Raw genomic sequence first — 55908 nt, forward strand, 5'->3', positions numbered from 1 at the left:
GAGGCGATGATGAACAGATCACCCTCGCGGGCCGCGGACAGCTCGTAGAGCTTGCGGGAGTACTGCGGGTCGCGCTCGAGCTCGGCGCTGCGCAACAGCTCCGGCGGCTCGCCACCGAGCAGGACCAGGTCGCGCAACGCGATCCGGTTGCTGGCGATCAGCCCACCGGCGCGGCCGGCGATCTCCATCGCGAGCGCCTCGGAGTGGCCGGAGCCGAAGGCCTGGATGACACCGTTCGCGCGCAGCGAGGCGACCATCAGGTCCGCAGCCTGCTGGACCGGTCCGTCGATCTGCTCGGTGACCGCCGACAGGATCGGCATCAGCGTCTGGACGTAGGCCTGGGCGCTCACGCCGCCCGTGGTGCTCTCCCCCGTAGTACTGCTGGCCATCAGCGGGCCCACCCCTCGGCTAATCTGCACGCTTCGACACTCCTCGTGCCGACAACTGCGCAAGTTTGCGGTTTGCTGGACAGAACTTTTCTCAACTGGCAGCTTAAGTCAAGGCTGCTCATCCGTGGGATCTCCCTCGCTCGGGACCGTTGCGTGACCTTGTTCTATCGTGCTTGTTATTAGGCTCTTTTGAGCAGTTTGGAGCATCGCGTATGTCGGTCGACCCTCTGGTGCTCGGCGGAGACCTGGGCGGCACCTCCACCCGGATCGTGATCGCGGACTCCCAGGGCAACGTAGTCGGTCGCGGAGCTGCCGCGGGCGGAAACCCGACCAGTCACCCCGCAAGCGCGGCGGCCAACTTCGGTCAGGCGCTTCACGCGGCCCTCACCGGGCTGGACCCGAGCGGCGTCCGGGCGGGCGTCGTCGGCATGGCCGGCGGAGTCGCCCTCGGCCGTCCTGACGTGGCCGCCCAGTTCGAGGCCGCCTGGACCGGCGCCGGTCTCACGGTGCCGCCGGAGTACATCGGCGACCTGGAGGTCGCCTTCGCCTCAGGTACGCCGGAACCGGACGGCACCGTGCTGATCGCGGGCACCGGCAGCAACGCCGGACTCGTGCGCAACCACCAACTGCTACGCACCGCCGGCGGCCACGGCTGGCTGCTGGGTGACGACGGATCGGGCTTCTGGTTCGGCCGGGAAGCGGTGCGCAGCGTGCTGCAAGCACTCGACCTGCGCGAGCCACTCGGGCTCCTCGGGCAGGCCGTCGTCCACGCGCTCCTGCCCGACCGGGACGAGAACGCGACCGGGCTGCGGGAAGGGTACGACGCGTTGCGCGACGATCTCGTGAGGACGGTGAACAGCCGCCCGCCGGTGCTGCTCGCTGAGCTGGCGCCGACCGTGATGGCGGCGTACGCCCAGAACGACGAGACTGCGCAGGCCCTGGTGAACCGCGCAGCCGAGTTGCTCACGGAGACGGTCGCGCGGCTGAAAACGACCTCGGACAAGGGCCCGATGGTGCTGGCGGGCAGTGTCGCCGGGGAGTCGTCCCCCGTCGGCCGGCTGATCCGCCGGCACTTCGCCGGCGAGGTCCGCACCGCCAAGGACGGCGTGGGTGGCGCCACCTGGCTGGCCCTGGGCACCCTCGACCCAGCCCTGGCCACCACCCAGAACCACACCCGCCTCGTCGAGCACTAACCCCACACCACCCGCGACGGGGGCTGCGCTCAAGCGCGCGGCTGTTGCGACCGGCAACAGGACCGCGAAACCGCGCGGACCTGCCCTCACCAGAACTGGTGGCCGGAGACAGGATGGCGTGGGTGGGGACCTGAAATAGCAGGTCTCCACCCACCGGTTCCTGTCTCAGGCCCCGAGTTCGCGCGTTGCGTGGGTGGGGGTGGGTGGGTGGGTGGGTGTGGACCGGAGCTAGTCGGGGGTCGCCACTGGGCGGACTTCTACGGCGTAGAAAGCGGCTTCGGGGATGGTGGCGGCGATCTCCTCGGCCCGCTCGGGGGTCTCCACGTCGATGAGGAAGACGCCGGCGAGTTGTTCTTTGGCTTCGGAGTACGGGCCGTCGGTGGTGGCGCGGACGCCTTCCCGGACCCGGACGACCCGGGTTTTCGCGGGCGGGTCGAGGGGCAGCGCGGTGATGAGTTCACCGGAGTTGTCGAGGTCTTTCAGGAGATTCTCGAGTTGGGCGGTGAGCGCCTCGCGGGCCTTCTTCGGCAGCGCCTTGCCCGCTTCGGTGTGCAGGAACGACGGGTGGCCCCAGGTGATCGGGTTGCTGTGGATCATCAGCAGGTACTTCATGACCGGTTGTCCTTTCGCCGAACGGCTGACTGGATCTTCGCAGCAGAGGTCGGCGCCGCCCGGCGGGACTCGACATTTCGATCCTGACTCAACATCGCAATCACTGAATCGTCAGCGACCAACGGGGGTACTGGTCTCCGTGTGATGCTTGCGGGGCGGTATCGCACCACGGAGATCCTCGGCCATGGCGGGATGGGCGAGGTCTATCACGGGTACGACGAACTCCTCGGCCGATCGGTGGCGGTGAAGCTGCTGCGGCCCGATCTTCGCGATCCCTTCGCGGCGGCACGGTTCCAGCGGGAGGCCCGGGCCGCGGCGGTCGTGAAACACCCTCATGTCGTCGCGGTCTACGACTTCGGCCACTCCAACGGCGAGTACTACCTGGTCATGGAACTGGTCGAGGGGCGCAGCGTCACCCACGAACTCGCACTGCACGGCCCGCTCTCCCCGGAGCGGGCCGTCGGCATCGTCCGGGAGGCGGCCGCCGGCCTGGACGCCGCGCACCGGCACGACATCGTGCACCGCGACATCAAGCCGGACAACCTGCTGATCGACGTCGACGGTTCGGTGAAGGTGGCCGACTTCGGCATCGCCCGCTCGCCGGGCAGTTCGACACTGACCACCACGGAGTCCGGGACGATCCTCGGCACCAGCTATTACCTGGCGCCCGAGCGGGCCCTTGGACGGTCGGCAACGCCGGCGTCGGACGTGTACGCGCTGGGTTGCGTGCTCTACCAGCTGCTCGTCGGGCGCCCGCCGTTCGAGGGCGACGACCCGACCACGATCCTCTACCAGCACGTCGAGGTGGAGCCGGCGGTTCCCGCGGATCTCCCGGCGCCGGTCCGGGATCTGCTCCGTACGCTCCTGGCCAAGGACCCGAACGACCGGCCGACTGCCGCTGAGCTCGCCGCCTGGACCTTCTCCGACCGACCGGCGGGGCGGGCCACTGGGCTCACCCCGGCGCGACGCTCGATCCGGCGCCGGCTCCTCGCCGTACTGGCTGGGCTGCTCGTCGCCGGCGCGGCCGTCACGGCCGGAGTGTTCATCGACCAGGCCGGCAACACCCCGCTGATCCCGCCGGAGGTCCTCCGGATCCACCAGCCGCCGCACTCGGCGCCGCCATCTCGTGTGACGAGCCCCCCGACCCACCCGGTCGCCACCCCGACAGCGACCCCAACGGCCACCCCGAAAGCAACCTCGAAGGCCACCCCGAAAGCCGCCCCGAAAGCCGCCCCGACTGCCGGCGTCACGAAGCCTGCGACTTCCGGCCGGACGACCGCTCCGCACGTCCCCTCGGCCAAGCCACCCCGGGTAACACCCCACCCCAGCAGGACCAGCCCCGCCCTCGCTCCGGCGCCCACCGCCGGGGATCAGGGCCAGAACAACCAGGACTGACATTCCAAGCAACAGCTTGACATTGGATCCGCCGTACCCGATATTCCAAGCATGTCTTTGGAGAAGGATCCGCGGCGGTCGCGGCTGCTGAACGATCCGCTGGCGATTCGCGCGATGGCGCACCCGGTGCGGCTCGACCTGCAGTCGCTGCTCGGGCGGGAGGGGCCGATGACCGCGGCCGACGCGGCGCGGCGGCTCGGGATCAGTCAGGCGCTGGCGTCCCACCACCTGCGGCAGCTGGCGAAGTACGACTTCGTCGAGCCGGCGCCGGGGAAGGACAACCGCGAGCGGCCGTGGCGGTTGGTGTCGACGTCGCAGTCCTGGCGGGACGCCGCCGCGACGCCGGAGGGTGCCGCGGCGGCCGACGTCCTCGAGCAGTTGCTCGCGGAGCGGGCGCTCGACTCGCTGAGCCGGTGGCAGCAGCAGCGGCCGAACGAAGGCGTCGAGTGGCGCGACAACACCGGCATCGGCCAGAGCGGTTTCTACCTGACGGCCGACGAACTGACCGAGCTCGTCACCGAGATCGACGCGTTGCTGCAGCGGTGGATCGACGAGCGACCGATCGACGACAAGTCCACGCGACCGCCCGGAAGCCGGTACGTCGCCGTGACCCAGATCGTCACTGTGAGCCCTGAGGAGTAGGCAGATGAAGGACTTGTGGGGCGTCCTCGCACGGCAGCGTGACTACCGCCTGATGCTCAGCGCCGGCCTGATCTCGCTGATCGGCGACTGGCTGCTGCGGACCGGTCTCGCGTTCCAGGTATACGTACTGACCGGATCGACGCTGGCTTCGGGCGGGTTGCTGCTGGCATCCTTCCTCCCGGCCGTCGTCCTGGGCTCACTGGCCGGCGTCTTCGTCGACCGGTGGAACCAGCGGACCACGATGATCGTGACCAACGTGCTCAACGCGCTGGTGCTGATCCCCCTGGCCTTCGTCCACGACGCGAACATGATCTGGATCGTGTACGGCGTCGTCCTCGCGCAAAGCTGTCTGCAACAGTTCTTCACCCCCGCCGAACAGTCGCTGGTCCCCGTGCTCGTGAACCCCGAGCAACTCGTGACGGCGAACGCGCTGAACAGTCAGATCCGCGACCTCGCCCGGCTGATCGGCGCCGCGCTCGGTGGTGTCCTGGCAGCCGCGGGCGGTCTGACGCTGCTGGCGTTCGGAGACGCCGCGACGTTCTTGATCGCCGTGGTCCTGGTCACCGCGATGCGGCACCGGCGACAGCAGCCGGCCACGGACGAGGAGTCCACCGGCGGGGCGATCAAGCGCCTGAAGCAGGAATGGACCGAGGGCCTGCGGTTGTGTGTCGCCAGTCCGGCGATGCGGTTGTTCTTCGTGTTCTGCCTGGTCACCGGCGTCGGCGAGGGGATCATGAGCACGCTCTTCGCACCGTTCGTCAGCGCCGAGATCGGCGGCGACGGGAAGGTCTACGGCCTGATCGTGTCCTCACAGGCGGTCGGCGGGATCGTCGGCGGCCTGGTCGCCGCCGCGATCGGCTCCCGCTGGCCGGCCGCGACGCTGTGGGGTATCGGCGCCTTCGCCTTCGGCCTGATCGACACCACGCTGTTCCTCTACCCGCTGGTGTCGAGCAGCGTGGTCCCGGCCTTCGTCTGCATGATCGTCGTCGGCCTGCCCGGCGCCCTGACCGTCGCCGGGATGATGACGGTCTTCCAGAACCTCACCGTCGACGGCACCCGCGGGCGGATCTTCGGGGCGGTCGGCGCCGCCGAGAGCGTCGCGGTGCTGATCGGCATCGCCGTGGCCGGGCTCCTCGGCGACGCCGTCGGCATCATCCCGGTCCTGGTCGTCCAGGGCCTCGGGTACGTCATCGGTGGGCTGGTCGTGTTCAGTCGGCGGCAGGTGCTGACGCGTCGGCCGGAGGCGGCTCCGCTCCCGGCGTGACCAGGTGCAGCCGAACCCGGGCGACCCGGCGGCCGTCCATCTCGGTGACGGTCAGGGTGTGCGCGTCGAGCGGTACCTCGTCGCCGATCGACGGGACCTTCCCGAGGCTGGCGGCGAGGAACCCACCGACCGTCTCGTAAGGCCCGTCGGGGAGCTCGATCGTGGTCGCGTCGGCGAAGTCGTCCAGGTTCAGCAGACCGTCGACCTCGATGTCGCCGCTGCGCAACCGCGTGGTCTCGGCCGGCTCCTCGTCGTACTCGTCCTTGATGTCGCCGATCAGTTCCTCGACCAGGTCCTCGAGCGTGACGATGCCGGCGGTGCCGCCGTACTCGTCGAGCACGATCGCGAGGTGCGTACTGCGGCGGCGCATCTCGGTCAGCGTCGGCAGCAGTTTCGCGGTGTCCGGCAGCATCAGGACCTCGCGCGCGAGGTCGCCGACCCGCACCGAGCGGGTCGCGACGGCCGGGTCGAACAGGTCCCGGACGTGCACGAACCCGACGATGTCGTCGGCGGAACCGTTCATCACCGGGTACCGCGAGTGCGGCCGCTCGGCCGCGAACTTGACCGCTTTGTACGCCGGCATCTCGGCGTCCACGAAGTCCACCTCGGTGCGCGGCAGCATCAGCTCGCGGAGCTGCCGGCTGCCGGCCTCGAAGACGTCGTCGACGATCTTGCGCTCTTCCTCACCGAGCGACTCGTGCGCCGAGACCAGGTCCCGGAGTTCCTCGTCGGTCATCACCTCGCGGTTCGCGTTCGGGTCGCCGCCGAGGGCGCGCACGACCACGTCGGTCGACTTGGAGAGCAGCCAGATGACCGGCCGGGCCGCGGAGGCGATCCGGTCGACCAGCGGCCCGAGGCCGAGCGCGAACGTCTCGGCCCGCTGCAGTGCGAGCCGCTTGGCCGCGAGCTCGCCGAGCACGATCGAGACGTAGGAGATGCAGATGGTGATCAGCACCAGCGCGACGGTGTTCGCCACCGACTCGGGCAGGCCGAGGTTGCGCAGGTGTGGTGAGAGGGCATCGGCCAGGGTCGCGCCACCGAAGGCGGCGGACAGGAAGCCCATCAGGGTCACGCCGATCTGCACGGCGGACAGGAACCGGTTCGGGTTGGCGGCGACCTTGGCGACGATGGCGCCGCGTTTGCCGCGGTGCGACAGCGCCTTCAGCTGGCTCTCCCGCAGGGACACGAGGGCCATTTCGGCGGCGGCGAAGACACCGCCGATCAACACGAAGACCAGAATCAGAACGATGTTCAGCAGCAGGGAGTCGTTCATGGGTGGGTTTTCCTAGCGCCCTCTCGTCAGACCACGAGAGGGCGGGCGTTGGGCGTAGTCGTCCATCTACCAAGCCTAGCGGGCACTCGGGCCGCCGTGCGTGTTCGAGTTTGTTGGTTTACGATGATTCCTGGCCGGACGCGTCGTACGGCCGGGAGGGTCACACGATGAACACACCGCGTGGTGTACGCCGTACCGACACCAAACTGTCGGACGGCCGCGAGCTGATCTACTACGACCCGGCCGACTCGCCGGCCCGGGTGCCGCTCGAGGACACCCGCGGGCTCCCCGCCCCGCAGCCGCAGGTCGAACTGCGCACCGACCCGCTGACCGGTGACGTGATCACCTACGCCACGCATCGCAACACCCGGACCTACCTGCCGCCGGCCGACCAGTGCCCGCTGTGCCCGAGCAAGCCGGGCAACCCGACCGAGATCCCGGACCACGACTACAACGTCGCCGTGTTCGAGAACCGGTTCCCGTCCTTCGCCGGCCCGGGCCGGACCGAAGTGGTCTGCTTCACCAGCGACCACAACCGCTCGTTCACCAACCTGTCCCAGGGCCAGGCCCGGCTGGTCGTCGACACCTGGGCCGACCGGGCCGCCGAGCTCGGCGCCCGCGACGACGTCGAACTGGTCTTCCCGTTCGAGAACCGCGGCCGTGAGATCGGCGTCACGCTCAGCCACCCGCACGGCCAGATCTACGCCTACCCGTTCGTCCCGCCGCGGATGCGGACCCTGCTCGCGCAGGCCCGCAAGCACCAGGAGGTTGCCGGCAGCAACCTGTTCGCCGACGTCCTGGCCGCCGAGCGCAAGGAGGGCACCCGGGTCGTCGCGGAGAACGGCAACTGGACCGCGTTCGTGCCGGAGGCCGCCCGCTGGCCGGTCGAGGTGCACCTGTACCCGCACCGCCAGGTGTTCGGCATCGACGAGCTGTCGGTCGGCGAGCGCGACGACTTCGCCGAGCTGTACCTCGACGTCCTCAGCCGCCTCGACGGCCTGTACGGCGAGCCGCTGCCCTACATCGCCGCCTGGCACCAGGCGCCGGTCCGGATCGACCGCGAGCTCGGCTACCTGCACCTGGAGCTGTTGTCGATCCGGCGGGCCAAGGACAAGATCAAGTACCTGGCCGGTTCCGAGTCCGGCATGGGCGCGTTCATCAGTGACACCCGGCCCGAGGACGTGGCCGAGACCCTGCGGAAGGTTGGTTCGTGAGCTCCTTCGAAAAAGTCTTCGGTACGACGCCGGACGGCACGTGGCGCGCACCGGGACGGGTCAACCTGATCGGCGAACACACCGACTACAACGACGGCCTGGTGCTCCCGATCGCGCTGCCGAACCGGATCCAGATCACCGCGTCGAAGCGCGACGACGGCAAGATCGCGGTCGCGTCCAGCGGGCACCAGGGTGTCGTCGAGTTCGCGATCGACGAGCTGGCTCCCGGCTCGGTCGGCGACTGGGCGGCGTACCCGGCCGGTGCCGCGTGGATCCTGCGCGAGACCGGCTACCCGATCGGCGGGGCGAACCTGCTGGTTGACTCCGACCTCCCGTCCGGTGCCGGCCTGTCGTCGTCCGCGGCCCTGCTGTGCGCGACGTTCGTGGCGCTGCTCGGCCTGCGCGACCTCGAGGTCGACCCGGCCGAGGTGGCCCGGCTCGCCCAGCGCGCCGAGAACCAGTACGTCGGTGCGCCGGTCGGCCTGATGGACCAGATGGCATCGATGTGCTGCACCTCGGGCCACGCACTGTTCTTCGACATCCGCGCGATGTCCACCGACCAGATCCCGTTCGACCCGCCGGCCGACGACCTCACGCTGCTGGTCGTCGACGTGAAGGCACCGCACCGGCACGTCGACGGTGAGTACGCCGCGCGCCGGAAGAGCTGCGAGCAGGCAGCGGCCGAGCTCGGCGTACCGGCTCTGCGGTCGATCGCTTTCGGCGAGCTGGACGACGCGCTGGCGCGGTTGTCGGACGACGTCGTACGGCGCCGGGTGCGGCACGTGGTGACCGAGATCCGCCGGGTCGAGGACGCGGTCGCGTTGATGCGAGCGGGCAAGCTGCGCGAGGTCGGCCCGCTGTTCACCGCGTCGCACGCCTCGCTGCGCGACGACTTCGAGATCACCGTGCCGGAGCTGGACGTTGCCGTCGACACCGCTCTCGCGGCGGGTGCGCTGGGGGCACGGATGACCGGTGGCGGGTTCGGCGGCTGCATCATCGCGCTGGTCGAGGCGACCGCGGCCGAATCGGTCCTGGCCGCAATCGAGAAGGCGTTCGCCGAGAACGGCTTCAACGCCCCGGCCTCGCTCGCCGCGACGCCGTCGGCCGGCGCCTCGCGCGTCAGCTGACGTTCAGGACGCGATCACCAGTTCACAGCCGGTGTCGCGCATCGCCTTGCGGGCGGCGGTCGACAGACCGTTGTCGGTGACGATCACGTCCAGGTCCGTCCAGTTCGCGAACGTACTCAGGCCGACGGTCCCCCACTTGGTGTGATCCGCGACCACGACGATCTCGCGGCTGGCGGCGATGAACGACCGGTTGGTCTCGGCCTCCATGAGGTTCGGCGTACTCAATCCGTGCTCGGCGTCGACACCGTGCGCCCCGAGGAACAACAGGTCGAGGTGCAACGACGCCAGCGCCGCGGTCGCGATCGGGCCGACCAGCGCGTCCGACGGCGTCCGGATGCCACCGATCAGTACGACGGTGCGGTCCGAGCGGCCGTTGCCGTGGAACACGTCCGCGATCCGCGCCGAGTTCGTGACGACTGTCAAGTTCTCCACCCGCAAGAGCTGCCGGGCCAGCGCGTACGTCGTCGTACCGGCGCCGATGCCGATCGCGCTGTCCGGCTGGACGCGGGTCGCGGCCTCGGCGGCGATCGCTTGTTTGGCGGCGGATTCCTGCGTCAGCTTGGCGTCGAACCCCGGCTCGTGCGCACTGCGCAGACCGACCGAGGTCGCGCCGCCGTGCACCTTGTGCAGCAGGCCGCTGGAGTCCAGGGCGTCGAGGTCGCGGCGGATCGTCATGTCCGAGACGCCGAACCGGTCGACGAGTTCGGCGACCGTGACCGCGCCCCGACTGTTGACCTCGGCAACGATCGTGGCCTGCCGCTGGGCGGCCAGCTGACCCCCGCGGCCGCGGGGCGGCTCTGCTCCGGCTGCGTTCACCTTCACAGCCTAATGTCGAAAAGTCTCGCTGTCAGGGAAATCCGTTGCCCAACCGCTGGCTGCGCGTCACCCTGAAGCATGCGATTCCCCGAAGACGTCCCGGTGCTGACCGACGGTGTGGTGACGCTGCGTGCCCACACGGCCGCGGATGTCGAGCCGGCCTTCCGGATGTGCCAGGACCCGGTGATGCAGCAGTGGACCACCATCCCGGTGCCGTACCTGCGCGAGCACGCCGTGAACTTCCTCACCGAGGTGATCCCGAACGGCTGGCGCGCGAACACCCTGTGGGCCTGGGCGATCGAGTACGACGGCCGGTACGCCGGCACCATCGACCTCGGGGACGGCGAAGGTGGCGTCGGCGAGGTCGGGTTCGCGGTGACACCGGATGTCCGAGGCAACGGTGTGATGACCCGTGCGCTCAAGCTGGCGGTGCGGTACGCCTTCGACGAGCTCAACTGGAAGCGGGTGATCTGGCGGGCGTTCGTCGGCAATTGGGCGAGCCGCCGGGTGGCGTGGAAAGCCGGCTTCCGCGGGCTGGTGACGATCCCGGGTGGCGGGCGGGCGCGCGGCGTACGCAAGGACGAATGGGTCGCGTCGGTCGGCCGTGACGACGAACTCGAACCGCAGGGCAACTGGTGGAGTGTGACCGAGCTCGAGGGTCGCGGGATTCGCCTGCGAGCGTTGCGGGAGTCGGACGCGCACCGAGTGATGGAGGCGTGTAATGACGAGCGGACGCAGTACTGGCTGGCCGGTCTGCCGTCGCCGTACTCGCTCGAGGACGCGGAGGGGTTCATCAAGGGCCGGCTGCAGATGCTCGCCGACGGCGTGGGCGTCTCCTGGGCGATCGCCGACGCGGCGACCGACGAGCTGCTCGGGAACGTCAGCATCTTCGACCTGAACCACCGGATCGATCCGACGATGGGCGAGATCGGGTACTGGGCGCACCCGGACGCCCGCGGCCGCAAGGTGATAACGACCGCCGTCGAACTGGTGATCGCGCACGCGTTCACGCCGATCGCGGACGGAGGACTCGGGCGCCGGCGACTGGTGCTGATGGCCGCCGCGGGCAACAGTGCGTCCGCGCACGTTGCCGAGGCCAACGGCTTCACGCGGGTCGGTCACGAGCGCCTCGCCGCACCGCTGCGGGACAGCGCGTACGACGACCTCCTCGTCTTCGACCGGTTGATCGGCGACTGACTGATCAGCGACCGCGTCGAGGGGTTGCGGTGAGGCTGCTCCGAGGGGTAACGGTGACCCGCTGTTGACGGCGGAATACGGCCAGTTGGTGACAAACGACACCCGCCCCCCTCGCCGTGGCGGGATCGGGCTGCTTGAATCGACGGGTGAGAGATCGTGAGGAACTCGTCCGCCGTTGGCAGGCCGGGTGGTCCGTCTCGCGGGGCTGGACCACGGTTGAGGACGACAACGACGGCATCCTGATCGTTCGGGCGGGTGAGGAGAACCGGCCGACCGAATACGTCGTACTGGATGCCGACGACAAACCCGAACGGGTGGAACGTGCCGCCCAGTTCGCCCTCCAGGACGGCGGTGGGCGGGGCGCGGGCTGGATCACGCTGGCTACCGACGACAAGGAGGCGCGAATCGAGCAACTGGAGGATCTCGGCCTCGAGGTCCAGCAGGACCAGGACTGGCTGATGACGATCCAACTGTCGGAGCAGCCGGCCCTGAAGCTGCACGAGCGGTACGCGTTGCACACCGAACTCGAGGACGACCTGATCATCACCCGGGCGACGTTGCACGGCGGCGTGGTGTCGAGCGGCCGAATGGCCGTCGTCGGCCCGGACGCGGTCGCGGACCGGATCGAGACCGACCCGGCACACCGCCGGCGCGGACTCGGCAGCGCGGTGATGGCGTCGCTGGTCGAGGCGGCCGCCGCGAAGGGCGCCAAACGCGGCATCCTGATCGCGTCGATCGACGGCCTGCGGCTGTACCGGAGCCTGGGCTGGAAGGTGATCGCGGACATCGTGATCGCCCGGTCGCGGTGACGCGGTCGTTTCAAACGACTGGGATAGTCAAAGGTTCGTGAAGTGCGGATTTTCGCAGGAGTGGGCAATCGCCGCCCTGGGCAAGGCTGCAGATCATGACGAACCACAGACGGCCATCGGTGAGTGGTGTCGCCGGGCCCCTCATCGCTTCGCTGTCGGCTCTTGTACTGCTCGCCGGTGTCGGATGGTTCGTCCTGCGGCAGACCGGTGACAGCAAGGTGACCAGCCAGGAGACGCCGGTCACCTCGGTCGCGCCCGTCGACGACGACACGTCGCCCACTCCCTCGATCAGCCCGACGAGCCCGTCGTACACACCACGTCGTACGACGCCTGCGCCGACGCCCACGCGGCCGACGACGAAGAGCGTGACGCCGAAGCCGACCCGGTCGACGACCGCGCCGAGCCGCGCCAGCACGCGGACACCGTCACCCACGCCCGGCACGACGTCGAAATCCACCCCGAAGCCGAGCCACACCGCGACACCGACACCGACACCGAAGAAGACCAAGACCACCAAGCCGAGCAGCGGATCCGGCCCCGCTGAGGCACAGGTACTCGACCTCACCAACGCCGAGCGTGCGAAGGCCGGCTGTGGGCCATTGCGGACGAACAGCGCGCTGACCAAGGCCGCCGAGGCGCACGCCGCCGACATGGTCGACCTGCACTACTTCGCGCACGACAGCCTCGACGGCCGCAACCCGTTCGACCGGATGAAGGCCGCCGGTTTCAAGGGCGGCGCGATGGCCGAGAACATCGCCGTCGGCTACACCAGTGCGGCAGCCGTGGTGGAAGGGTGGATGAACAGTGCGGGACACCGCGCGAACATCCTGAACTGCTCGTACACGATGATCGGCATCGGCTACGACAGCGGTCAGGTGAAGCCCGACTGGGGCAACGGGAGCTGGGTGCAGGACTTCGGCGGCTGACCACTCACTCAATCGTTTTCTTCAGGAATTGTTAAGAGAACTCACGCCTCTGTAACGATGACCTCGCGCGTCGGTTAAGGTCGCTGTTCGGTGACCAGGGGGGACCTGGCTGTGTTGGCTGTACCACGGGGAACGACGCGCTCACTCGGTACGAAGAAGACGAAGAGGATTCGCCCATCCCATGACGGATTCGCCTACCCCCCGGCGGCACCGCGGCAGTAGACGAGCTCCCCGCAGGAGCCGTGGCCTGGTCGGCCCGATCGTCAGCGCACTCTCGGTCCTGCTCGCCATCGGTCCGGTGGTCTGGCTGATGTCCCGCGACACCTCCCGGGCCGACGACTCCGCCAAGGTGCTGAACGTCTCCGAGAACACCCGCGTCGACGCTGGTTCGGCGGTCGAGGGTACGACGGCCGGTACGCCGCTGATCACTGTGACCAAGACCCTGCCGAACGGCCGCACCACCACCGCGGTCGTCGGTACGCCGGCTCTCGGAGCGGGCGTCCCCTCGGCCTCCACGTCCCTCGCGCCGAGCACCTCGGGAACGCCGAGCGACACACCGAGCAGCTCGCTCACCACGCCGACCGCACCGACCGTCGGCGTGACCACCGTGACGGTGACGCCGACCGCGACGCGACGTACGGGATCCGGCAACGACAAGCCGAAGCCGACCCGGACGCCGTCGACCAGCAAGACCCCGTCGAACACGCCGACCAAGACCCGGACGACAGACACGCCGCAGGACACCCCGGAACCGCCGACCGGTGGGGGCGGGACGAACGCGCAGGAGCGGCAGGTCCTCGACTACACCAACCAGATCCGTCAGCAGCAGGGCTGTGGCCCGCTCCGGCTGGACAGTGCACTCGTCGAGGCGGCCGGGAAACACGCGTCGGACATGGTCCGGCGGCACTACATGGACCACACCAACCCCGATGGTGAGGACCCGGGCGAACGGATGGCGGACGCCGGGTACCGGGGGTCGAGCTGGGGCGAGAACATCGCGGCCGGCTACGACTCCGCACAGAAGGTGGTCGCGGCCTGGATGCAGAGCGACGGCCACCGGAAGAACATCCTGAACTGCCGGTTCACCTCGATCGGCATCGGGTACGACCCCGGCCAGGTGCGGTCCGACTACGGACCGGGCAGCTGGGTCCAGGACTTCGGCCGGAGCTGAACGGGTGCTTCGTGGTGAACTCACTTCGAGGCACCGGACGTGAGGTCCGCTGCCGGCGCGCTGTTGTCATTGTGCCGAACACACCGAGTGTGGACGGGATGTTGTCCCAGAGCCACAATGTCCGGCCGATTCACGGCCGGTCGCCGCGGGTAGATCCGATCGTGTCCTACCGCCGGACGTTCCTGGGGGGCGCCGGCCGGACGGTTGATGAGGCACGTCCTGGGAAGGGAACAACGACATAATGTCCGAGTCCGGTAACGGCCGGTACAAACCCCGCCGGAAGGCGACCCGGGCCGCGTCCCGCTCGTCGCGCTCCGGCAACCGGTCCACCCCGCCCGCGGAAACCACCCCGCCCGCGCCCGCAGCGCCGCCCGAACCGCCCCGCTACGCACCGCGCTCCAGCGACGAGTCGCCGTACTGGGCGAACCCGCAGAACTCCGGTACGTCCAGCGAGTCGCCGTTCTGGGCCGGCAGTAACCAGTCGCGCCCTGCCACCCCGCAGTACGCGCCGCGCACCGCGCTGCCCAGCTACACGGCCCCCGAGTACGCGACGCCCGACACCGGCCGCACGCCCGAAGACTCCGGTCTCTCGAGCCGCCGCGCCGGTACGCCGTCGTGGGTCGAGCAGTCCATCGCGGGCGACCCCGAACCCCCGTCCCGCGCCCGCCGCGCGGCCCGGCGCCCCGAAACCCCCGCCCCCCAAGGCCTCGGCGAAACCGCCGGCACCTGGTCCACCCGCCGAGCCGCCGACGACTGGGCCTCCCTAGGCCCCACCCCGACCCAGGGCGCGAACGCATCGAACGGTTCGCTGGGTTCGAACGGTTCGGCTGGTTCCAACGGATCGAACGGTTTGACCGGCTCAGGTGCCGGGACCGCCGCTGCGGGCTTCGCGGGAACCTCGGCTACGGCTGCTTCAGCAGCAGACGACCTGGCAGCAGCCGCCCGCGGTTCATCCGCCCGCCGCGCCTCCACAGCTCCCCTCGACAGCCCCAGCACCGCAACCCCCGGCTACAGCACAGCCCCCCAAGCCGCCCCCACCACAGACAGCACCAGCTACAGCACCACCTACAGCACCGACCACCGCGACGCAGCCAGCGCGTCCGGCGCCCTCGGCACAAACCGCCTGGCCGGCACCGACCGCGCCACCACAGGAACCGACCGCATGGACGGCGCCGGCTACGGCTCGCGCACCGCGGGAAGCGAGCGCGCTGACGCCGGGCTCGGCTCAGAGCGCCTTGGTGGCGCCGGGCTCGGCTCAGAGCGCCTTGGTGGCGCCGGACTCGGCTCAGAGCGCCTTGGTGGCGCCGGACTCGGCTCAGAGCGCCTTGGCGGCGCCGGACTCGGCTCAGAGCGCCTTGGTGGCGCCGGACTCGGCTCGGAGCGCCTTGGTGGCTCCGGGCTCGGGTCGGAGCCGCTTGGTGGGGAGCGGTTGGATCGGGCCGGCGCTGCGGCGGGGGCCGCAGGGCTGGCTGGGCGCGGGGCTTCTGGGCCGGGAAGGTCTGGGTCCCGTGGGTCTGGGGCCGGTGGGTCTGGGGCCGGTGGGTCCGGGCCTGGTGGGTCCGGGCCTGGGAGTTCTGGAGCTGGCGGGTCTGGGCCGGGGCGGCGGGCTGCGGCTCGGTCGGCGGCGGCTGGGCGGTCTGCTCGGGGGCGGCGGGCGGTGATTGCGGTGGCTTCGGTGTTGCTGGTGATCACGCCGATCTCGTGGATCCTGCTGCACCAGCCGCAGAACGACGACGCCGACGCATCGGTGCCGATCGTGACGCGGACCGACGACACCTACATCACCCCGTCGACGAAGGCCGCCGTCTCGACCCCGACAACGCGGCCGACCATCCCGCCCACGGCGACCCCGACCGCCACACCGACAACCACCCCGACCGCGACCCCCACCGACACCCCGACGGGCACACCGACCGACTCGGCCTCTCCCACCACGGTCCCGAGCCGCACCCCCAGCACCACCGAACCATCGTCGACCCCAACGTCGGAGCGCTCCACAGTCGCACCCACCACCCCGGGCCGCACCGTCAACTCCCCCAAGCCGACCCCGACGAAGACCACCACCACGCCCCCGCCTCCCGTCGACGGCGGCATGCGGGGCACCGAGCAGCAGTTGTTCGACATGATCGACGACGCCAGGGTGAACAACGGTTGTGCCCGCTTGAAGCAGGACCCGAGCCTCACCACCGGGGCAAGGTCGACGGCCGGCAGTCGCGCAGCCTCAGGCGACAACCTGAACAGCGGCTCCGGGTCGCAGGCGGGGGCCGGCGGCGACAACATGACCGTGCAGCAGGCCTACAACCAGATCATGAAGAAGCAGCAGAGCACGGTGCTGAACTGCGGCCTCACCACCCTCGGTGTCGGTGTGGGTTCAGCGGATCACAACACCGGCCTGCTGTGTCCACTGTTCTGCAGCACCGCGGCGCGCAACGCGTGGGTGGCGAACTTCTCGTAGTTCGTGCGGCTCTCTTGCTGAGGGTTGGTGCGACCATGGTTTGACGACCTGGTCCACCAACCTGCGGGAGGCTGGATGTTTTCCGAGCGTGATGACGTGGATCGGGCCGGGCCGGCGCATTTCGGGATTCATCCGGAGGCGTTCGCGGAGGAGCGGCCGGATCCGCGGCCCGAGGAGGCCAAGCGGATGGGGTTGAGCCGGCACACCGAAGAGGGTGCCGTGCTGTACTTCGCTTCCTCGCTCGACCGCGGCAAGCCGGGTCACCGGATGATGGCCTGGATCCTGCTCGTCACGTTCGCGGCGCCGGTGATCTACATCCTGCTCGTGCTGCTGTAGAACTCCTGCCGATGGCGCTGCGGCGTCGTCCCGAGCAGCGTGTGGAAATGGTGCCGCAGCGCGTCGCTGCTGCCGAACCCGCTCTCGTCCGCCACCCGCTCGACCGACAGATCCGTTGTCTCCAACAACAACCGCGCCCGGTCCAGCCGCTGCCGCAGCAACCACGCCTGCCCCGAGCTCCCGGTCCGCGCCCGGAACTGCCGGGTGAACGTACGCCGGGACAACGCCACCGCCCCCGCCCACTCGTCGAGTGACACCGGCTGGTCGAGCCGCGCGCGGGCCCACACCATCGCCTTCTCGATCACGTCGTCGCTCGGGTCCGGCGGCACCGGCACCGGGATGTACTGCGCCTGCGACCCGCTGCGATGCGGCGCCACCACGATGTCGCGGGCAACCTTCTCGGCCATCTCGACCCCGTGATGCGTCCGGACGAGGTGCAGGCAGCAGTCCAGCGAGGCCGCCGTACCGGCGGAGGTGATGACGTCGCCCTGATCGGACCACAGCACGTCGGCCCGGACCGTCAGCGACGGGTACCGCGACCGCAGCTCGTCGGCGAACCGCCAGTGCGTCACGACCTCCCGCCCTTCCGCGATCCCGCTCTCCGCGACCAGGAACGCCCCGATGCACAACCCGACGACGGTCGCGCCGCGCGCGTGCGCCCGCCGGATCGTGTCCAGCAGTACGCCGGACGCGACGAGTTCCGGCTCCCAGCTCGGGAGGACGACGACGTCGGCCCGGTCCATCGCCTCGAGTCCGTGGTCGACCGTGATCCCGAAGCCGGAGTTCGTCGGCAGCGATCCCGGTTCCTCCGCGCAAACGATGACGTCGTACCGCTCGGGGAGCCCGCGGCGTTCGCCGAGCACGAGGCACGGGACCGAGAGGTGGAACGGCGACATCCCGCCGTACGCGAAAACCGCCACTGTGCGCATGACAACAGTATGGCCCGATCTTCGGTAACTATGGCTCCCGGGCCAATGGCCGGGCCGCTCGGCAGGACGGAGGATCGTGGTCATGAAGATCACCCACATCGGCGGCCCGACCGCCGTCCTGACCCTCGGCGGCCTGACGTTCCTGGTCGACCCCGCCTTCGACGAGCCCCGCGACTACCAGCTCCCGGGCCGGGTGATGACCAAGCTGATCGGCCCGGCGATCCCGGCCGCGGAGCTCGGTCCGATCGACGTCGCGCTGGTGTCGCACGACGAGCACAAGGACAACCTCGACGACGCCGGACGGGCGTTGCTGCCGTCAATCCCGACGGTGCTGTCGACCGAGGGTGCCGCGGTGCGCATCCCCGGCGTCCGCGGGCTCGAGAACTGGGAGTCGGTCGAGCTGCCGCGGCCGGACGGCGGCGTGATCACGGTGACCGGCGTACCGGCGCTGCACGGGCCGGCGGGGGCTGAGGCGGTCGTCGGGTTCGTGACCGGGTTCGTCCTGGAGGGCGAGGGGCTGCCGACGGTCTACGTGTCCGGGGACAACGCGTCGCTCGGTCTGGTGAAGGAGATCGCCGACCGGTTCCCGTCAATCGACGTCGCGGTGCTGTTCGCGGGTGCGGCGCGGACCGGTCTGCTCGACAACGCGAACCTCACGCTCACCTCGACGGACGCGGTCGAGGCCGCCCGCATCCTCGACCCGGCGACCATCGTCCCGGTGCACACCGAGGGCTGGACGCACTTCTCCGAAGGCCCCGACCAGCTGATGACCGCCTTCCGCGACGCCGGCCTGGAGAACCGCGTCAACCTACTCACCCTCGGCGTCCCCACCGACATCTGATTGAGCAGTCACGGCCAAGGCGGTCTCGGGTGTGAGGCCAGACACCTCCCGGAAGGGTTCAGGCGGGCGGCCAGCCCCCGTTTCGGGGGTCAACCACTGCCGTTGCCGCTTCCCCGCTTGCGTGCGGACGGGGAAGGGACAATACGCGGGGTGAACCCCTCAGTTCCGGATCGCGGCTCAGCGACGGGGCACTAGTGCGCGGGATCGGTGCCGTCCGGGATCCATTCCCGGACGGCGATCTCGTCGCCGACCCGAACGGTGCCGGGGGCAAGCACCGCGGCCTTGACACCGAAGCTGACCCCGCCGCCGTACGCGGGCTCCCGCCGGTACGTCGCCAGCGTCCGCGTCGGCTCCGGCCCGGACTTCACGCCGCTCGCCTGATCGACGGTCGGGACCGCGCAGCGGATCCCGCGCGCGGAGTACCCGATCTCGACCGCGCCGGCGGTCATTCGCAGCACCTTGTCCTCGGTGTGCGGGTCCGGCCAGCCGGACACCACGAGGTTCGGCCGGAAGCGGTTCATCGGGATCGCCTCGCCGCCACGCTCGAGGATGCGCGCGTTCAGTCCGTCGAGTGACGACTGCGACGTGATCATCAGCGCGTGCGCGTCGCCGTACCCGGTGAGGCCGCGATGCGCACCCCAGCCGGGCCGGTCGTGCTCGGGGGTGACTCGGACCAGCGCGGCGGCTGTGCCGAGACGCTCGGTGAACCACGCGTCCGCGGCCGGGTCCTGCACCACGCCCTGCCCGAACCATTTCCCGAACAGGCTGACGTCGCGCCGCTTCCCGTCGTACCTGATCGCGATCTCGAGGTCCGGAGCGTCCGGGCCCGAGAGCCGGAGTACGTCGCCTTCCAGCGCGGCCCGCAGCGTCGCCATCGCGGGCAGCTTCCGCTGGCTGAGGAACGTCCCGTCCGGCTCGACCAGCATGAACAGCCGGTCGTTCAGCAGGCCGGTGGGACCGACCTCGGCGGACTCCACGGAGATCCCGGCGAGACCTTTCACCGGGTAGTAGGCCAGGGCGGCAACCTTCGCAACAGACACGATCGCAAGCCTAGCCGGACCTTGATCTGTTGAAACATGTTGAGTTATGTTTGAACACGTGGAGGATGTCGAAGGGTTCGCCGCCGCGCTGCGTCGGGTACGCCGCCATGCGGGCCTCAGCTACCGCCAACTCGCGGACCGGGCCCACTACTCGCACCCACACCTGATCCGTGCCGCGAACGGCAAGCAGCTCCCGACCTGGGACGTCGCCGCGGCATACCTCACCGGCTGCGGTGTCCCGAGTGACCTGCTGCCCGTGTGGCACCGGCGCTGGCAGGAGGCGAGCCGCGACCCGCGCGACATCGTCGGCCTGCTGGACGACGCCGAGACCCTCGAAGACCTCGGGGCCGCCGTCGCGGCCCTCGCCCGGCCGCACTCGCTCCGCACTCTCGAACAGCTGACCGGCATCCCCCGCGCCACGATCCAGGCCTGGCTCCAGGGCACCCGCCTCCCTGGACGCGACCGCCTGGATCACCTGGTCCGAACAGTCGGCGCGACACCGGCCGAGCGGTCAGCCGTCGCGCACGCCGTCGACCGGCTCAGCTCCGGAAGACTGCGGCCGGCGCCCGCGGCGTGACGAACCCCTCGGCATCGGTCAGCGGCACGGCCTTCCCCGCCAACTCGCCCAGCGGCATCACGTCGTACGGCGGTTGCGCCCGCCGGCCCGCGTCGGTGAGATCGGGGACCGGCTGCGGCGACGCCACCATGATGACGTTCCCGAATCCCTTGCCCCGCAGGATCTTCCGCTCCGCGAGCACGACGCCGGTGCCACCCGGGCCGATCGCGGCCGCTACCGTCGCGGCCGTCCGCCGGACGAACGGCAGGCCGGCCTTCCCGTCGATCAGGTTCGCGACGAGGACGCCAGTGGGTCGCAGGACGCGGGCGCACTCGGCGAAGAACTCGCTGGTCACCAGGTTCGCCGGGACCGCCTCGTGTTCGAAGGCGTCCAGGATCACCAGGTCCATCGAATCGTCGTACAGGTCGGTGATGCCGGCCCGGCCGGTGACCGGGCGGACCTTGATCCCGGACCGCTTCGGCAGCGGCAGCGCCTCCCGGACGAAGTCGGTCAGGTCCTCGTCGGGTTCGAGCACGATCTGCCGGGACCGCGGGCGGGTCGTCGCGACGTACCGCGGCAGGCTGAGCGCGGCGCCGCCGATGTGCGTGACCGCGACCGGCTGCCGCCGGGGCGCGACGGCGTCCACGACGTCGCCGATCCGGCGCATGTACTCGAAGGACAGGTGGGTGGGGTCCGCGAGGTCGACCTGCGACTGGGGAGTCCCGTCGACGCGCAGCACGAACGTGCCGTCGGCCTCCGCCTCCACACTCGCGAGCCCAGAGGCCGTTCTGCGTTCCACCCACCCATCATCCCAGCTACTTGGCCTGCTTCTCCTCCGCCACTGCTACATCCGTGTTGTCGGTGAAGAGCCCGTCGATCCCGGCCTTCCGGTACGCCGCGATCTCGCCGAACAGGTTCCCGGAGTCGTTCGGGTTCGTGGAGCTGTCGAACTCCGCCGGCAGGAAGGTGTTCTCGACCCGGAACGTGTACGGGTGCACCACCAGACCCGCCTTGTGCGCGTCGGCGACCAACGCGGTCGGCTGACCGAGCTTGCCCGTCGCATCCAGCGGAATCACCTGATCCTTGCTCGGCCCCACCCCGGCCGCGTACGTCGCCACCTCGCGCAGACCCGTAGCGCTGACGACATCGGCGTACGTGCGCTTGTCCCCAGACACCACGAAGTCGTACGGCGCCCCGGTCGCACTCGTCAGCTGCACCAGCGGCACCCGCAGCTCCTTGTGCAGCGCCTGCAGGTTCGACACCTCGAAGGACTGCACGAACACCTTGGCGTCCTTCTTGTTCAGCCCGTTGCGGTTCAGCGTCTTCACCAACTCCGGCTCGAGCGGCAGGCCCTGCTGCCGGAAGTACGTCGGGTGCTTGGTCTCGGGGTAGATGCCGATCGGGCGGCCGAGCTCCTTGGACAACCGCTTGCTGAGGTCGATCACTTCCTGGAACGTCGGGATCTGGTAATGCCCGTTGAAGATCGTGTTGTGCTGCCGGACCGCCGGGATCCGCTCCTTCGCCCGCAGGGTCTTCAGTTCGGCGAGCGTGAAGTCCTCGGTGAACCAGCCGGTGGTGGCGACCCCGTCGAGCAGCTTGGTCTTCTCGCGGTCCTTGAACTCCGGGTGGTCCGCGACGTCCGTCGTACCGCTGATCTCCGGTTCGTGGCGGGTGACCAGGACGTGGTCCTTGGTGGCGACCAGATCGGGCTCGATGAAGTCGGCGCCCATCCGGGCCGCCAGCTCGTACGACGCCAGTGTGTGCTCCGGGCGGTACCCGGACGCCCCCCGGTGGCCCACGATCACGAAGTCGTCGTGATGGCTCGTCGCGTCGACGGACTGCGGGACGAGGACCGAGGTGGCCACCGCGAGCGCCGAGACAGTCACCGGAATCAGCCGGCCGGTCAGCTTCATGGGTTCTCCTAACAGGTCAGGGACTGGCGCCAATCTCCGGTACTCCGGCGTACGCCACGTAGCCACTCGATGAACGATCGCGCCGAATGTGAGCAACCCAGCGTTGGACACGAGCGCGGGGCTTGCTAGCGTCCGAAGCACACAATCTGATGAGCTAGGAGCTGGTCGTGAGCACTACACCGGTGAAGGTGGCCGTTACCGGGGCCGCGGGGAATATCGGTTACAGCCTGCTGTTCCGGATCGCGAGCGGAGCCCTGCTCGGGCCGGACACGCCGGTGGAGCTGCGGCTGCTGGAGATCACCCCGGCGCTGAAGGCGCTCGAGGGTGTCGTGATGGAGCTCGACGACAGCGCGTTCCCGACGCTGGCCGGGGTCGAGATCGGCGACGACCCGAACGTGGTCTTCGACGGCGTCAACGTCGCGCTGCTGGTGGGTGCGCGGCCGCGGACGAAGGGCATGGAGCGCGGTGACCTGCTGGAGGCCAACGGCGCGATCTTCACCGGCCAGGGCAAGGCGCTGAACGACCACGCCGCCGACGACATCCGGATCACCGTCACCGGCAACCCGGCGAACACCAACGCGCTGATCGCGAAGAGCAACGCGCCGGACATCCCGGCCGAGCGGTTCTCGGCGCTGACCCGCCTGGACCACAACCGGGCGCTGGCGCAGCTGGCGAAGAAGGCCGGCGTGCACGTCACCGACCTGAAGAAGATGACGATCTGGGGCAACCACTCCGCGACCCAGTACCCGGACATCTTCCACGCCGAGGTGGCCGGCAAGAACGCCGCCGAGGTCGTCAACGACCAGGCCTGGCTGGAGAGCGACTTCCTGCCGACCGTGCAGAAGCGCGGCGCCGCGATCATCGAGGCCCGGGGCGCGTCCTCGGCCGCCTCCGCCGCGGCCGCCACCATCGACCACACCCGCGACTGGCTGCGCGGCACGGCCGACGGTGACTGGACGTCGATGGCGGTCGTCTCCGACGGTTCGTACGGCGTTGCCGAGGGCCTGATCTCGTCGTTCCCGGTGACCACCAAGGACGGCAACTGGGAGATCGTCCAGGGCCTGGACATCAACGAGTTCTCCCGCGGCAAGATCGACGCCTCGGTCGCCGAGCTCGGCGAGGAGCGCGACGCGGTGAAGGAGCTCGGCCTGATCGGCTGACCCCTGAACAACCAGCGGGCCCCCGGGACATGTTCCCGGGGGCCCGCTGCTGTTCTCACCGCACGGTGTAGGCGGCGATCACCGTCTGCGTGGTGCTGTTGCCGGCCGCATCGGTCGCGGTCGAGCGCAACGAGACGGTCTGGCCGGCGGGTGTCGGGAAGATCGCCCTGTCACCCGCGACCGGCGCCTGGTGCCAGGTGGCGCCCGCGTCGTCGGAGTACTCGATCTTCACCTTCGTCACTGGGTCGCCCTTGACCTCGAACGGCAGAACCGTGACCGGCTTGCGCGCCATCGAGTTGTTGCCGTCGACGTCCGGCCGGAAGCCGACGAGGTGGATCGGGAGACTCGTCTGGTCCGCGGACGACGTGAAGGTCGCCTCCACGTCGGTCCGGGCCGAGAACGGCCAGACCTCCTGCGTCCCGGTCGAGACCAGCTTGTACGACGCCTTGCCCGCCGGCTGGCCGGTGACCGAGACGAAGCCGAACTGGTCGCTGGATCCGACCTCGGTCCCGTCCCGGTAGAGCTTCGTCCCCGCCGTCGTCATCGTGGTGTAGCCGACGTGCCCGTTTGCGTCCGACAGACTGTTCAGCGAGATGCCGAGCTGGTCGTCCGACCGCGTCGCGGCGTACACAGAAGGCACGAAGGCCGCCGCGTTCCACCGCTCTTGGTAGTACCTGCCGGCCTTGTAGAGGATCGGCTGTCCTTCCAGCCGCCACTTCCCGAACGGGAAGTCCGAGCCGTCGGTGTCCTCCTCGGTCGAACCGCCGAAGCCGTCCGGCGTCTCGTCGACGTAATACCTGATCGTCCTGGGCGCGTCGAGGCGGATCACCCGCGCCCAGCCGCTGGCACCGTTCGGACCGGTCGGGAACAGCATCTTGAACAACCGCAGGCCGTCGGTGGCGTTCACCGTCGCGTCGACGGTCGCGAGGTCGGACTGCTTCACCTTTCGGTCGAACCCGGTCGGGAAGTCGCCGGGCTGGAAGTTCGCGATTCCGTACAGGTACGGCGTGTTCGTGAACAGCCCGTCCACTCCCGGCACGCCCCACTGCGACGTGATGTGACCGGTCAGTTGGTCCGCCGGCAGCTTCGGCCCGGCGTTGTAGGTGTACATCTTCCCGGAGAGGAAACCCGCCGCGGCGTAGGTGTACACGCCGTCCTTGATCTTCCGGTCGAACCCGATGTCCGCGTTCGCCTGGACGGCGTCGGCGTTGGGCACCGACGTGGTGACCGGCTTCGCCTTCCGGGCGTCGAGCACGATCGTCTGGTCCGCGGTGAGCTTCACACTCGGGACAAGCAACGAGAAGAAGATCCAGTCCTCCGGTCCGCGTTCGAACTCCTGGAACTGGCTGAGCGCATACTCACCCTGCGGCAGCCGCATGGTCACCGTGCCGGTCTCGTCCGGGCTGTACATCTCGTACCGGTCGTTGTCGACGCCAACCAGGGTCACCGGGTAATCCGGATCCGGCGCCCCGTCGCGCCGGATCAGCTTGACCGTCAGGTTGTACGTCGGGACTTCCTTGTCCACCCCCACCGGTACGACGACCGTCTGGCCGCCACCCGTGGCGGTGATGCGACCGCTGTACAGTCCGTCGGCGCCACCGAGGGTGGTGTCCGACGTCGCCTGCACGGACGCCGTACCGCCGGCCGGGACCGTGACCGAGCCGGCGCTCAGCTTCAGCGCACCGGCCGGAGCCGCGGCGCCGTCCGGGCCTGTCAGCACCGACGACAGCGACAGTGTGGCGGCCGCGTCGCCGAGGTTCCGGAAGGTCACCGCGCGGGTCACCGGCTCGTCGTCGGTGTGCGGGTACGACGCCTTGCCGAACGACACGCTGCCCGGCTCGGCGACCACCGTCTGCTTGATCGCGGTGGTCAGGTCGATCCGGCCGGCGCCCTGCTGGAACGACGTCTGGTCGGCCGCGACCTTGGCGGAACCCATCAACGCGGCCTTCAGCTCGGCCGGCGTCCAGGATGGGTGCTCCTGCAGCAGGATCGCGGCGGCGCCGGCGGTGTGCGGCGTCGCCATCGACGTACCGGAGAGCCGCAGGTACTGGTCGCCGACCGGTTCGCCGATCGACGAGTCCTTCGACTTCGCGGCGACGATGTCCGTACCGGGCGCAGTGACATCCGGCTTGAGGGCGCTGTCACCGACCCGCGGTCCACGGCTCGAGGTCGGGTTCAGCTGGTCCTGCTTGGTGACGTTGCCGACCGTCAGCGCCGCGTCCGCGCTGCCCGGCGAGCTGATCGTCCCGTCCGCCGACCCTTCGTTGCCCGCAGCAACCACGAACAGGGTGCCGGTCTCGGCGGTCAGCCGGTTCACGGCCTCCTCCACCGGGTCGAGGTCCGGAGTGTCGGTGCCGCCGAGGCTGAGGTTGACGATCTTCGCCTTGACGTCCCGCGCGGCCCACTCCATTCCAGCCAGGATCGCGGAGTCCTCACAACCCCACACCTCACAGATCTTGCCGTCGTAGATCCGCGCGTCCGGCGCGACACCCTTGTAGCGTCCACCCGACGCGGCACCGGTGCCGGCGATCGTCGACGCGACGTGCGTGCCGTGCCCGACAAGGTCGTCGGCGGACTCGGTGGTGAAGTTCTTCTCCCCCGCGATCTGGGTCGCCAGATCCGGATGCGTGGCGTCCACACCGGTGTCGAGCACCGCGACGGGCACGCCCTTACCGGTGTACCCCGCCTGCCAGGCGACCGGGCCGCCGATCTGCGGGACCGATTGGTCCAGCGTCAGCTTGCGCTTGCCGTCCAGCCACAGCTTGCTGAACCCGGCCGAGCTCAGGAAGCCCTTGGCGCTGGTCTTGCTGACCTTCAGCGCCGCCCCACCGATCGACGGCAACTGTCGCGTGACCTTCGCCCCGGCCGGTACGGCGCGCTTCGCCGCGGCGGACCCGGAGTACGTCGTCAGGACCGGGATGGTGCTCGTCGACGCGTCGTCGTACCCGTTCTCGACCAGCCCGGCGACGTCGAACAGGCGGCGGTCGATCCGGCCGTCGCCCACCTGCCGGGTGACGTCGGCCGGGATCACGTACGTGTGGTCCTTCGTGCGATAGGTGGTGAAGCCGACGTGCTGCCGGCCGGCACCTGGTTCGATCGTCGCCTTGGTCAGGTCGCCACCGGGCAGCACGACGCGGTCACCGGTGATCAAGGTGACCCGGACGTCCTTGGCCGCCTTCTTCACGACCTCTTTCGCGGCGCTCGGCTCGCCGGACGGTGCCGCCTGCGCCGGCGCTTGCCCGGCGAACGAACTGGCGGCAAGGCCCGCGACCGCCAGAACGGCGATCGCGGGCAGTGTTCTGCGCGTAGATCTCGGACTCACTCAGGGCCTCCCCAGAAGACGGTTGTCTGCGCACTCCTAGAACGCAGCCGGCCGTCTCCGGGGTTGCCTGAGTTTCAGGCCGGTGGTGCGACCAGTGCGCTGTCCTGGCCCGCGGCGGCCAGCGAGGCGGCGATGAAGCCGGTGGACTTGAGGTCCTCGATCAGGTCGTGGAGGTAGGCGACGGTCTCGGGCTGCTTCGTCCGGGACGTTCCGACGGCCTGCTGGATCTGCATGAACCGCTCGTCGATCAACCGCAGGTCCGGGTGCTCGGCGACATACCGCGTGATCGGCTGCCGGATGCCCGCGGCCACCTCCAGCCGCTCGGCCCGGAACGCGTCCACACCGTCCACACCCCGCACCACCGTGGCCTGCCGCAACGTCCTGGTCAGGTACAGGTCGTACGCCGACCCCTGCTTCACCCCGATCCGCACACCAGGCGCGTCCACGTCGGCCACCGCGGTCAGCCCCGAGTCCCGCGGTACGGCGAAGACGCCTTCGATCACGACGTACGGCCCGGTGAACGCCACCTCGGCGGCCCGCGCGGGCTCGATCGCGAGGAAGCAGAGATCCGCCCGCCCCGTCGTCATCGCCTCGAACGACTTCCGCGCCGCATCGAAACACACCAACTCCAACGGCAACTCCAGCCGCCGAGCCAGCTCCCGCGCGATGTCGACCGTCACGCCACCCGGCGCATCCGCCGTCCCCTGAGCCAGCACCGGATTCCCAAGATTGATCGAGGCCCGCAACACACCACTCGGCGCCAGGTCGGAGGCAACAGTCGTCATGACCGCGACCCTATCCACCCACCGCGACGCCCACCCGAACGAATGCCGAATCCCGTCAGTCGTTCTCCCGCAGGCGGGGTCAGCGGGTCAGGTCGAGGGAGGCGATCATGATTTTGTTGCCGTCGGGGCGGACGTTGGCCATTGCGGTGACGAGTTGGCGGGAGCGTGAGGCGAACGTCCGGTACTACGAGAACAATCGTGGCTTCAACTGGCCGCATGCCTCGGCAGCTCTGGCGTTGGACCGCTACCTCGACTCCCCGCTGGACCACGAGCGGGATCGCGCATCCCGCGCCTGAGCCGGGTCAGAGGCGCTTCTCGAACCACACGCGGCGGCGACCGAGCAGGGTCTCGCGGCCGGTCTCGACGTACCCGTGGCGGGGGTAGTAGGTGAGGTTCTCGGTCATTGCCTCGTTGGTGCAGAGGGTGATGCGACGGTGGCCTCGGTCGCGGGCCTGGGCTTCGGTGAAGGTCAGGAGGGCGGAGCCGATGCCGGTGCCCTGGGCGGCCGGTGCGACCGCCAGGACGTCGAGGAGGAGCGAGTCGGGCTCGTCCTCCAGGAGCACGAAACCGATGACTTCATCGGCACCGGCCTGGGTTGCCACCCAGACCTTGCCGGCGGCGACGGCTGCGGAGTAGTCGACTGTCATCGGGATCGGGGGCAGGCCGATCCTGGGGATGTAGTGCTCGAAGGCCGCCTGGGCGATGGCCGTGACGACCTTCGTGTCGGCCGGCGTCGCGGGTCTGATCATGCGGGCGTCCTTAATCGGTGTGCAGACCTACCCTAGGTCACCGTAACGTTCGGCGAGTGGATCTCAACGCGCTGCAGAGCCGGTTTGGTGCCGACCGCGCCGAACCGATCACCGTGGGCTGCTCCGAGGCGACCGTTGTCCGGCTCGAGCGCGGTCCGGAACGCCTGTATTACAAGGAGGGCCAGGTCCTGGACGCCGAGGCCGACCGGCTGGCCTGGCTCGGCTCGACCGGGTTCCGCTGTCCGCGAATCGTTGATCGCGGCAACAACTGGATGCTGACCACCGAGCTGCCCGGCCGCGACGCCTCACAGGACTGGCCGGCCACCGACCGCCCGGCCGTACTCGCCGCGATCGCCGAGGGACTGCGCGCGCTGGACGAACTGACCGACTGCCCGTTCGCCTCGCCCTTTCCCGGCCAGGGGTCCGCCGTGACCCACGGCGACTACTGCGCGCCGAACGTCTTCATCGATCCGGAAACACTGCGCTTCACCGGCATCCTGGATCTGAGCTGCCTCGGCGCCGGCGACCGGTACGTCGACCTCTCCTTGATGTTCGGGAGCCTGCGCGGAAACCTCAATCCGCAGTACGGCGGACTGCCCGCGGCCCGGCGCTTCGTCGAGTTGTACGGCGGCGATCCGGACGACCCACGGATCGAGCACTACCTCACCCTCGACGTGGAAGACTACTTGCCCTGATACGCGCGCCGGTACGCACTCGGGGTGGTGTGCAGCGCGGCGCGGAACCTCCTCCGCAGGTTGGTCGCCGACGACAGGCCGACGCGGGTCGCGATGGTGTCGACGGAAAGATCCGTTTCCTCGAGCAGAAAACGTGTTCTGGCGATCCGCTGGGCGAGCAGCCACTGCCCCGGCGCGACCCCGAGCTGATCCGCGAACCGGCGGGCCAGGGTCCGGGCGGAAACGTTGGCGCGACCCGCGAGATCCTCGAGCGTGATCGTTTCCGCAAGATTTTCCGTGGCCCAGTCGAGCAGTTCGCCGAGCGATTCCACGGGCTGCTCGGGTTCGTCGCGGTACTGCACCTGACCGCCCTCGCGATGCGGCGGCATCACCATCCGCCTGGCCACCCGGGACGCGTACGCGGCACCCTGATCGGTGCGCACCAACTGCAGGCACAGATCGATGCCGGTCCCCGATCCCCCGCTGGTCGCGATGTCGCCGTGATCGATGTAGAGCACGTCCGGATCCACTTGCACAGCGGGGAATCGGCGTTGCAGCTGATCGGCGTACCGCCAATGGGTCGCGGCGCGACGCCCGTCGAGCAGGCCGGTCGCGGCCAGCACGTATGCGCCGGAACAGATGCTCACCAGGCGCGCGCCGCGTCGATGTGCTCTGGTGAGTGCCTTCAGGACGCCGGGCGTCGGCTCGCGATTGATCGGCAGCCAGCCCGGTACGACAATCGTGTCGGCGCGATCCAGCGCGCGCAGCCCCGACGTGACGATCATGTCGAAACCCTCGGTGGTGCGGAGGTTTCCGGGCATTTCCGTGCACACGCGGAAGCGGTACGGCGCCTCACGGAAAACTGCTGCCGCACAGCCCAGCTCGAAACTCGCCTGCGGTTCGCTGACCAGCGCGACGACTCGGTGCATGACAAGAAAGTACCTGATCGAGACTATCCAGACACTGGGGACAACGCTGTGGAGAACGTCAGGATCGAGGCATGCAGAACTACGAGTGGTCGTCGGTCGCCGACGCACCGGTCCGTGAACTCTTCCCCGGCATCAAGCTGCGGCCACTGTGGTCCGGCGAGGTCGCCAAGGCGTTCGTCTTGCAGATGGAACCCGGGTCGCGCTGGGAGGGCATCGACGTCCACGACCCTGGCCCGGAGGAGGTTTTCGTCGTCGACGGCGTCTTCAACGACGGCGACCGTGACTATCCGGCCGGTTCGTTCATCCACGCCCCGGCCGGGTCGTCACACGTTCCGCAGTCCACGCAGGGCTGCACGCTCTTTCTCTTCTACCCCGAGGGTTAGTTCTCGGTACTGCGCAGTTCGGTCGGTGCCCCGTGGACGGCAGGGATGCTGCCGAGCTTGCCGGCCTGGAAGTCCTCGAAGGCCTGGATCACCTCGGCGCGGCTGTTCATCACGAACGGCCCGGCCATGGCGATCGGTTCCCGGATCGGGCGGCCGCCGATGACGAGGACATCCAGGTTCGGCTCGGCTTGCGGCTGCGACGTGCCGGCCGCCGTACGGATCGTGTCGCCGGGGCCGAAGACCGCCAGCTGACCCTTGCGGATCGGCCGCCGCTCGGCGCCGACCGTGCCCTGACCGGCCAGGACGTAGACGAGCGCGTTGTAGTCCGGCTGCCAGGGCAGCACCATCTCCGCGCCCGGGCTGACGGTGGCGTGCACCAGGCTGATCGGGGTGTGCGTCGAGCCGGGGCCGTCGTGACCGTCGACCGAACCGGCGATCACCCGGATCAGCGAACCGCCGTCCGGCGTCGAGAGCAGCGCGGAGTCGCCACCGCGGATGTCCTGGTAGCGCGGCGGGGCCCACTTCAGCGCCTTCGGCAGGTTCACCCAGAGCTGGACGCCGTGGAACAGGCCACCGCTCAGCACCAGGTGCTCCGGCGGGGTCTCGATGTGCAGCAGGCCCGAGCCGGCGGTCATCCACTGGGTGTCGCCGTTCGAGATGACGCCGCCACCACCGTTGGAGTCCTGGTGCTCCATGATCCCGTCGAGCATGTACGTGACGGTCTCGAAGCCACGGTGCGGGTGCCAGGGCGTGCCCTTCGGCTCACCCGGCGCGTACTCCACCTCACCCATCTGGTCCATGTGGATGAACGGGTCCAGGTCGCGGAGGTCGACGCCCGCGAAGGCCCGGCGTACCGGGAAGCCCTCGCCCTCGTAGCCGCTCGGCGCCGAGGTCACCGACTTGACCGGGCGCTCGTGCGCGACGGCGGGGTCCTGCGGGCTGATCCGGGGCAGGACGGTGATGTCGCTGACGGTCACGGCGGGCATGGTGTGCTCCTCGCTGGTTGGTAGTTCAAGAATAAACTATCTGCTCGAACCGCGGCAAGAGCGGCCGCATTCCCTGGTTCACAGCGACCTCCCGGGCGGCGGACCGCCAGCACTCACCAAGTCGGCGAAAGGGGGCTGGTGGGCAACGTTCGCAGCGGGAGAAGCGGTGGTGGCTCGGAGTTGGTGGGTGTTGGCGGTCCGGGTTCGGGGTGGGGTGGTGGGCGTGGCAGACTCTGGAGTCGTGACGGCGCAGATTCTGGATGGCAAGGCGACGGCGGCGGCGATCAAGGACGAGTTGAAGGTTCGGGTCGCGAAGCTCGCCGAGCAGGGCGTGGTGCCCGGGCTCGGCACGATCCTGGTCGGTGACGACCCGGGGAGCCGGGCGTACGTGGCGGGCAAGCACCGCGACTGCGCGGCGGTCGGGATCTCCTCGATCCAGGTCGAGCTGCCGGACACCGCGACCCAGGACGAGATCGCCGCGAAGGTCCAGGAGCTCAACGAGAACCCGGAGTGCACCGGCTTCATCGTGCAACTCCCGCTCCCGAAGCACGTCGACACGAACACGATCCTCGGCCTGATCGACCCCGCCAAGGACGCCGACGGCCTGCACCCGGTCAGCCTCGGCAAGCTCGTCCTCGGCCAGGACGGTCCGCTCCCGTGCACCCCGAAGGGCTGCGTGGAGATCCTCCGGCGGTACGACGTACCGATCGCGGGGGCCCACGTGGTCGTCGTCGGCCGCGGGGTGACTGCGGGCCGGCCGATGGGCCTGTTGTTCACCCGGCGGAGCGAGAACGCGACCGTGACCCAGTGCCACACCGGCACGAAGGACCTCGCCGCCGTGGTTCGCACCGGCGACATCGTGATCGCCGCGGCGGGTTCGGCCGGTCTGATCACCGCGGACATGGTGAAGCCCGGCGCCGTACTCCTCGACGTCGGCACCAGCCGCAACGCGGAGGGCAAGATCGTCGGCGACATCGAGGCCGCGGCCCGCGAAGAGGCGTCCTGGATCGCTCCGATGCCCGGCGGGATCGGACCGATGACGCGCGCGATGCTGCTCACGAACGTCGTCGAGGCCGCTGAAGCGAGCCTCCACCAGTGAGTTCCCGCGCGGAGACGAGTGTGACGTGCTGATGGCGGGCGAGGCCCAGCGGCGCAGCCAATGGCCGCTCGCGTTGACGTTGCTGGCCGGGCTGACCGGTCTGGTCGTGCTCTGGTTCTACAACTGGCGCAACGGCGTACTGATCTTCGCCGGCGCCGTCGGCCTGGCCGGTTTGCTCCGCGCCGCCCTCTCCGACAGCGCCGCCGGCCTGCTCCACGTCCGCAGCCGGATGTTCGACATCGCGTTCCTCTTCCTCACCGCCATCGCCACCGCCGTCCTTGGCCTGATCATCCCGAACTGACAATTCGGGTGCAGCCGGTATCCGGCGGCGGCATAATCCGGCGGATGGTGACCATCCGCCCCGCCTCCGCCGCCTACCGCCGGAGGTTTGGGCACGCGCTGGGGACCGTGGACAGGCAATAACCTGTTCAAGGTCCCCGCTGGGGGTGGGCGGCAGCTGTTAGTGGAAGAAGTGGCGGGTGCCGGTGAAGTACATGGTGATGCCGGCCTTGGTGGCGGCTTCGATGGCTGCTTCGTCGCGGATGGAGCCGCCGGGCTGGACTACTGCCTTGACGCCGCCCTCGATGAGGACCTCGAGGCCGTCGGGGAACGGGAAGAAGGCGTCCGACGCGGCGACCGAGCCAGCTGCGCGGTCGCCGGCGCGGGAGACGGCGAGGCGGCAGGAGTCGACGCGGTTGACCTGGCCCATGCCGACGCCGACCGAGGCGCCGTCCGCGGCCAGCAGGATCGCGTTCGACTTGACCGCGCGGCACGCCTTCCACGCGAAGGCCAGGTCGGCGAGCACCTCGGGCGAGGCGGCGTCGCCGGCCGCGAGGGTCCAGGCCGAGGGGTCGTCGCCGGGCGCCTGGAAGCGGTCGCGGTGCTGGAGCAGCAGGCCGCCGCTGATGGCACGCAGCTCGACGGGCTCGTTCTGGTCGACCGCGGGCGCCACGAGCAGGCGGATGTTCTTCTTGCCCTGCAGGATCTCGACCGCGCCCTCGTCGTACCCGGGGGCGACCAGGACCTCGGTGAAGATCTCCGCGACCTGCTTGGCCATGTCGACCGAGACCGGCTGGTTGGTCGCGATCACACCGCCGTACGCCGACACCGGGTCGCACTCGTGCGCACGCCGGTGCGCCTCCGCGATGTCCTTGCCGACCGCGATGCCGCACGGGTTCGCGTGCTTGATGATCGCGACCGCGGGCTCGCTGAAGTCATAAGCGGTACGGCGAGCCGCGTCGGCGTCGACGTAGTTGTTGTACGACATCTCCTTGCCGTGCAGCTGCTCCGCGCCGGCCAGACCGCCGCGGCCGTTCAGGTACAGGGCCGCGGGCTGGTGCGGGTTCTCGCCGTAGCGCAGTACGGCGGACTTGTCCCACGACGCACCGATCCAGGACGGGAAGCCCGAGCCCTCGCTGCTGTCGGTGAGCACGTTGCCCATCCAGGACGCGACCGCGATGTCGTACTCCGCGGTGTGCACGAACGCCGCGGCGGCGAGCTGCTGCCGGTCCTCGAGCGAGAAACCGCCCTCGTCGAGCACGGAGTACAGCAGGTCGTACTGCGCCGGCGAGGTCACGACCGCGACGTTCGCGTGGTTCTTCGCGGCGCCGCGCACCATCGACGGCCCGCCGATGTCGATCTGCTCGATGCATTCGTCGACGGACGCGCCGGACGCGACCGTCTCCGAGAACGGGTACAGGTTGCTGACCAGCAGGTCGAACGGCTCGACCCGCATCTCGCGCAGTTGCGCGACGTGCTCCTCGCGGCGGACGTCGGCCAGCAGCCCGGCGTGCACCATCGGGTGCAGCGTCTTGACCCGCCCGTCGAGGCACTCCGGGAACCCGGTCAGCTCCTCGACCTTGGTCACCGCGACGCCCGCCGCGGCGATCCGCGCGGCCGTCGAGCCGGTGGACACGATCTGCACGCCCGCCGCGGCCAGCGCGGAAGCGAGCTCCTCCAGGCCGGTCTTGTCGTACACGCTGATCAGCGCCCGGCGAATCGGCCTGCGGTCGGTGCTCACTTCAGTCGAACCTTTCGTCCGGTGATGGTCCAGCCCTCGCGGACCAGGCGGCCGACCCACTCCACCAGCTGGCGGCGTTCGACCTCCTTGATCCGCTCGGTCAGGGTTTCTTCGGTGTCGTCGTCCTCGACGTCGACCGCGACCTGCGCGATGATCGGCCCGGTGTCGACGCCGCCGTCCACGAAGAACAGCGTCGCGCCGGCGACCTTCACGCCGTACTCGAGCGCGTCCCGGGGCCCGTGGATCCCGGGGAAGGCCGGCAGCAGCGCGTTGTGGGTGTTGATGTACCGGTCGCCGAAGGCGCCGAGGAACTCGTCCCCGACGAGCTTCAGGAACCCGGCCGACACCACGAGGTCAGGCTTGTACTCCGCGACCGACGCGGTCAGCGCCCGGTCCCAGTCGGCCCGCTCGGGGTACTCCTTGACCTTGTGCACGAACGTCGGCACGCCGGCGGCCGCGGCCCGGTCCAGCCCGGCGATCCCGGCCCGATCGGCACCGACGGCGACGACCTGGGCGCCGTACGCCGGGTCGGCGCACGCGTCCAGCAGGGCCTGCAGGTTCGACCCGGACCCCGAGACGAGCACGACGAGGCGCGCCTGCCCGGAATCAGACACAGCGGAGTCCGCAGCGGAAGTCACGGCGGGAAGCCTATCGCTCGGGGTCCCCCGCATCGTCAGCCGGTCGCCGCGACGAGACCACGGCGGCCGTGATCGCGGCCCCGATCGCCATCCCGGCGGCCAGCAGACCGGCCGCTGACAGCGCCGACGGCACCCCGATCGCGGACATCCGCCCCGGCCCGGCCGAACCGCCGGACAAGGCCATCAACGCGTACAGCACGACGCCCGCGAGCAGCGCCGCCATCGCGCCGCGCAGCGCGAACGCGTCCCAGCCGAGCGCGTCCGCGTCCCGCTCCGCGAGCCCACGCCGTACGACGACCAGTCCTGCGACCACGCCGGCGATCAGAGGCACGACGGCCGTCAGCGCCAGCAGGTACGACGGGGTCGACCCGTCCTCGGGCACCGCGGCGAGCAGCGGGAGCGCCGGGAGGTTGCCGACATCCACGCCGGTCGGCGCAATCGTCGTCCCGGTGCCGAGCTGGAATCCGGGCCCGGCGAGGAACGCGACGACGTACAGGATCATGTTCGGCAGCAGCATCAGGCAGATCGCGAACAGCACGACCGAGCCGATCACGCCGGCGTCGAGGAGTTCGAGCATCCCGGTGATCCGGGAGAAGTGGATCGCGAGCAGTACGGCGTACAGCACCGCCGCGAGCGCGAACACGGTGAGTACCGCGGCGAACGCAGCCGGTACGGCGTCCCGCAGCCCGGCCGGTGTCGCGTCGGCGATGTCCTCGCCCGCACCGGACTCGGCAACGATCCCCGCGGCACCGGCGACCAGGGCCAGTGAGAAGGCACCGAGGAACGCTGACAGCGGTGAGACCTTCAACGCACCGTCCGCCGTGAGGAGCGCCACAACGAGCGCGCCGAGGGCGTAGACCGCCGCGAAGGCGCCCGCCAGCATCATCAGGTCCTTGGTCCGGTCGGCCGCGCTGGAGCGGGCCGCGGACTTGCCGCCGCGGTACAGGCACCAGGCGAGGAACAAGGTCAGGCCGAGCGGCGCGACACTGATCCGGCCGGCGCCGAGCGTGACACCGGCCTTGTGCGCGACCAGCCAGGTGGCCGCGCCGGCCCGGACCGCGCCCGAGGCACCGCCGAACGTCGCCGCCAGCCAGCCGATCACGGCGACCGCGGCGCAGGTGAGCAGACCCGTCAGCAGGCAGGCCCCGGCCGAGATCACGGCCGACACGACCAACGGCTTGGTCTGGGCGGCGATCTCCGACGTCGGTGCAGCGCTCGATTCACCGTCCCGCGCGCCCGGGCGGCTCAGCATGTCGGTCATCTGACCCCCATGGTCTCTCCGCACCCGGACACCGCTCGTCCTGACACGCCGTCTGTGGGAGACTTCAGCCCGCTTGCTCACACTGCGTTTCCACCTGTTCGCCTGGTGGTAGCGGAATGGGAGTGGCATGGGTCCACCGGGTACTGTCGGGTGGAATCAGTCAGGAGGTCGAGCTTTGGCCGGTTCCCACCGTGCATCGCGCGGCGGCGGTCGCGCCGCTGCCCGGGAAGCACGTCGGCAGCAGGCGCGCAAGCGGAACCAGACGATCGCCGCAGGGGTCGCGGTCGTGGTGCTGGTCGGCGGCGGCGGTGTCGCCGCGCTGAACGCGTTCGGCGGCGACAAGACGCCGGACGGCCCGAAGGTCGGCAAGGGCCCCTCGGACGGCAAGCCGACCGAGTCCACCGTGCTGGCCGACGACAAGGCGCTGCTGGACGTCGCCGGCGCGAAGACGCTCGGCGCGACCGGCGCCTGGGCGGTCGCCAAGACCGCGGACGCCGATTCCGCCCCGGACACCGCGTTCGTCTGCCAGACGCAGCGGTTCGCCGACCCGGCCGGCCTCCGGACCTGGGTGCGAACCTTCCAGAACCCGACCACCAAGGACACGGCGGTCCAGTACGTCGACGTCTCCAACGACAAGGCCACCGCCGCCAAGACGTACGCCGCGGTCGTGCACTGGTTGAGCCAGTGCAACACCCCGCAGACCCGGTTGTCGGCCGGTTATGTGACCGCCGGCGTCGGTCAGGCCGGCGTGATCGCCGTGTTCGGGTCGGTGCCCGGCACGACGACGAAGTACAAGACCGTCTCGGTGACGCTCGCCGGGCAGGCGACGATGGTGATCGAGCACGACACGCTCGCGAAGACGCCGCCACGGCCGGACGCCGTGCTGGCCGCGACGAGTGCCGCGACCAAGAAGATCTGCGCCCAGACCGGCGGCTGCTCCACCGCGGCCCCGGTCGCGAAGCCGGCCCTGCTGCCGAACGTCGACACCCCCGGGTTCATGGCTTCGGTCGACCTGCCGTTGCTGCCCGAGATCAACAAGCCGTGGGTCAGCGCGACCGCGAAGAGCACCTCGGGTACCTGCGAGAAGATCGACTTCAAGAAGGCGAAGGCGGCCAAGTTCGGCACCACCACCTACGTGACCCCGGACGCGAAGGTGCCGACCGAGTTCGGGCTGGACAACACGGTGGCCAAGTTCGCGAGCGCGTCCGCGGCCGCGAACTACGTCAGCCAGATCAAGAAGAACGTCGACAGTTGCGAGAAGAACGTCTCGAACGCCAAGGTCGAGTCGACCGGCACCATCCAGACCGGCACGGTCAAGGGCAAGAGCTGGAAGGCGACCTACGACACCGGCGACGGGAAGAAGTTCGTCTACCGGATCGGCGTCGCCGGGTCCGGGGACCGCGTGGTCTACGTGCTGTTCCCGGTGCTGAAGGGCCTCGACATCACCGACGACACGTTCGACGAGACAGTGGTCCGGGCCGCCGACCGCTCGGCCGCCTACAAGTAGAAAGCGGGACCCGCCCCGAGGGGCAGGTCCCGCTTCGCTCGAGCCTGGCGGTTACTTGTTCAGGCCCTGCATGATCTCGCGCATCAGGTTGGCGGTCTCGGTCGGCGTCTTGCCGACCTTCACGCCGACGGCCTCGAGGGCCTCCTGCTTCGCGGCCGCCGTACCGGACGAGCCGGACACGATCGCGCCCGCGTGACCCATCGTCTTGCCCTCCGGTGCGGTGAAGCCCGCGACGTACCCGACGACCGGCTTGGTCACGTTCTCCTTGATGAACGCGGCCGCCCGCTCCTCGGCGTCACCACCGATCTCACCGATCATCACGATCGCGTCGGTGTCCGGGTCGTCCTGGAACGCCTGCAACGCGTCGATGTGCGTGGTCCCGATGATCGGGTCACCACCGATACCGATCGCGGTCGAGAACCCGAAGTCCCGCAGCTCGTACATCATCTGGTAGGTCAGCGTGCCGGACTTCGACACCAGACCGATCCGGCCCTGGCCGGCGATGTCGGCCGGGATGATGCCCGCGTTCGACGCGCCCGGGGTGATGATGCCCGGGCAGTTCGGCCCGATGATCCGGGTCTTGCCGGACGCCTGCGCGGCGGCGAAGAACGCGGCGGTGTCGTGCACCGGCACGCCCTCGGTGATCACCACGACCAGCGGCACCTCGGCCTCGACGGCCTCCAGTACGGCGTCCTTGGTGAACTTCGGCGGGACGAAGATGACCGACACGTTCGCGCCGGTCTCCTTGACCGCGTCCGCCACCGTGCCGAACACCGGCACCGACTTGCCGTCGAAGTCCTGGCTCTGGCCCGCCTTGCGCGGGTTCACGCCGCCGACGATGTTGGTGCCCGAGGCGAGCATCCGGGTGGTGTGCTTGGTGCCCTCGGAGCCGGTCATGCCCTGGACGATGACCTTGCTGTCCTTGGTCAGGAAGATAGACATTGTTCGGCGATCCCTTACTTCGCAGCCAGCTCGGCGGCGCGCTTGGCGGCGCCGTCCATCGTGTCGACCCGCTCCAGACCGGCCAGGCCGGCCTCGTCGAGGATCCGGCGGCCTTCCTCGGCGTTGTTGCCGTCCAGCCGGACGACCAGCGGCTTGGTGACGGCCTCGCCCCGGCTCGACAGCAGCTCGAACGCCTGCACGATGCCGTTCGCGACCGCGTCACAGGCGGTGATGCCGCCGAAGACGTTCACGAACACGCTCTGCACCTGCGGGTCGGAGATGATGATCTCCAGCCCGTTCGCCATCACCTCCGCGCTCGCGCCGCCGCCGATGTCGAGGAAGTTCGCGGGCTTCTGGCCACCGAACTCCTCACCGGCGTACGCGACCACGTCCAGCGTGGACATGACCAGGCCGGCGCCGTTGCCGATGATGCCGACCGAACCGTCCAGCTTCACGTAGTTCAGGCCCTTGGCCTTGGCCGCCGCCTCCAGCGGGTCGGCCGCCGAGATGTCCTCGAACTCGGCGTGCTCCGGGTGCCGGAAGTCCGCGTTCTCGTCCAGCGTGACCTTGCCGTCCAGCGCCTCGACGTTGCCGTCCTCGAGCTTGACCAGCGGGTTCACCTCGACCAGCGAGGCGTCCTCGGCGAGGAAGACCTGGTACAGCTTGACGATCTCCGGGACCACGGCGTCGACCACGTCGGCCGGGTACTTCGCCGCTTCGGCGATCTCCCGCGCCTTCGCCTCGTCCACACCGGTGGCCGGGTCGATCGAGATCTGCGCGACCGCGTCCGGGTTGGTGTGCGCGACCTCTTCGATCTCCATCCCGCCGGCGGCGGAGGCGATGCAGAGGTAGTTCCGGTTCGCCCGGTCGATCAGGAAGGAGAAGTAGTACTCCTCCGCGATCGCCGCGGCCGGGACGATGTTCAGGATCTTGACGACGTGGCCCTTGATGTCCAGCCCGAGGATCTCGCGGGCCTTCTCCTCCGCCTCGTCCGGGCTGCTCGCCAGCTTCACGCCACCGGCCTTGCCGCGGCCGCCGGTCTTCACCTGGGCCTTCACGACCACCCGGCCGCCGATCTTCTCGGCCGCCGCGCGTGCTTGTTCCGGAGTCGTGACGACCTCACCTACGGTCGTCCGCACTCCGTGCTTGGCGAAGACCGTCTTCGCCTGGTATTCCATCAAGTCCACGACTGTGGTCCCTCTCTCGCACCTGTTCGAGTAGGCCGCGGCAGGCGGGCTGGACCCGAGAAGAGGGCACGGTCGCCGGCGCGCTCCGTCGGCCTGAGACTAGCCACCTCGCCCGCCGCGGCAACAGCCGGGGTACACGCTGAGACGACTGTCACACGTCGTTCGGGCCCTCGTGTCAGGCTATTCGCATGACCGATCCCGTGGTTGATCCAGGAACCAGACCAGCTGACGACTGGTGGCGCAGCGCCGTCGTCTACCAGGTGTACCCGCGCTCGTTCGCCGACGCCGACGGCGACGGGACCGGCGATGTGAACGGCATCCGCGCCCGGCTGCCGTACCTCGCCGACCTCGGCGTGGACGCGATCTGGATCAGCCCCTGGTACCCGTCACCGCTGCTCGACGGCGGCTACGACGTCGCCGACTACCGCGACATCAACCCCGAGTTCGGCACCCTGGCCGACGCCGACGCGCTGATCGCCGAGGCGCACGCGCTCGGCCTGCGGATCCTGATCGACCTGGTACCGAACCACTGCTCCTGGGAGCACCCGTGGTTCAAGGCGGCGCTGGCGGCGGGCAAGGGCTCTCCGGAGCGCGACCTGTTCTGGTTCCGCGACTCCGAGGACGGCAAGCCGCCGACCAACTGGCCGGCCGCGTTCGGCGGGCCCGCCTGGCAGCAGATTGACGACGGGCAGTGGTACCTGCACCTGTTCGACATCTCCCAGCCGGACTGGAACTGGGACCACCCGAAGGTGATCGAGGAGTTCGACGCGATCCTGCGGTTCTGGTTCGACCGTGGCGTGGACGGGTTCCGGATCGACGTGGCCGACTCGATGGCGAAGGACGCGACGCTCCCCGACGTACCGCTGGCGAACGGTGAGCCGACGCGGGAGAAGTACGTCGGGAACCCGTTCTACGACCAGCCCGGGGTGCACACCATCCACCAGCGCTGGCGGGCGATCGCCGACGAGTACGCCGATACGCCGCAGGGACCCCGGGTGTTCGTGGCGGAGGCGTGGTTGTCGCCGGCCGAGCGGCTGGCGCAGTACGTGCGGCCGAACGAGCTGCACTCGGCGTTCAACTTCGACGCGCTGCGCTGTGCGTGGGACGCGAAGGAATTGCGCGAGGTGATCGATCACACCACGGAGAACCTGTGGGCGGTCGGAGCGCCGGCGACGTGGGTGCTGAGCAACCACGACACGATCCGGCACCGCACCCGGTACGGCCGGGCCCGGCGGGACGCGCTGGAAGGCGCGGGCGTCGTACCGACCGATCTGGAGCTCGGGCTGCGCCGGGCGCGGGCCGCGGCTCTGCTGGAGCTGGCGCTGCCGGGTGGCGCGTACATCTACCAGGGTGACGAGCTCGGGCTGCCCGAGGTCGAGGACCTGCCCGAGGACGTGCTCGACGACCCGACCTGGGAGCGCTCGGGCCACACGGTCCGCGGCCGCGACGGCTGCCGGGTCCCGATCCCGTGGTCCGGCACCGAGCCGCCGTACGGCTTCGGCCCGGGCACCGGTCAGCCCTGGCTGCCACAGCCCGCCGACTGGGCCGGACTGACCGCCGAGGCACAGTCCGGAAAGCCGGACAGCCACTTCGCGCTCTACAAGGCAGCGCTGCGGATCCGCCGCGACCACCCGGCCCTCGGCGAAGGCCGTCTGGAATGGGACCAGGACGCACCCGAGGGCGTCCTGTCCTTCACCCGCGCCCCCGGCTTCCGCTGCGTCGTCAACGTGAGCGACGCCCCGGTCAGCCTCCCGCCATACCAACGAATCCTCCTCGCCAGCGAACCACTAGCAGACGGGGCACTGCCGGTAGACGCGACGACCTGGCTTGAAAGCTGAGCAGCGGAAATCTCTGGGCACGGAGGGAACAGCCGGAGGGTATCTTCCGGCTGTTCCCTCAACTCACCGCGATCTCACGGCGTAGAGAAGTAGACCTTGTTCCAGAGTTGGTAGTTCGACCCGTTGCACACCAGGTTGTAGACAGCACCTGCGGAATTACTATCGAGACAGCGCCGACCGTAGTACGTGAACTCCGCCCCGGTGATGTGTGCCTTCCAGAGTTGGTAGTAGTTCGAGCGATTACAGGGTTTCGTCGAAACCAAACCGGTCGCCGAACCGCTGCCCAGTACATATTGGAGACAGCGCCCGGTGGCAACGTTCCAGATGAACTGATTGGCGGTGTAGTCGAAGCGCCATTGCTGGTAAGTGCTGCGACTGTTGCAGGTACGCGTGTAGGCGGTCCCGGCACTATTACTCTCGAGACAGCGCCCTGTCTGCTTATTCTGGATCAAGGCTCGGTAATAACTTGCCTGCGGGGAAGTCACATTACCTGCTGATTGACTCCCCGTTGGGCTCGCCGAGGCGGGTATTGCAGGAGTCGTGCCCACCAGGCCCACGACCACCATCGAGAAAGCGGCCACCAAGATCGACCATACACTTCGCCGTGAATTTCGCATGAGATATCCTCTCCGCTGCGCGCCCGACGCCAGGCGCCATCGGGGAAATTCCCCCGAACCCGTTTGGCCATTGCGAATGCCGGCGGAATTAGCGTAACCACTCGACTACTGAATAACAACAGAAAGACACTGCAAGTAGTTGCAGGCGTCGACGATGGACGGTAAGCGGGATCCAGGTCTACACTTCGCGCCACGTTCTCCGGCCGGACACAAAGAGAATCGGCCGGAGAAAATCCGGCCGATTCCCTGGGTGTTAGCGTCTTCGCTCGCGGTCCTCGCGGTCGCGGCGATCTTGGTCTTCCCGGTCCCGACGGTCCCGATCGTCTCGGTCCCGCCGGTCCCGATCAACCTGGTCCCGGCGATCACGCTCCCGCCGGTCGCGCCAGCTCACTTCACGCCACCTGCCGTGAGGCCGGCGACGATCCTGCGCTGGAACAGCAGTACGGCGATCACGAGCGGGATCGTGACGACCACACCGGCGGCCATCTGGCTGCCGAACGGCTGGTCACGGCCCGTCGTACCGGTGAACTGCGAGACGATCACGTTCGCCGTCTGGATCGACTTCTTGTTGGTCATGCTGAGTGCGATCAGGAACTCGTTCCAGGCCGCGATGAACGTGATGATCGCGGTCGTGAACACACCGGGCGCCGCCAACGGGATGATCACCTTGCGGAACGCCTGGGCCGGCGTACAGCCGTCCACCATCGCCGCCTGCTCGAGCTCCTGCGGCATCTGCCGGAAGAACGCTGTCAGGTTCCACACCGCCAGCGGCAGTGCGAACGACAGGCTCGGCACGATCATCGCCTGGTAGGTGTTGATCCAGTGGATGTTGACGAACAGCTTCAGCAGCGGCACCACCAGCGAGATGCCCGGGAACATCGACGTGGTGATGATGATCGCCAGGACGACGTTCTTGAACTTGAAGTCCAGGCGCGCCAGCGTGTACGCCGCCACCATGCCGATGATCAGCGTCAGGATCGTCACCGACCCGGCCACGATCAGGCTGTTCAGCAGACCGCGGCCGAAGCCGTTGTCGCCGCTGAACACGTCCTTGAAGTTCTGCATCGAGAACGGTGCCGGGATCAACTTGTTCGAGAACTGGTCGGACGGCCGGCGGAACGCCGACACGACCATCCAGTAGAACGGCGCCAGGCAGTAGATCACGATGATCGCGACGCCGAGCAACGGCAGCCAGCGCTTCAGCGCAGCGTTCTCGCCGGCCCGCACCTGCGGGATGTCGGTGGCCATCAGACGTTCCCTCCTGTACCCGGAGCGGCTCCCGCTGCAACGGCAGCCCGCGCGGCTTTGGTCCCGGAGCCGCCGTTCTTCTTCCGCCGGCCGCCGCTCTTGCTGGCCCGCGCCTCACCGATCACGTCGGCGCCGAGGGTCTTCACGAACAGGTAGGCCACCACGGCGACGTAAACGAACAGCACTGTCGCATAGGCGGCCGCCGGCCCGTATCTGACGCTGAGCGCTTCGTCGTAGGCGAGCATCGAGAGCGTCTCGACCGAGTCCTTGTGCGGACCCACCAGCACGAACGGCAGGTCGAAGATCCGCAACGTGTCGAGGATCCGGAACAGCACTGCCACCAGCAGCGCCGGCTTCACCAGCGGCATCGTGATCCGCAGGAAGGCCTGCCACGCGTTCGCCCCGTCCACCTTGGCGGCCTCGTAGACCTCGGCCGGGATGGTCTGCAGCCCGGCCAGGACCAGAAGGCCGATGAACGGTGCGGTCTTCCACGTGTCCGCGATCACCACGGAGAACTTGGACTGCCAGCCCTCCGTCGACCACAGCACCTGCGTGCCGAGCAGGGTGTTGGCGATACCGTCGGCCTGGAAGATCCACTTCCACAGCAGCGCCGAGATGACGGTCGGGATCGCCCACGGGACCAGGATGCTGGCCCGGACGATGCCACGGCCCTTGAAGGCCTTGTGCATGATCAGTGCCATCGCGACGCCGAGGACGGTTTCCAGCGCGACGCACACCACGGTGAAGAACGTCGTGTTCCAGAAGGCGTTCCAGAACCGGTGCCCGGTCTCGCCCTTGAAGATGTCGGTGTAGTTCTCCAGCCCGACGAACGTCGAGCCCTGCACGACGAACCCGTTCGCGTCGAGGTGCTGACCGCTCTGGAACAGCGATTCGCGCAGCGCCGCGATGATCGGGAACAGCACCACCACGCCGAGCACCAGTAGCGTCGGCGAGAGCAGGATCGCGGCCAGCCGGCCGGTGCCCTCGTTGAAACTCGTCGGGCGCTTCTCTTTCTTGGCCGGTCGTTCGACGACCGGCGCACTTGCAGTCACCTGAGACTCCTTTGCTCCCCGAGCAGAACCCGGGCAGGGACTGGCCGGGGCCGGTGGGTGGTCACGATTTCTCCACTCACCGGCCCCGGCACGACGGTCATTGCGTGATGAGCGACTGCAGCTTGGTCTGCAGATCGGCCAGCGCCTTGTCCGGCGCCACCGTGCCGTTCAGTGAGTCGTACGCCGCTGCCTGGATGGCAGCCGTGACGTCGCCGTACTTGACCACCTTCGGCCGCGGCTGCGCGCCGAGGATGGAGGCCTTCAGCGGCGTCAGGTACGGGAACTGCTTGCTCAGCGTCGGGTCGTCGTACAGCGACTGCCACGTCGGCGCCTGCGAGGTCGCCTCGATGTTCGCCTTCTGGCGGGCCTCGCTCGCCATGAAGTTGATGAAGTCGATCGCCGTCGCCTTGTTCTTGGCGAACGAGCTGATCGCGTAGTCGTGACCACCGAGCGAGGAGACACCCGGGCCGGACTTGCCAGGCAACGGCGCGACCGCGAACTTACCGGCAACCTTCGAGGAGCCGTCGGTCTTGTTGGCCAACGCGTACACGTACGGCCAGTTGCGCAGGAAGAGCAGCTTGCCTTCCTGGAACGCGCGGCGGCTCTCCTCCTCCTTGTAGGTGATCGCGGCCTTCGGGATGGCGCCGGTCTTGAACCCGTTCACCAGCTCCTCGAGACCGGCCTTGGCCTCCGGGGTGTTGACGTTCGGCTTGCCGTCCTTGCCGACGATCTCGCCACCGGCCGAGTTGACCGCCTCGGAGAAGTTGACCGTCAGGCCCTCGTACTTCTCGAACTGGCCCGAGTAGCAGCTCATGCCCTTGGCCTCGGGCAGCGCGGCCACCTTCTGGCAGGCGGCGAGCATCTCGTCCCAGGTCTTCGGCGGCTCGGCGACGCCGGCCTTGGTCAGCAGGTCCTTGCGGTAGTAGAGCAGACCGCCGTCGGAGGTGATCGGGACGCCGTAGAGCTTGTCGCGGTACTTCGCGGTCTCGACGGTCGCCGGGATCAGCTTGCCCAGGTCGGGCACCTTGTCCTCGGGGATCTGGGTGATCCACTGGTTCGCGGCGAACTCCGACGTCCAGACGACGTCCATGTTCAGCACGCTGAACGCATCGGACTTCGCCTGCGCGTTCTGAACCATCTGCTGGCGCTGCGCGTCAGCGTCCTCGGGCAGTTCCTTCAGCTCGACCTTCTCGTTGGGGTGTGACGAGTTCCAGGCAGCAAGCTGCTTCGGCAGGAAGCCCGACGTGTCCTTACCGGTGGCGAAGGTGATCGGCCCCCGGCCCTCGAGTGCCCCTGCCGAGCTGCTGCCCCCGCCGCTGCTGCTTCCACTGTCGCCACTACCACACGCGGTGGCGAGCAGCGCCAGGCTGCCTGCGACGGCAACGAAAGCCGTCCTGCGTGCGTGTGATCGTTCAAACCTCATCGTTTACCTGCCCTCTCCCGATTGGGACATCGCTTGTCCTGCGGCAGCGATTCGCAGACCCCCACCGCACTGCGATCCGCCCTGTCCGGACAGTAACCGAGAACGGGGTGATGTGTTCTGAGCCACACACATCCCAGCTCGACGGTCTCTGAAACGGACAGTCGCATGGCTGTATGCGACCGCGTTTGGGAAGCCCGCACAACCGGGCATTTCCTAACGATTCGGTATTACCGATTAGTAACCTGACTGAAACGGGCAGGACTGTTCAGATCGACTCCGGGCAGTCGTCATCACGCTCCGGAGCGGATCCAGGACTCCGCCAACGTGTCAGGCCGGCGAGGCCGAGGCGTCTCCGACATGGCCCCGGACCCACTCGACGATCTCGGTCGTGGTGGCGCCCGGAGTGAAGATCTTGTGCACACCCAACTCGGCCAGCGGCTGCAGGTCGGCGTCCGGGATGATCCCGCCGCCGAACACCACGATGTCCTCCGCGTCCCGCTCGACCAACAGCTCGCGCACCCGCTTGAACAGCGTCATGTGCGCGCCGGACAGCACCGACAGACCGATCGCGTCCGCGTCCTCGGCGATCGCCGTCTCGACGATCTGCTCGGGCGTCTGGTGCAGCCCGGTGTAGATGACCTCCATGCCGGCGTCCCGCAGGGCGCGGGCGACGACCTTGGCACCGCGGTCGTGACCGTCCAGACCGGGTTTGGCGACGACGACGCGCAGTGGACTCATAGCAGGCATGTGGGCAGGCTAACCGCTGCGCACCTCACGGATAAGACACGGAGGCGTGTGTTCCCCGACACGCGGAACCGGAAGCGGTTACTTTGGAAAGAGATCGGACCACCGGGGGGTCTGGTTTGGTGAGGAGCCGCCATGAGTTCCTGGCAGGACGAAGTCCGGGGCGCGCTGGACGGACTCGCGTACGGCGCCCGCTCGGCAGTCTCACCCAGCGTGCTGCACGGAGCAGCCGTCGAGCTCGGCTGGCTCACGACCCACCTGGCGATGTACCCACTCGGCGTACTCGGCAAGGCCCCCGGTTCCCGCGCGCTACCCGCCCGCCTGAACCTGGCCGGCCTCGGCCCGGCTCAGCGCGGCCTGCTGGTCAGCGACGTCCGCGCCGCGGGTACGCCGATCCTGCTCGCGCACGGGATCATCGACAACCACACGATCTTCGCGCTGATGCGCCGCCACCTGGTCCGCCGCGGCTTCAGCAGTCTCCACACCTTCTCGTACTCACCGTTGACGCTGGACGTCCGCCGTACCGCCGAACGGATGGGAGCGGAGATCGAAGCGATCTGTGAGGCCTCGGGTTCGGACCAGATCCACGTCATCGGGCACAGCCTCGGTGGATTGATCGCGCGGTACTACGTCCAGCGGCTCGGCGGCGCCGAACGGGTCCACACCTGCGTGACGCTCGGGACGCCACACCAGGGGACGGTCGCGGCCAAGTTGTTGCCATGGCCCCTGGTCAAGCAGGTGCGGCCGGACAGCGAGCTGATGGCCGAGCTCGCCGAGCCGGCGCCGGACTGCCGGACCCGCTTCCTCGCGTTCTACAGCGACGTCGACCAGTTGATCGTGCCGCAGCGGCGCGCCCGGATCCGGCACCCGGACCTGCTCGCGAGCAATGTCCGCGTCCACGGGGTCGGGCACCTGTCGTTGCCGTTCCACGGCGAGGTCGTGCACAAGATCACCGGCGTGCTGGCGCATCTCGACGAACAGCCCAAAACTGCCTGACACAGAAGCCTTCTCAGTGCTCGCGGCCGATGCACGTGCAGCCGCTCATGCAAAAGTTTCGTGAAGGCGCGCCGGAAAACTACCCGGATGGGTTTGTCACCCCGTGACCCTTCCGTTATGGTCTGTGAGTCCTCCCGGGGAATAAACCCTCCGAGAGGGCGGGAAGAGCCTCCGGCTCGACCTTCAAGCCCCTCCCCTGTGACCGAAAGGCCACGTTGTGTCCCAGCACCGTGCCGCGGGAGACCGCGTCACGCCCGGCAATGCTGCGCGCAAGCCCGGCGCATCACGTCACAGTGCCAAGCATCGCGTTGCCAGGCGTAATACCCCCAGCAGTAGCCAGATCGTCGGACTGACCGCCGCGCTCGCCGCGGCCGCCGGAGCTGTCGGCTTCAGCCACAGCACGCTGGCGTCACCCACCCAGGCGAACTCCGCGGTGAACCTCGCCGCGCTCAGCCTGGACAGTGGGCAGCAGCTGTCCGGCATCACCACGGCACGCATCCAGGCCCGCCAGCTCGCCACCCGTGACTCCTCCCGGGTCCAGCTGGCCGACACGACCAAGAAGCAGTCCGCCGCCGCGCAGCTGGCCAAGGCCCGCGCCGCGAAGCTGACCGCCACCCAGGCCCTCACCGCGAAGCGGGCGAACGCGCTGGCCGCCGCGAAGGCCAAGGCCGAACTGGCCGAGAAGAAGGCCCGCGAGTCGGCCACCCGCTGCGAGATCATGCTGACCGGCTACCACATCACCGCCACCTTCGGTCAGGGCGGCAACCGGTGGGCGCACAACCACACCGGCCTCGACTTCGCCGCCCCGATCGGCACCAGGATCGGCGCCGTGCAGAAGGGCGTCGTGATCTTCGCCGACTGGGCCGGCCCCTACGGCCGCCAGGTCCAGGTCCGGCACGAGGACGGCACCGTCACCTGGTACAACCACATGTCGAAGTTCAGCGTGTCGGTCGGCGAGACCGTGTACGCCGGTGACCAGGTCGGTGCGGTCGGGATGACCGGCAACACCACCGGCCCGCACCTGCACTTCGAGGTCCGGCCGGACGGCGGCGAGCCGATCGACCCGGCGCCCTGGCTGCGCAACCACTGCGGCCTGGACCCGTACACCGCCGGCTGACCGAAACTCCTCAGCACCAGCCCTCCGGCGCCGCTAAGCTGCGGCGCATGCGTCCGGCGACTGGTGAGGTTCTGCACTTCTCCGAAGACCCGACCATCGAGGTCTTCCGGCCGCACGTCGCGAAAACGGCGCAGCAGGCCACCGCGTACGTCTGGGCGGTCGGGTACGACCGGGCCCCGGACTACTGGTTCCCGAGGCAGTGCCCCCGCGCGATGGCGTGGGTGGGCCCCTCGACGACTCCCGAGGACCGCGAGCGAATCATCGGCGCCGGCTCCGGCAGCCGTGTCCACGCCGTCGAGTACGGCTGGCTGGAGGCGATGCGCTCCGTCGAGCTGTACGCCTACCGTCTGCCCGCCGACGACTTCGTCGAGCGCGACGCGGCGTTCGTCGCCACCACCGAGGTCCAGCCGCTCGGCCCGCCGGAACGTGTCGGCGACCTGTTCGCCTTGCACGACGAGGCCGGCATCCAGCTCCGCGTCCTGCCCCTGCTGCACGACTTCTGGGCCGAGACCGTCACCACGACTCTCGAGTGGAGCGGCATCCGGCTCCGCAACGCCAAACCATGAACGCCAAGCCATGACGTACGCCGGCGTCGCCGAGTCCTCGTGGAGCTGGGTACTGGACCAGGTCCGCTGGGACGACGACGGCCCGTGGATCCCCGAGACCGGTGACGGCGACAAACCCACGCAGTACCTCGATGGCATGCACAGCGGGATCGGTGGGCTCGGCTATGTGCTCGCGGAGATCCGGCTCACCCGTCCGTGGACGGCCGTCGAGGAACATCTCGCGAGGGCCATCGCGGAGCGGCTCCGAGCAGCTGTCCCGGCGACCACGAGCGTCACCTTCTTCGACGGTCTGATGAGTTCGGTCGGCGTCCTCACCGCGCTCGACGAACCGGGCACCGGTGCGATGATCGACCGAACTCTCGAGCTCGCCACGCCCGTCGGGTGGCACGAGAGCTTCCTCGAGCCACCGAAGTACGTCGCGAACGCGGTCGCGAACGACGCCACGCTCGGCACCGGTGCCGTTCTGCTCGGTGCCTTGTGGGCGAGTCGTCACGGAGTGGACGCGTCCGAGCTGGCGGGTTGCGCGGCCGATCTCCTGCTGCCCGAGCAGGAGGAGACGGCGACCGGGGTCACCTGGCAGTTCGTGTCGCGGCGGTTCCGGACCGACGAGCCGACCGAGATGCCGAACTTCTCGCACGGGCTTGCTGGGATCGTGGCCGTGCTGGCCCTGGCCGGCGTCGAGCTGGAACGGCCGGACCTCGTGGACGCGGCCCGGCGTGGCGCCGAGCATCTGGTCACGCTCGGGATCAACGACAGCTTGGGTTTCCGGGTGCCGCGGGTGATCCCGTGGGCGGAGCGGCACGGCGACGAGTACACGTTCAACTGGTGTCACGGCGGCGCGGGTACGACGCTGGCGTTCGCCGCACTCGAATACGCCGACGTCCCACAGATCGCCGACGCGACACCGGACACCTGGCGCCGGCGCTGCCTGGACAGCGTCCGCTACTCCGGCATCCCCGAGCGGCTGCATCCGGGCTTCTGGGACAACGACGGCCGCTGCTGCGGTACGGCGGGAGTCGGCGACACGTTCCTCGACGCCTGGCACCGCACCGGCGACGCGCAGGACCTGGAATTCGCCGTACGGATGGGCGACGCGCTGCTCGACCGTGTCTACCCCGATGGGTACTGGCGTTTCGTCGAGCACCGCAACGAGGACCCGCTCCTGCCGCCAGGCGTTGGCTGGATGCAGGGTACGGCGGGCATCGCGGCGTACCTGTTTCGGCTGCAGCGGGCGCTCGGTGGTGATCAGCGCACCGTCGAGCGGATGGACAACTGGTGGGCGCTCAGCGCTGCCAGACCTCGGCGGTCGTGAGGAAGGCCGACGAGCCGGGCTTGTCGGGTGAGCCGTCGACCTGGACGAAGCCCGGCACCGAGGCGCCGCCGATCGAGACGGTCGCGGAACGCACCGGCGCGATCACCAGACTCAGACTGTGATTACCGTCGGCGAGCTGGAAGTTGTCGGTCGCGAACAACCGCCGGTCCAGCACGCCGCTCATCTCGATCTGGATGTCGGCCGCCTTGGCGCTCAGCCCGTCGGCAAGGTTCATCGAGACCTGCACCAGGTCCCGCTCGACGGCCGGCTCGTGCCACGGCAGCCCCTGGACCTCCAGGAACGAGCGGACGAAGTACCGCTCCAGCCAGGACGCGAGGTCGACGTCCTCGGAGACCACCCGGACGATCCCGTCGAACCAGAGCACGACCGCGGTCCCGGAGCCCCGGATCGACCAGTCGACCATCCAGATCGAGGCGTACGCCGTGACCTTGCCCCGCTCGTCGAACAGCCGGAGGCCAGGATTCGCTCCCGCCAGAATGATCCGGCGGCTGCTGGCCGACGACTTGGACATGTGGGCGCGCTTCCGCTAGGGGCCGAAGATCCTTGATTGTCTCAATCCGCGGGCCAGATGCAACGCATAAGTCCAAGAAGTTGACTTAGATCTTCTCGACCGGCGCGTAGCGCAGAAGCAGCCGTTTGACGCCCTCCGACCCGAAATCTATGTCTGCCTGGGCCTGCTGACCCTCGCCGCGGACGACCACGACGGTGCCCATCCCGAAGCTGTCGTGCACCACCCGGTCACCCGGATTCAGGCTGATCACGGGCTTGTCGGAGGCCGTCTTGCGGCTCGGTTCGTACCGGCTGGGGATGCCGCTGCCACGCGACGTACCGGTGCCGGACCAGCGCGTGATCGCGGAGTCGTCGCGGCGCCAGTCGAGCAGTTCGGCCGGGATCTCCTCCAGGAACCGCGACGGCGGGTTGTGCTGTGGAGCGCCGTACGCCGAGCGCACCGCGGCGCGCGAGATCGCCAGCCGCTGGCGGGCGCGGGTGATCCCGACGTACGCGAGCCGGCGCTCCTCCTCGAGCTCCTTGAGGTCGGTGAGCGAGCGGGAGTGCGGGAAGACGCCGTCCTCCATGCCGGTCAGGAACACCACCGGGAACTCCAGGCCCTTCGCGGTGTGCAAGGTCATCAGCGTGACGACGCCACCGTCGGCGGCGGCGTCGGGGATCTGATCCGCGTCGGCGACCAGCGCGACCCGCTCCAGGAACGCCTGCAGGTCGGACGGCTCGCCGGCCGCGGTCCGCTCCTCGACGAACTCACGGGCGACCGAGATGAACTCGTCCAGGTTCTCCAGGCGGGTCTCGTCCTGCGGATCCGGCGACTTCTGCAGCGCCTCGTAGTACCCCGAGCGGTGCAGCGCGACGTCGAGGATGTCGTCCGGCGGCGCGCCCGAGTCGACCATCGCGGTCAGCTCGTCGAGGATGTCCACGAAGGCCTGGACGGCGTTCACCGAGCGCGACGCCATCGCCGGCGCGTCCTCGGCGCGGCGCATCGCGGCCGCGAACGAGATCCGGTCCCGGGCCGCCAGCGCCTCGATCGCCGCCTCGGCGCGGTCCCCGATCCCGCGCTTCGGCTCGTTCATGATCCGGCGCAGCGAGACGGTGTCCTCCGGGTTCACCAGCACCCGCAGGTACGCGAGCGCGTCGCGGACCTCCTTGCGCTCGTAGAACCGGACGCCACCGACCACCTTGTACGGATGGCCGGTGCGGATGAAGACTTCTTCGAACACCCGGGACTGTGCGTTGGTGCGGTAGAACACCGCGACGTCGGACGGCTTCACCCCGTCGGCGTCGGCCAGCCGGTCGATCTCGTCGGCGACGAACTGCGCCTCGTCGTGCTCGTTGTCGGCGACGTACACCGCGATCTGCTCGCCCTGGCCCTGGTCGGACCAGAGGTTCTTCGCCATCCGGCCCTCGTTGCGGGCGATCACCGCGTTGGCCGCGGTCAGGATCGTCTGGGTGGAGCGGTAGTTCTGCTCGAGCAGGATCGTCTCGGCGCCGGCGAAGTCCTCCTCGAAGGCGAGGATGTTCCGGATCGTGGCACCGCGGAACGCGTAGATCGACTGGTCCGAGTCACCGACCACCATCAGCTCGGCGGGCGGCGCGGTCGGGCCGTTGCCAGTTGAATTGTCGATGGCCGCGGGATCCTCACCGCAGAGCTCACGGATCAGCGTGTACTGCGCGTGGTTGGTGTCCTGGTACTCGTCGACGAGCACGTGGCGGAAGCGCCGGCGGTAGTACTCACGGACTTCGGGGAAGGCCTGCAGCAGGTTGACCGTGGTCATCAGCAGGTCGTCGAAGTCCAGCGCGTTCGCCTGCGCGAGCCGCTCCTGGTAGATCCGGTAGCACTCGGCGTAGGTCTCCTCGAGATGGTTCTCGGCCTTCGCCGCGGCCGTCTCGTGGTCGATCAGCTCGTTCTTCTGGGTGCTGATCCAGTTCAGCACGGCGCGCGGGTTGTACCGCTTGACGTCCAGGTCGAGCTCGCGGCAGACCAGCGTCATCAGCCGGCGCGAGTCGGTGTCGTCGTAGATCGAGAACGTCGAGTTGATCCCGAACCGCTTGATGTCGCGGCGGAGGATCCGCACACAGGAGGAGTGGAAGGTCGAGACCCACATCAGCTTCGCCCGCGGGCCGACCAGGTCCACCACCCGCTCGCGCATCTCCGCGGCGGCCTTGTTGGTGAACGTGATCGCCAGGATCGACCCGGGGTGCACGTCGCGGGCCGCCAGCAGGTAGGCGATCCGCCGGGTCAGCACCCTGGTCTTGCCCGAACCCGCGCCGGCCACCACCAGCAGCGGCTTGCCGGCGTGCACGACGGCCGCGCGCTGCTGCGGATTCAGCCCCTCGAGCAGCGAGTCCGGATCGGTCCGGGACTTCTTCGGCTCTTCGAGCGGCACCGGGAGCTCGTCAGGCGAGAACAGCGTAGTCATCACCAAACACCTTAGGCGCTCCCGCCGACAGTTACCGAAAACGCGGTCAGTCGAGCAGGCCCTTGGCGATGAATCGCTGGTTCGAGGCGCTGCGTTCGGCCAGCGGACCGGCCGCGAACACCGGCGTGTCGAGGGTCGGCGCCATCACCGGCTCCAGCAGCATCGGCCCGAGGATCAGGAACAGGGCCTGGTACGGCGCCCAGCGCGCGTCGGCCTCGTCCATCGGGACGGTCCGCAACGCGGTGAGGTGCCGGCGCGCGCCGTCGAGCAGACCGTGGAACACGGCGATCCCGGCCGGGCCACCCTCGAGCAGGACCCTGCGCAGATAGTTGCGCCGCAATTCGTCGGCCCCGAACAGTTGCGCCGTGACCTGGCCGAGCGCGGCCAGGTCACTCGCGTCGAGAGTCGCCAGCCCTTCGTCGAACGTGTTCAGCACGTCGTCGTCGACGGCGGCCCGCAGCCCGTCCTTCGAGCCGTAGTGGTGCCGCAGCAACGCATGCGACACGCCCGCCTCGGTCGCGATCGCCCGCGTCGACGTCGCCTCGAACCCGTGCTCGGCGAACAGCTTCAGCGCCGCGAGCCGCAACCGCGCCCGCGCGGTCAGGTCCGAGGATCGCGCTTCGGTCATCGTGCCTCCGTCGTCGTGGCGCTGTCGTCGTGGCGCTGTCGTGGCGCTGTCGTCAGGCCCCGACCCAGGCGCGCAGGTAGGGGACGCGGCGCAACCCGGCCGCCAGTACGAAACTGACCGGCAGTGCGACCGCTCCGACCAGCAGGAACTTCGCCAGTGGTGCCGCTGCGAGATCGCGGACGAGCAACTGCAGTCCGACGACCACCGGCACATGCACGATATACACGGTGAACGACGCCGCACCCCAACGGGCGGCGCCCGGCCGGTTCAGGCGCTCGCGGAACACGACCACGATCCCGACGCACAACGTCACGCACATCGTGCTCTCCACCATCGACCAGGTGAACGACTCGAGGTTCGCGCCACCGGGTGCGTAGCAGCGGGACAGGGCGGGCAGGGCTGCGAGGTGCGCGATGGCGAGGCCGGCGCCGATCGCGAGGCACGTGTACCCGACGCTCCGGGTGATGCCGGTCAGCCAGTCGTATCTGTACGCGAGCAGTCCGGCGACGAACAGTCCGCCGCACTGGACCAGATCGGACGGCTCGGCCTGGATGAACTCGAGGATCCCGATCCAGGTGTCGACAGGCCACTTGATCGGGATCGCGAACGTGCCGAGTCCGATGACCACGGTGAAGGCCGTGATCGCCCAACCGGTCAGCGCCCGCGGCTCCTGGATGACCGGGCGGCGGTGGATCGCGACGCGCCAGACGGCGTACAGGACCGCGTAGACCAGGAGGTGCTGCAGGAACCACAGATGGGCGAACGAGAACTCGGGGAAGTCGCCGTACGTGTGGTGGTGCAGGAACATCAGCGCCGGGACGATCACGACGACGCCGAAGACGAACGGCATCCCGATCCGGCGGAAGCGGTCGACGAGGAAGCGGCGCGGGCCTTTGCGTTCGTACGACGGCGGCAGCAGGTAGGCCGAGATCGCGAAGAACAGGGCCATGAAGAACGAGCCGTTCACGACCGTGAACCGCTCGAGCGGCTCCCAGCGGACGGTGCCGTGGACGTACCACCAGTCGGGCGGGCCGTACGGCTGGGCGGCGTGATGCAGCACCACGAGCACCACCAGCCCGAGCTTCAGCTGGTCGAGATACTGCAGGCGCTGTCCGATTGGACTCTTTACTGTCCACATGGACAGTATCGTAGCTTAAAGTACTCCGCATGGATCAGACCGCTCGCTACGACGAGCTCGTGGACCGCGTCGAGGCGCTGTACGAAGCGGGCCGGTACGGCGAGGCTGCCGCGCTGGTCGAGGCGGAATCTGGCGGTCTCGAGGCCTGGTCGGCGGAGCTCGCGCATCTGAGGGCCTGCGTACTCGGCGCGGCTGGTGATGCTGACGGGGCGTTGCGGACGTTGCGGGAGGCGAGTGCGGCGGGAGCGTGGTGGGCGCCGGCGATCTTGGACGATGACGACTTCGCGGGGTTGCGCGGGCGGCCCGAGTTCCAGGAACTGATCGCTGTGTCGGGTTCACGCGTCGCCGGCGAGCCGGTGGCGGCGCTGATCGACGTACCGGATGAGCCGGTTGGTGTGGTGGTCGCGCTGCATGGCGCCGGGCAGACGGCGGCGCGGGCACGGACGGACTGGGCACGTGTCCTCGACCACGGCTACGCGTTGGTCTGCGTGCAGTCATCGCAGCGCATGTCCCCCAACTACCGAACCTGGCCCGACCC

The 55908-nt window shown here is 69.1% G+C and carries 55 protein-coding genes (2 of these 55 cut by a window edge); 27 read left to right on the forward strand and 28 right to left on the reverse strand.

Features of this window, described 5'->3' with window-relative positions:
- A protein-coding gene (locus ACFYRH_RS34865; RefSeq protein WP_387784129.1) for a sugar isomerase domain-containing protein crosses the window boundary here: on the reverse strand, window positions 1-389 show its 5' end (the start). It extends 397 nt beyond the left edge of the window; 389 of the gene's 786 nt are visible here — the first part of the coding sequence; it begins with the start codon at window positions 387-389; its stop codon lies off the left edge, out of view.
- 212 nt (window positions 390-601) lie between these two features.
- Here ACFYRH_RS34865 and ACFYRH_RS34870 point away from each other — a divergent pair, with 212 nt between their 5' ends.
- Window positions 602-1582: an N-acetylglucosamine kinase gene (locus ACFYRH_RS34870; RefSeq protein ID WP_387784131.1), complete on the forward strand. Its 981-nt coding sequence runs from the start codon at window positions 602-604 to the stop codon at window positions 1580-1582.
- Window positions 1583-1810: 228 nt separating this feature from the next.
- Here the strand turns inward: ACFYRH_RS34870 and ACFYRH_RS34875 are convergent, their stop codons facing one another.
- Complete coding sequence (locus tag ACFYRH_RS34875) at window positions 1811-2194, reverse strand: YciI family protein (RefSeq protein WP_387784133.1); 384 nt, start codon at window positions 2192-2194, stop codon at window positions 1811-1813.
- Window positions 2195-2338: 144 nt separating this feature from the next.
- Here ACFYRH_RS34875 and ACFYRH_RS34880 point away from each other — a divergent pair, with 144 nt between their 5' ends.
- The 3 genes from ACFYRH_RS34880 to ACFYRH_RS34890 are packed head-to-tail and all read left to right on the forward strand — an operon-like array spanning window position 2339 to window position 5495.
- Window positions 2339-3589, forward strand: coding sequence for a protein kinase (locus tag ACFYRH_RS34880; protein WP_387784134.1), 1251 nt, complete (start codon window positions 2339-2341; stop codon window positions 3587-3589).
- A gap of 51 nt (window positions 3590-3640) precedes the next feature.
- A complete protein-coding gene (locus tag ACFYRH_RS34885; RefSeq protein ID WP_387784135.1) occupies window positions 3641-4231 on the forward strand; it encodes an ArsR/SmtB family transcription factor in 591 nt (196 codons plus the stop codon).
- A 4-nt stretch (window positions 4232-4235) separates the two neighbouring features.
- Window positions 4236-5495, forward strand: a complete 1260-nt coding sequence (locus ACFYRH_RS34890; RefSeq protein ID WP_387784137.1) for an MFS transporter — start codon at window positions 4236-4238, stop codon at window positions 5493-5495.
- Here ACFYRH_RS34890 and ACFYRH_RS34895 read toward each other — a convergent pair.
- On the reverse strand, window positions 5440-6768 hold the full coding sequence (locus ACFYRH_RS34895; RefSeq protein WP_387784139.1) for a hemolysin family protein: 1329 nt from the start codon (window positions 6766-6768) through the stop codon (window positions 5440-5442). The genes ACFYRH_RS34890 and ACFYRH_RS34895 overlap by 56 nt on opposite strands.
- Before the next feature lie 167 nt (window positions 6769-6935).
- On the opposite strand from ACFYRH_RS34895, the gene galT reads away from it, so the two are divergent.
- Window positions 6936-7982, forward strand: coding sequence for a galactose-1-phosphate uridylyltransferase (galT, locus tag ACFYRH_RS34900; protein WP_387784141.1), 1047 nt, complete (start codon window positions 6936-6938; stop codon window positions 7980-7982).
- The gene (gene galK / locus ACFYRH_RS34905) at window positions 7979-9109 is read left to right on the forward strand and encodes a galactokinase (protein ID WP_387784142.1); all 1131 of its coding nucleotides are present in this window, start codon (window positions 7979-7981) and stop codon (window positions 9107-9109) included. The genes galT and galK overlap by 4 nt, the downstream gene beginning before the upstream one ends.
- A 3-nt stretch (window positions 9110-9112) precedes the next feature.
- Here galK and ACFYRH_RS34910 read toward each other — a convergent pair whose 3' ends face one another.
- Window positions 9113-9925, reverse strand: coding sequence for a DeoR/GlpR family DNA-binding transcription regulator (locus tag ACFYRH_RS34910; protein ID WP_387784144.1), 813 nt, complete (start codon window positions 9923-9925; stop codon window positions 9113-9115).
- A 78-nt stretch (window positions 9926-10003) separates the two neighbouring features.
- Between ACFYRH_RS34910 and ACFYRH_RS34915 the strand changes: the two genes are divergently transcribed.
- The 4 genes from ACFYRH_RS34915 (at window position 10004) to ACFYRH_RS34930 (ending at window position 14028) form a co-directional block, all read left to right on the forward strand.
- Window positions 10004-11122 carry a GNAT family N-acetyltransferase gene (locus ACFYRH_RS34915; protein ID WP_387784146.1) on the forward strand — a complete coding sequence of 373 codons (1119 nt, stop codon included), beginning with the start codon at window positions 10004-10006 and terminating at the stop codon, window positions 11120-11122.
- Window positions 11123-11268: 146 nt separating this feature from the next.
- The gene (locus tag ACFYRH_RS34920) at window positions 11269-11931 is read left to right on the forward strand and encodes a GNAT family N-acetyltransferase (protein WP_387784148.1); all 663 of its coding nucleotides are present in this window, start codon (window positions 11269-11271) and stop codon (window positions 11929-11931) included.
- Window positions 11932-12026: 95 nt separating this feature from the next.
- On the forward strand, window positions 12027-12857 hold the full coding sequence (locus tag ACFYRH_RS34925; protein ID WP_387784149.1) for a CAP domain-containing protein: 831 nt from the start codon (window positions 12027-12029) through the stop codon (window positions 12855-12857).
- Window positions 12858-13167: 310 nt separating this feature from the next.
- Window positions 13168-14028, forward strand: a complete 861-nt coding sequence (locus ACFYRH_RS34930) for a CAP domain-containing protein (protein ID WP_387784151.1) — start codon at window positions 13168-13170, stop codon at window positions 14026-14028.
- A 384-nt stretch (window positions 14029-14412) separates the two neighbouring features.
- On the opposite strand, the gene ACFYRH_RS34935 is transcribed toward ACFYRH_RS34930, so the two are convergent.
- The gene (locus ACFYRH_RS34935) at window positions 14413-14544 is read right to left on the reverse strand and encodes a hypothetical protein (RefSeq protein ID WP_387784153.1); all 132 of its coding nucleotides are present in this window, start codon (window positions 14542-14544) and stop codon (window positions 14413-14415) included.
- Window positions 14545-15694: 1150 nt separating this feature from the next.
- On the opposite strand from ACFYRH_RS34935, the gene ACFYRH_RS34940 reads away from it, so the two are divergent.
- Together ACFYRH_RS34940 and ACFYRH_RS34945 are read left to right on the forward strand one after the other, a co-directional pair.
- A complete protein-coding gene (locus ACFYRH_RS34940; RefSeq protein WP_387784155.1) occupies window positions 15695-16483 on the forward strand; it encodes a hypothetical protein in 789 nt (262 codons plus the stop codon).
- Window positions 16484-16558: 75 nt separating this feature from the next.
- On the forward strand, window positions 16559-16819 hold the full coding sequence (locus tag ACFYRH_RS34945) for a hypothetical protein (RefSeq protein WP_387784157.1): 261 nt from the start codon (window positions 16559-16561) through the stop codon (window positions 16817-16819).
- On the opposite strand, the gene ACFYRH_RS34950 is transcribed toward ACFYRH_RS34945, so the two are convergent.
- Complete coding sequence (locus ACFYRH_RS34950; protein WP_387784159.1) at window positions 16795-17748, reverse strand: GlxA family transcriptional regulator; 954 nt, start codon at window positions 17746-17748, stop codon at window positions 16795-16797. The two genes, ACFYRH_RS34945 and ACFYRH_RS34950, sit on opposite strands and share 25 nt — an antisense overlap.
- Before the next feature lie 82 nt (window positions 17749-17830).
- Here ACFYRH_RS34950 and ACFYRH_RS34955 point away from each other — a divergent pair, with 82 nt between their 5' ends.
- On the forward strand, window positions 17831-18589 hold the full coding sequence (locus ACFYRH_RS34955; protein ID WP_387784160.1) for an MBL fold metallo-hydrolase: 759 nt from the start codon (window positions 17831-17833) through the stop codon (window positions 18587-18589).
- A 191-nt stretch (window positions 18590-18780) separates the two neighbouring features.
- Here the strand turns inward: ACFYRH_RS34955 and ACFYRH_RS34960 are convergent, their stop codons facing one another.
- On the reverse strand, window positions 18781-19629 hold the full coding sequence (locus ACFYRH_RS34960; RefSeq protein WP_387784162.1) for an MOSC domain-containing protein: 849 nt from the start codon (window positions 19627-19629) through the stop codon (window positions 18781-18783).
- Between the two features lie 58 nt (window positions 19630-19687).
- Here ACFYRH_RS34960 and ACFYRH_RS34965 point away from each other — a divergent pair, with 58 nt between their 5' ends.
- Window positions 19688-20206, forward strand: coding sequence for a helix-turn-helix domain-containing protein (locus ACFYRH_RS34965; protein WP_387784164.1), 519 nt, complete (start codon window positions 19688-19690; stop codon window positions 20204-20206).
- On the opposite strand, the gene ACFYRH_RS34970 is transcribed toward ACFYRH_RS34965, so the two are convergent.
- Both ACFYRH_RS34970 and ACFYRH_RS34975 read right to left on the reverse strand, forming a co-directional pair.
- A complete protein-coding gene (locus ACFYRH_RS34970) occupies window positions 20169-20984 on the reverse strand; it encodes a spermidine synthase (protein WP_387784166.1) in 816 nt (271 codons plus the stop codon). The genes ACFYRH_RS34965 and ACFYRH_RS34970 overlap by 38 nt on opposite strands.
- A gap of 16 nt (window positions 20985-21000) precedes the next feature.
- Window positions 21001-22098: a glycerophosphodiester phosphodiesterase gene (locus ACFYRH_RS34975; RefSeq protein WP_387784168.1), complete on the reverse strand. Its 1098-nt coding sequence runs from the start codon at window positions 22096-22098 to the stop codon at window positions 21001-21003.
- Between the two features lie 167 nt (window positions 22099-22265).
- Between ACFYRH_RS34975 and ACFYRH_RS34980 the strand changes: the two genes are divergently transcribed.
- Complete coding sequence (locus tag ACFYRH_RS34980) at window positions 22266-23258, forward strand: malate dehydrogenase (RefSeq protein ID WP_387784170.1); 993 nt, start codon at window positions 22266-22268, stop codon at window positions 23256-23258.
- A 55-nt stretch (window positions 23259-23313) separates the two neighbouring features.
- Here ACFYRH_RS34980 and ACFYRH_RS34985 read toward each other — a convergent pair whose 3' ends face one another.
- Window positions 23314-26580 carry a S8 family serine peptidase gene (locus ACFYRH_RS34985; RefSeq protein WP_387784172.1) on the reverse strand — a complete coding sequence of 1089 codons (3267 nt, stop codon included), beginning with the start codon at window positions 26578-26580 and terminating at the stop codon, window positions 23314-23316.
- Between the two features lie 74 nt (window positions 26581-26654).
- Entirely contained in the window at window positions 26655-27365 is a 711-nt protein-coding gene (locus ACFYRH_RS34990) for a transporter substrate-binding domain-containing protein (RefSeq protein WP_387784174.1), read from the reverse strand.
- Window positions 27366-27472: 107 nt separating this feature from the next.
- Here ACFYRH_RS34990 and ACFYRH_RS34995 point away from each other — a divergent pair, with 107 nt between their 5' ends.
- Complete coding sequence (locus tag ACFYRH_RS34995; RefSeq protein ID WP_387784176.1) at window positions 27473-27661, forward strand: hypothetical protein; 189 nt, start codon at window positions 27473-27475, stop codon at window positions 27659-27661.
- A gap of 6 nt (window positions 27662-27667) precedes the next feature.
- Here ACFYRH_RS34995 and ACFYRH_RS35000 read toward each other — a convergent pair whose 3' ends face one another.
- Entirely contained in the window at window positions 27668-28114 is a 447-nt protein-coding gene (locus ACFYRH_RS35000; RefSeq protein ID WP_387784178.1) for a GNAT family N-acetyltransferase, read from the reverse strand.
- Window positions 28115-28170: 56 nt separating this feature from the next.
- On the opposite strand from ACFYRH_RS35000, the gene ACFYRH_RS35005 reads away from it, so the two are divergent.
- The gene (locus ACFYRH_RS35005) at window positions 28171-28809 is read left to right on the forward strand and encodes a phosphotransferase (protein WP_387784180.1); all 639 of its coding nucleotides are present in this window, start codon (window positions 28171-28173) and stop codon (window positions 28807-28809) included.
- Here the strand turns inward: ACFYRH_RS35005 and ACFYRH_RS35010 are convergent.
- A complete protein-coding gene (locus ACFYRH_RS35010; protein ID WP_387784182.1) occupies window positions 28797-29717 on the reverse strand; it encodes a helix-turn-helix domain-containing protein in 921 nt (306 codons plus the stop codon). The two genes, ACFYRH_RS35005 and ACFYRH_RS35010, sit on opposite strands and share 13 nt — an antisense overlap.
- 71 nt (window positions 29718-29788) lie before the next feature.
- Here ACFYRH_RS35010 and ACFYRH_RS35015 point away from each other — a divergent pair, with 71 nt between their 5' ends.
- Window positions 29789-30100 carry a cupin domain-containing protein gene (locus ACFYRH_RS35015; protein WP_387784184.1) on the forward strand — a complete coding sequence of 104 codons (312 nt, stop codon included), beginning with the start codon at window positions 29789-29791 and terminating at the stop codon, window positions 30098-30100.
- On the opposite strand, the gene ACFYRH_RS35020 is transcribed toward ACFYRH_RS35015, so the two are convergent.
- A complete protein-coding gene (locus ACFYRH_RS35020; RefSeq protein WP_387784186.1) occupies window positions 30097-31086 on the reverse strand; it encodes a pirin family protein in 990 nt (329 codons plus the stop codon). The two genes, ACFYRH_RS35015 and ACFYRH_RS35020, sit on opposite strands and share 4 nt — an antisense overlap.
- Window positions 31087-31327: 241 nt before the next feature.
- Between ACFYRH_RS35020 and ACFYRH_RS35025 the strand changes: the two genes are divergently transcribed.
- Both ACFYRH_RS35025 and ACFYRH_RS35030 read left to right on the forward strand, forming a co-directional pair.
- Complete coding sequence (locus ACFYRH_RS35025; protein WP_387784188.1) at window positions 31328-32185, forward strand: bifunctional methylenetetrahydrofolate dehydrogenase/methenyltetrahydrofolate cyclohydrolase; 858 nt, start codon at window positions 31328-31330, stop codon at window positions 32183-32185.
- A 31-nt stretch (window positions 32186-32216) separates the two neighbouring features.
- Window positions 32217-32486, forward strand: coding sequence for a DUF3017 domain-containing protein (locus tag ACFYRH_RS35030; RefSeq protein ID WP_387784558.1), 270 nt, complete (start codon window positions 32217-32219; stop codon window positions 32484-32486).
- Between the two features lie 159 nt (window positions 32487-32645).
- Here ACFYRH_RS35030 and purH read toward each other — a convergent pair whose 3' ends face one another.
- The 3 genes from purH to ACFYRH_RS35045 are packed head-to-tail and all read right to left on the reverse strand — an operon-like array spanning window position 32646 to window position 36104.
- The gene (gene purH, locus ACFYRH_RS35035) at window positions 32646-34205 is read right to left on the reverse strand and encodes a bifunctional phosphoribosylaminoimidazolecarboxamide formyltransferase/IMP cyclohydrolase (RefSeq protein WP_387784190.1); all 1560 of its coding nucleotides are present in this window, start codon (window positions 34203-34205) and stop codon (window positions 32646-32648) included.
- A complete protein-coding gene (gene purN, locus ACFYRH_RS35040; RefSeq protein ID WP_387784192.1) occupies window positions 34202-34819 on the reverse strand; it encodes a phosphoribosylglycinamide formyltransferase in 618 nt (205 codons plus the stop codon). The genes purH and purN overlap by 4 nt, the downstream gene beginning before the upstream one ends.
- Window positions 34820-34853: 34 nt before the next feature.
- Window positions 34854-36104, reverse strand: a complete 1251-nt coding sequence (locus ACFYRH_RS35045) for a DUF6350 family protein (RefSeq protein WP_387784194.1) — start codon at window positions 36102-36104, stop codon at window positions 34854-34856.
- A gap of 175 nt (window positions 36105-36279) precedes the next feature.
- On the opposite strand from ACFYRH_RS35045, the gene ACFYRH_RS35050 reads away from it, so the two are divergent.
- On the forward strand, window positions 36280-37611 hold the full coding sequence (locus ACFYRH_RS35050) for a hypothetical protein (protein ID WP_387784196.1): 1332 nt from the start codon (window positions 36280-36282) through the stop codon (window positions 37609-37611).
- A gap of 51 nt (window positions 37612-37662) precedes the next feature.
- Here ACFYRH_RS35050 and sucD read toward each other — a convergent pair whose 3' ends face one another.
- Both sucD and sucC read right to left on the reverse strand, forming a co-directional pair.
- Entirely contained in the window at window positions 37663-38553 is an 891-nt protein-coding gene (sucD, locus tag ACFYRH_RS35055; protein ID WP_387784198.1) for a succinate--CoA ligase subunit alpha, read from the reverse strand.
- Between the two features lie 14 nt (window positions 38554-38567).
- Complete coding sequence (gene sucC, locus ACFYRH_RS35060) at window positions 38568-39740, reverse strand: ADP-forming succinate--CoA ligase subunit beta (RefSeq protein WP_387784200.1); 1173 nt, start codon at window positions 39738-39740, stop codon at window positions 38568-38570.
- Between the two features lie 188 nt (window positions 39741-39928).
- Between sucC and ACFYRH_RS35065 the strand changes: the two genes are divergently transcribed.
- A complete protein-coding gene (locus ACFYRH_RS35065; RefSeq protein ID WP_387784202.1) occupies window positions 39929-41578 on the forward strand; it encodes a glycoside hydrolase family 13 protein in 1650 nt (549 codons plus the stop codon).
- A gap of 74 nt (window positions 41579-41652) precedes the next feature.
- Here ACFYRH_RS35065 and ACFYRH_RS35070 read toward each other — a convergent pair whose 3' ends face one another.
- The 5 genes from ACFYRH_RS35070 to ACFYRH_RS35090 form a co-directional block, all read right to left on the reverse strand.
- Window positions 41653-42159, reverse strand: a complete 507-nt coding sequence (locus ACFYRH_RS35070) for a hypothetical protein (protein WP_387784204.1) — start codon at window positions 42157-42159, stop codon at window positions 41653-41655.
- 423 nt (window positions 42160-42582) lie between these two features.
- Window positions 42583-43443, reverse strand: coding sequence for a carbohydrate ABC transporter permease (locus tag ACFYRH_RS35075; RefSeq protein WP_387784206.1), 861 nt, complete (start codon window positions 43441-43443; stop codon window positions 42583-42585).
- Window positions 43443-44495, reverse strand: a complete 1053-nt coding sequence (locus tag ACFYRH_RS35080) for a carbohydrate ABC transporter permease (RefSeq protein ID WP_387784208.1) — start codon at window positions 44493-44495, stop codon at window positions 43443-43445. The genes ACFYRH_RS35075 and ACFYRH_RS35080 overlap by 1 nt, the downstream gene beginning before the upstream one ends.
- Before the next feature lie 97 nt (window positions 44496-44592).
- Window positions 44593-45918, reverse strand: a complete 1326-nt coding sequence (locus tag ACFYRH_RS35085) for an ABC transporter substrate-binding protein (RefSeq protein ID WP_387784210.1) — start codon at window positions 45916-45918, stop codon at window positions 44593-44595.
- A gap of 327 nt (window positions 45919-46245) precedes the next feature.
- A complete protein-coding gene (locus ACFYRH_RS35090) occupies window positions 46246-46665 on the reverse strand; it encodes a cobalamin B12-binding domain-containing protein (RefSeq protein WP_387784212.1) in 420 nt (139 codons plus the stop codon).
- A gap of 132 nt (window positions 46666-46797) precedes the next feature.
- On the opposite strand from ACFYRH_RS35090, the gene ACFYRH_RS35095 reads away from it, so the two are divergent.
- From ACFYRH_RS35095 to ACFYRH_RS35110, 4 genes are all read left to right on the forward strand, one after another.
- Complete coding sequence (locus ACFYRH_RS35095; RefSeq protein ID WP_387784213.1) at window positions 46798-47658, forward strand: esterase/lipase family protein; 861 nt, start codon at window positions 46798-46800, stop codon at window positions 47656-47658.
- Between the two features lie 217 nt (window positions 47659-47875).
- A complete protein-coding gene (locus ACFYRH_RS35100) occupies window positions 47876-48775 on the forward strand; it encodes a M23 family metallopeptidase (RefSeq protein ID WP_387784215.1) in 900 nt (299 codons plus the stop codon).
- 47 nt (window positions 48776-48822) lie between these two features.
- A complete protein-coding gene (locus tag ACFYRH_RS35105) occupies window positions 48823-49341 on the forward strand; it encodes a DUF6886 family protein (protein ID WP_387784217.1) in 519 nt (172 codons plus the stop codon).
- A 10-nt stretch (window positions 49342-49351) separates the two neighbouring features.
- Window positions 49352-50653, forward strand: coding sequence for a lanthionine synthetase LanC family protein (locus tag ACFYRH_RS35110; protein WP_387784219.1), 1302 nt, complete (start codon window positions 49352-49354; stop codon window positions 50651-50653).
- Here ACFYRH_RS35110 and ACFYRH_RS35115 read toward each other — a convergent pair.
- The 4 genes from ACFYRH_RS35115 to ACFYRH_RS35130 form a co-directional block, all read right to left on the reverse strand.
- Window positions 50625-51185 carry a hypothetical protein gene (locus tag ACFYRH_RS35115; RefSeq protein WP_387784221.1) on the reverse strand — a complete coding sequence of 187 codons (561 nt, stop codon included), beginning with the start codon at window positions 51183-51185 and terminating at the stop codon, window positions 50625-50627. The genes ACFYRH_RS35110 and ACFYRH_RS35115 overlap by 29 nt on opposite strands.
- A gap of 85 nt (window positions 51186-51270) precedes the next feature.
- Complete coding sequence (pcrA, locus tag ACFYRH_RS35120) at window positions 51271-53604, reverse strand: DNA helicase PcrA (RefSeq protein ID WP_387784223.1); 2334 nt, start codon at window positions 53602-53604, stop codon at window positions 51271-51273.
- Window positions 53605-53650: 46 nt separating this feature from the next.
- Window positions 53651-54232 carry a TetR/AcrR family transcriptional regulator gene (locus ACFYRH_RS35125; RefSeq protein WP_387784225.1) on the reverse strand — a complete coding sequence of 194 codons (582 nt, stop codon included), beginning with the start codon at window positions 54230-54232 and terminating at the stop codon, window positions 53651-53653.
- 52 nt (window positions 54233-54284) lie between these two features.
- Entirely contained in the window at window positions 54285-55370 is a 1086-nt protein-coding gene (locus ACFYRH_RS35130) for an acyltransferase family protein (protein ID WP_387784227.1), read from the reverse strand.
- A 29-nt stretch (window positions 55371-55399) separates the two neighbouring features.
- On the opposite strand from ACFYRH_RS35130, the gene ACFYRH_RS35135 reads away from it, so the two are divergent.
- On the forward strand, window positions 55400-55908 hold the 5' portion of the coding sequence (locus ACFYRH_RS35135) for an alpha/beta hydrolase (protein WP_387784229.1). The gene runs 376 nt beyond the window's last position; only the first 509 of its 885 coding nucleotides appear in the window; its start codon is at window positions 55400-55402; its stop codon lies beyond the right edge, outside the window.

The sequence above is a fragment of the Kribbella sp. NPDC004875 genome, from assembly GCF_042873375.1.
Classification (GTDB): domain Bacteria; phylum Actinomycetota; class Actinomycetes; order Propionibacteriales; family Kribbellaceae; genus Kribbella.

Coding starts and splice junctions, on each gene's coding strand:
- ACFYRH_RS34875 (WP_387784133.1), bottom strand. CDS start 2,194: ATGAAGTACCTGCTGATGATCCACAGCAACCCGATCACCTGGGGCCAC.
- ACFYRH_RS35065 (WP_387784202.1), top strand. CDS start 39,929: ATGACCGATCCCGTGGTTGATCCAGGAACCAGACCAGCTGACGACTGG.
- ACFYRH_RS34930 (WP_387784151.1), top strand. CDS start 13,168: ATGTCCCGCGACACCTCCCGGGCCGACGACTCCGCCAAGGTGCTGAAC.
- sucD (WP_387784198.1), bottom strand. CDS start 38,553: ATGTCTATCTTCCTGACCAAGGACAGCAAGGTCATCGTCCAGGGCATG.
- ACFYRH_RS35030 (WP_387784558.1), top strand. CDS start 32,217: ATGGCGGGCGAGGCCCAGCGGCGCAGCCAATGGCCGCTCGCGTTGACG.
- ACFYRH_RS35010 (WP_387784182.1), bottom strand. CDS start 29,717: ATGCACCGAGTCGTCGCGCTGGTCAGCGAACCGCAGGCGAGTTTCGAG.
- ACFYRH_RS34890 (WP_387784137.1), top strand. CDS start 4,236: ATGAAGGACTTGTGGGGCGTCCTCGCACGGCAGCGTGACTACCGCCTG.
- ACFYRH_RS34995 (WP_387784176.1), top strand. CDS start 27,473: ATGATTTTGTTGCCGTCGGGGCGGACGTTGGCCATTGCGGTGACGAGT.
- galT (WP_387784141.1), top strand. CDS start 6,936: ATGAACACACCGCGTGGTGTACGCCGTACCGACACCAAACTGTCGGAC.
- ACFYRH_RS34975 (WP_387784168.1), bottom strand. CDS start 22,098: ATGAAGCTGACCGGCCGGCTGATTCCGGTGACTGTCTCGGCGCTCGCG.
- ACFYRH_RS35000 (WP_387784178.1), bottom strand. CDS start 28,114: ATGATCAGACCCGCGACGCCGGCCGACACGAAGGTCGTCACGGCCATC.
- ACFYRH_RS35075 (WP_387784206.1), bottom strand. CDS start 43,443: ATGGCCACCGACATCCCGCAGGTGCGGGCCGGCGAGAACGCTGCGCTG.
- pcrA (WP_387784223.1), bottom strand. CDS start 53,604: ATGACTACGCTGTTCTCGCCTGACGAGCTCCCGGTGCCGCTCGAAGAG.
- ACFYRH_RS34945 (WP_387784157.1), top strand. CDS start 16,559: ATGTTTTCCGAGCGTGATGACGTGGATCGGGCCGGGCCGGCGCATTTC.
- ACFYRH_RS35105 (WP_387784217.1), top strand. CDS start 48,823: ATGCGTCCGGCGACTGGTGAGGTTCTGCACTTCTCCGAAGACCCGACC.
- ACFYRH_RS35090 (WP_387784212.1), bottom strand. CDS start 46,665: ATGCCTGCTATGAGTCCACTGCGCGTCGTCGTCGCCAAACCCGGTCTG.
- ACFYRH_RS34990 (WP_387784174.1), bottom strand. CDS start 27,365: ATGACGACTGTTGCCTCCGACCTGGCGCCGAGTGGTGTGTTGCGGGCC.
- ACFYRH_RS34925 (WP_387784149.1), top strand. CDS start 12,027: ATGACGAACCACAGACGGCCATCGGTGAGTGGTGTCGCCGGGCCCCTC.
- ACFYRH_RS35045 (WP_387784194.1), bottom strand. CDS start 36,104: ATGACCGACATGCTGAGCCGCCCGGGCGCGCGGGACGGTGAATCGAGC.
- ACFYRH_RS34880 (WP_387784134.1), top strand. CDS start 2,339: ATGCTTGCGGGGCGGTATCGCACCACGGAGATCCTCGGCCATGGCGGG.
- ACFYRH_RS34870 (WP_387784131.1), top strand. CDS start 602: ATGTCGGTCGACCCTCTGGTGCTCGGCGGAGACCTGGGCGGCACCTCC.
- ACFYRH_RS34955 (WP_387784160.1), top strand. CDS start 17,831: ATGAAGATCACCCACATCGGCGGCCCGACCGCCGTCCTGACCCTCGGC.
- ACFYRH_RS34895 (WP_387784139.1), bottom strand. CDS start 6,768: ATGAACGACTCCCTGCTGCTGAACATCGTTCTGATTCTGGTCTTCGTG.
- ACFYRH_RS35125 (WP_387784225.1), bottom strand. CDS start 54,232: ATGACCGAAGCGCGATCCTCGGACCTGACCGCGCGGGCGCGGTTGCGG.
- ACFYRH_RS35110 (WP_387784219.1), top strand. CDS start 49,352: ATGACGTACGCCGGCGTCGCCGAGTCCTCGTGGAGCTGGGTACTGGAC.
- ACFYRH_RS35085 (WP_387784210.1), bottom strand. CDS start 45,918: ATGAGGTTTGAACGATCACACGCACGCAGGACGGCTTTCGTTGCCGTC.
- ACFYRH_RS35020 (WP_387784186.1), bottom strand. CDS start 31,086: ATGCCCGCCGTGACCGTCAGCGACATCACCGTCCTGCCCCGGATCAGC.
- ACFYRH_RS34950 (WP_387784159.1), bottom strand. CDS start 17,748: ATGCGCACAGTGGCGGTTTTCGCGTACGGCGGGATGTCGCCGTTCCAC.
- ACFYRH_RS34915 (WP_387784146.1), top strand. CDS start 10,004: ATGCGATTCCCCGAAGACGTCCCGGTGCTGACCGACGGTGTGGTGACG.
- ACFYRH_RS34885 (WP_387784135.1), top strand. CDS start 3,641: ATGTCTTTGGAGAAGGATCCGCGGCGGTCGCGGCTGCTGAACGATCCG.
- ACFYRH_RS35095 (WP_387784213.1), top strand. CDS start 46,798: ATGAGTTCCTGGCAGGACGAAGTCCGGGGCGCGCTGGACGGACTCGCG.
- ACFYRH_RS35015 (WP_387784184.1), top strand. CDS start 29,789: ATGCAGAACTACGAGTGGTCGTCGGTCGCCGACGCACCGGTCCGTGAA.
- ACFYRH_RS35115 (WP_387784221.1), bottom strand. CDS start 51,185: ATGTCCAAGTCGTCGGCCAGCAGCCGCCGGATCATTCTGGCGGGAGCG.
- ACFYRH_RS35130 (WP_387784227.1), bottom strand. CDS start 55,370: ATGTGGACAGTAAAGAGTCCAATCGGACAGCGCCTGCAGTATCTCGAC.